This window comes from Paenibacillus mobilis (assembly GCF_058267595.1).
Genome location: NZ_JBZCMS010000006.1, coordinates 115,344 through 173,014, shown reverse-complemented (window position 1 = coordinate 173,014; position 57,671 = coordinate 115,344). Strand labels below are relative to the sequence as shown.

General features: G+C 53.6%; 47 protein-coding genes and 1 other annotated feature (2 of these 48 cut by a window edge). Of the genes, 5 read left to right on the top strand and 42 right to left on the bottom strand.

Translation table 11 applies throughout. From position 1 onward, the window contains the following. The 27 genes from AC3ZPD_RS13115 to AC3ZPD_RS12985 all read right to left on the bottom strand — a co-directional run. Positions 1-7: the start of a ComEA family DNA-binding protein gene (locus tag AC3ZPD_RS13115; RefSeq protein ID WP_490984740.1), read on the bottom strand. 590 nt of this gene lie to the left of the window's left edge; 7 of the gene's 597 nt are visible here — the first part of the coding sequence; its start codon is at positions 5-7; its stop codon lies beyond the left edge, outside the window. A gap of 266 nt (positions 8-273) precedes the next feature. Next, positions 274-2,715, bottom strand: coding sequence for a leucine--tRNA ligase (leuS, locus tag AC3ZPD_RS13110; protein WP_490984739.1), 2,442 nt, complete (start codon positions 2,713-2,715; stop codon positions 274-276). An 84-nt stretch (positions 2,716-2,799) separates the two neighbouring features. Continuing rightward, positions 2,800-3,081: a binding site (T-box leader), on the bottom strand. Between the two features lie 78 nt (positions 3,082-3,159). Beyond that, positions 3,160-5,778, bottom strand: coding sequence for a beta-mannosidase (locus tag AC3ZPD_RS13105; protein ID WP_490984738.1), 2,619 nt, complete (start codon positions 5,776-5,778; stop codon positions 3,160-3,162). Beyond that, the gene (locus AC3ZPD_RS13100) at positions 5,775-6,914 is read right to left on the bottom strand and encodes a class I mannose-6-phosphate isomerase (protein WP_490984737.1); all 1,140 of its coding nucleotides are present in this window, start codon (positions 6,912-6,914) and stop codon (positions 5,775-5,777) included. The genes AC3ZPD_RS13105 and AC3ZPD_RS13100 overlap by 4 nt, the downstream gene beginning before the upstream one ends. After that, the gene (locus AC3ZPD_RS13095; protein WP_490984736.1) at positions 6,911-8,989 is read right to left on the bottom strand and encodes a beta-galactosidase; all 2,079 of its coding nucleotides are present in this window, start codon (positions 8,987-8,989) and stop codon (positions 6,911-6,913) included. Before AC3ZPD_RS13095 ends, AC3ZPD_RS13100 begins: the two co-directional genes overlap by 4 nt. Before the next feature lie 114 nt (positions 8,990-9,103). Further along, entirely contained in the window at positions 9,104-10,711 is a 1,608-nt protein-coding gene (locus AC3ZPD_RS13090; protein WP_490984735.1) for a response regulator, read from the bottom strand. Next, on the bottom strand, positions 10,708-12,456 hold the full coding sequence (locus AC3ZPD_RS13085) for a histidine kinase (RefSeq protein WP_490984734.1): 1,749 nt from the start codon (positions 12,454-12,456) through the stop codon (positions 10,708-10,710). Before AC3ZPD_RS13085 ends, AC3ZPD_RS13090 begins: the two co-directional genes overlap by 4 nt. 123 nt (positions 12,457-12,579) lie before the next feature. Next, positions 12,580-13,437 carry a carbohydrate ABC transporter permease gene (locus tag AC3ZPD_RS13080; RefSeq protein WP_490984733.1) on the bottom strand — a complete coding sequence of 286 codons (858 nt, stop codon included), beginning with the start codon at positions 13,435-13,437 and terminating at the stop codon, positions 12,580-12,582. Next, positions 13,434-14,315: a carbohydrate ABC transporter permease gene (locus AC3ZPD_RS13075; RefSeq protein WP_490984732.1), complete on the bottom strand. Its 882-nt coding sequence runs from the start codon at positions 14,313-14,315 to the stop codon at positions 13,434-13,436. Before AC3ZPD_RS13075 ends, AC3ZPD_RS13080 begins: the two co-directional genes overlap by 4 nt. 88 nt (positions 14,316-14,403) lie before the next feature. Next, complete coding sequence (locus AC3ZPD_RS13070) at positions 14,404-15,732, bottom strand: extracellular solute-binding protein (protein WP_490984731.1); 1,329 nt, start codon at positions 15,730-15,732, stop codon at positions 14,404-14,406. Positions 15,733-16,000: 268 nt separating this feature from the next. Then, complete coding sequence (locus AC3ZPD_RS13065) at positions 16,001-17,047, bottom strand: Gfo/Idh/MocA family protein (RefSeq protein ID WP_490984730.1); 1,047 nt, start codon at positions 17,045-17,047, stop codon at positions 16,001-16,003. A 281-nt stretch (positions 17,048-17,328) separates the two neighbouring features. After that, positions 17,329-18,207 (bottom strand): ROK family protein, encoded by an 879-nt coding sequence (locus AC3ZPD_RS13060; protein WP_490984729.1) that lies wholly within the window; start codon positions 18,205-18,207, stop codon positions 17,329-17,331. Between the two features lie 243 nt (positions 18,208-18,450). Then, positions 18,451-19,458 (bottom strand): NADPH dehydrogenase NamA, encoded by a 1,008-nt coding sequence (namA, locus tag AC3ZPD_RS13055; RefSeq protein WP_490984728.1) that lies wholly within the window; start codon positions 19,456-19,458, stop codon positions 18,451-18,453. A gap of 212 nt (positions 19,459-19,670) precedes the next feature. Beyond that, on the bottom strand, positions 19,671-20,435 hold the full coding sequence (locus AC3ZPD_RS13050; RefSeq protein WP_490984727.1) for a class I SAM-dependent DNA methyltransferase: 765 nt from the start codon (positions 20,433-20,435) through the stop codon (positions 19,671-19,673). Positions 20,436-20,551: 116 nt separating this feature from the next. Continuing rightward, entirely contained in the window at positions 20,552-21,448 is an 897-nt protein-coding gene (locus AC3ZPD_RS13045; protein ID WP_490984726.1) for a CvfB family protein, read from the bottom strand. Next, complete coding sequence (rsfS, locus tag AC3ZPD_RS13040) at positions 21,445-21,792, bottom strand: ribosome silencing factor (protein ID WP_490984725.1); 348 nt, start codon at positions 21,790-21,792, stop codon at positions 21,445-21,447. Before rsfS ends, AC3ZPD_RS13045 begins: the two co-directional genes overlap by 4 nt. 30 nt (positions 21,793-21,822) lie before the next feature. Further along, positions 21,823-22,431: a bis(5'-nucleosyl)-tetraphosphatase (symmetrical) YqeK gene (yqeK, locus tag AC3ZPD_RS13035; protein WP_490984724.1), complete on the bottom strand. Its 609-nt coding sequence runs from the start codon at positions 22,429-22,431 to the stop codon at positions 21,823-21,825. Beyond that, positions 22,415-23,017, bottom strand: a complete 603-nt coding sequence (locus AC3ZPD_RS13030) for a nicotinate-nucleotide adenylyltransferase (protein ID WP_490984723.1) — start codon at positions 23,015-23,017, stop codon at positions 22,415-22,417. Before AC3ZPD_RS13030 ends, yqeK begins: the two co-directional genes overlap by 17 nt. Positions 23,018-23,036: 19 nt before the next feature. Beyond that, positions 23,037-23,330 (bottom strand): ribosome assembly RNA-binding protein YhbY, encoded by a 294-nt coding sequence (gene yhbY, locus AC3ZPD_RS13025; protein WP_490984722.1) that lies wholly within the window; start codon positions 23,328-23,330, stop codon positions 23,037-23,039. A gap of 37 nt (positions 23,331-23,367) precedes the next feature. Further along, positions 23,368-24,243 carry a shikimate dehydrogenase gene (locus tag AC3ZPD_RS13020; RefSeq protein WP_490984721.1) on the bottom strand — a complete coding sequence of 292 codons (876 nt, stop codon included), beginning with the start codon at positions 24,241-24,243 and terminating at the stop codon, positions 23,368-23,370. 44 nt (positions 24,244-24,287) lie between these two features. Continuing rightward, a complete protein-coding gene (gene yqeH / locus AC3ZPD_RS13015) occupies positions 24,288-25,421 on the bottom strand; it encodes a ribosome biogenesis GTPase YqeH (protein ID WP_490984720.1) in 1,134 nt (377 codons plus the stop codon). Continuing rightward, on the bottom strand, positions 25,418-25,945 hold the full coding sequence (locus AC3ZPD_RS13010; protein ID WP_490984719.1) for a YqeG family HAD IIIA-type phosphatase: 528 nt from the start codon (positions 25,943-25,945) through the stop codon (positions 25,418-25,420). Before AC3ZPD_RS13010 ends, yqeH begins: the two co-directional genes overlap by 4 nt. Before the next feature lie 253 nt (positions 25,946-26,198). Beyond that, on the bottom strand, positions 26,199-28,478 hold the full coding sequence (locus tag AC3ZPD_RS13005) for a transglutaminase TgpA family protein (RefSeq protein ID WP_490984718.1): 2,280 nt from the start codon (positions 28,476-28,478) through the stop codon (positions 26,199-26,201). After that, on the bottom strand, positions 28,475-29,728 hold the full coding sequence (locus AC3ZPD_RS13000; RefSeq protein WP_490984717.1) for a DUF58 domain-containing protein: 1,254 nt from the start codon (positions 29,726-29,728) through the stop codon (positions 28,475-28,477). The genes AC3ZPD_RS13005 and AC3ZPD_RS13000 overlap by 4 nt, the downstream gene beginning before the upstream one ends. A gap of 5 nt (positions 29,729-29,733) precedes the next feature. After that, positions 29,734-30,690, bottom strand: coding sequence for an AAA family ATPase (locus AC3ZPD_RS12995; protein WP_490984716.1), 957 nt, complete (start codon positions 30,688-30,690; stop codon positions 29,734-29,736). Positions 30,691-30,925: 235 nt separating this feature from the next. Next, a complete protein-coding gene (locus tag AC3ZPD_RS12990; RefSeq protein ID WP_490984715.1) occupies positions 30,926-32,086 on the bottom strand; it encodes an iron-containing alcohol dehydrogenase in 1,161 nt (386 codons plus the stop codon). A 61-nt stretch (positions 32,087-32,147) separates the two neighbouring features. Beyond that, entirely contained in the window at positions 32,148-32,990 is an 843-nt protein-coding gene (locus AC3ZPD_RS12985; RefSeq protein ID WP_490984714.1) for an oxidoreductase, read from the bottom strand. Positions 32,991-33,255: 265 nt separating this feature from the next. On the opposite strand from AC3ZPD_RS12985, the gene AC3ZPD_RS12980 reads away from it, so the two are divergent. Next, positions 33,256-34,137, top strand: a complete 882-nt coding sequence (locus tag AC3ZPD_RS12980) for a helix-turn-helix domain-containing protein (RefSeq protein ID WP_490984713.1) — start codon at positions 33,256-33,258, stop codon at positions 34,135-34,137. A gap of 110 nt (positions 34,138-34,247) precedes the next feature. Here AC3ZPD_RS12980 and spoVAE read toward each other — a convergent pair whose 3' ends face one another. Genes spoVAE through spoVAC form a run of 3 tightly spaced genes read right to left on the bottom strand, consistent with a single transcriptional unit; the run spans position 34,248 to position 36,121 of the window. Further along, positions 34,248-34,598: a stage V sporulation protein AE gene (spoVAE, locus tag AC3ZPD_RS12975; RefSeq protein ID WP_490984712.1), complete on the bottom strand. Its 351-nt coding sequence runs from the start codon at positions 34,596-34,598 to the stop codon at positions 34,248-34,250. Between the two features lie 3 nt (positions 34,599-34,601). Further along, complete coding sequence (gene spoVAD / locus AC3ZPD_RS12970) at positions 34,602-35,618, bottom strand: stage V sporulation protein AD (protein ID WP_490984711.1); 1,017 nt, start codon at positions 35,616-35,618, stop codon at positions 34,602-34,604. Continuing rightward, entirely contained in the window at positions 35,618-36,121 is a 504-nt protein-coding gene (gene spoVAC, locus AC3ZPD_RS12965; RefSeq protein WP_490984710.1) for a stage V sporulation protein AC, read from the bottom strand. The genes spoVAD and spoVAC overlap by 1 nt, the downstream gene beginning before the upstream one ends. Before the next feature lie 446 nt (positions 36,122-36,567). Between spoVAC and AC3ZPD_RS12960 the strand changes: the two genes are divergently transcribed. Further along, the gene (locus AC3ZPD_RS12960; protein ID WP_490984709.1) at positions 36,568-37,641 is read left to right on the top strand and encodes a M42 family metallopeptidase; all 1,074 of its coding nucleotides are present in this window, start codon (positions 36,568-36,570) and stop codon (positions 37,639-37,641) included. A 75-nt stretch (positions 37,642-37,716) separates the two neighbouring features. Here AC3ZPD_RS12960 and AC3ZPD_RS12955 read toward each other — a convergent pair whose 3' ends face one another. The 3 genes from AC3ZPD_RS12955 to AC3ZPD_RS12945 all read right to left on the bottom strand — a co-directional run bounded on the left by AC3ZPD_RS12955 (position 37,717) and on the right by AC3ZPD_RS12945 (position 40,783). Then, positions 37,717-37,848, bottom strand: a complete 132-nt coding sequence (locus AC3ZPD_RS12955; RefSeq protein ID WP_490984708.1) for a hypothetical protein — start codon at positions 37,846-37,848, stop codon at positions 37,717-37,719. Continuing rightward, complete coding sequence (locus tag AC3ZPD_RS12950; RefSeq protein ID WP_490984707.1) at positions 37,820-38,593, bottom strand: phosphotransferase family protein; 774 nt, start codon at positions 38,591-38,593, stop codon at positions 37,820-37,822. The genes AC3ZPD_RS12955 and AC3ZPD_RS12950 overlap by 29 nt, the downstream gene beginning before the upstream one ends. Before the next feature lie 162 nt (positions 38,594-38,755). Beyond that, entirely contained in the window at positions 38,756-40,783 is a 2,028-nt protein-coding gene (locus AC3ZPD_RS12945) for a beta-galactosidase (protein ID WP_490984706.1), read from the bottom strand. Between the two features lie 97 nt (positions 40,784-40,880). Between AC3ZPD_RS12945 and AC3ZPD_RS12940 the strand changes: the two genes are divergently transcribed. Next, complete coding sequence (locus AC3ZPD_RS12940) at positions 40,881-41,723, top strand: helix-turn-helix transcriptional regulator (RefSeq protein WP_490984705.1); 843 nt, start codon at positions 40,881-40,883, stop codon at positions 41,721-41,723. Between the two features lie 89 nt (positions 41,724-41,812). Here AC3ZPD_RS12940 and AC3ZPD_RS12935 read toward each other — a convergent pair whose 3' ends face one another. From AC3ZPD_RS12935 to yicI, 6 genes are all read right to left on the bottom strand, one after another. After that, positions 41,813-44,275 carry a glycoside hydrolase family 95 protein gene (locus tag AC3ZPD_RS12935; RefSeq protein WP_490984704.1) on the bottom strand — a complete coding sequence of 821 codons (2,463 nt, stop codon included), beginning with the start codon at positions 44,273-44,275 and terminating at the stop codon, positions 41,813-41,815. Positions 44,276-44,411: 136 nt separating this feature from the next. Then, on the bottom strand, positions 44,412-46,136 hold the full coding sequence (locus tag AC3ZPD_RS12930) for an ABC transporter substrate-binding protein (RefSeq protein ID WP_490984703.1): 1,725 nt from the start codon (positions 46,134-46,136) through the stop codon (positions 44,412-44,414). A 297-nt stretch (positions 46,137-46,433) separates the two neighbouring features. Then, positions 46,434-47,339: a carbohydrate ABC transporter permease gene (locus AC3ZPD_RS12925; protein ID WP_490984702.1), complete on the bottom strand. Its 906-nt coding sequence runs from the start codon at positions 47,337-47,339 to the stop codon at positions 46,434-46,436. 12 nt (positions 47,340-47,351) lie between these two features. Next, positions 47,352-48,416, bottom strand: a complete 1,065-nt coding sequence (locus tag AC3ZPD_RS12920; protein ID WP_490984701.1) for an ABC transporter permease — start codon at positions 48,414-48,416, stop codon at positions 47,352-47,354. A gap of 194 nt (positions 48,417-48,610) precedes the next feature. After that, on the bottom strand, positions 48,611-50,389 hold the full coding sequence (locus AC3ZPD_RS12915) for a sensor histidine kinase (RefSeq protein WP_490984700.1): 1,779 nt from the start codon (positions 50,387-50,389) through the stop codon (positions 48,611-48,613). Positions 50,390-50,582: 193 nt separating this feature from the next. Beyond that, positions 50,583-52,901 carry an alpha-xylosidase gene (gene yicI / locus AC3ZPD_RS12910; protein ID WP_490984699.1) on the bottom strand — a complete coding sequence of 773 codons (2,319 nt, stop codon included), beginning with the start codon at positions 52,899-52,901 and terminating at the stop codon, positions 50,583-50,585. A 135-nt stretch (positions 52,902-53,036) separates the two neighbouring features. On the opposite strand from yicI, the gene AC3ZPD_RS12905 reads away from it, so the two are divergent. Together AC3ZPD_RS12905 and AC3ZPD_RS12900 are read left to right on the top strand one after the other, a co-directional pair. After that, on the top strand, positions 53,037-53,933 hold the full coding sequence (locus tag AC3ZPD_RS12905) for an AraC family transcriptional regulator (protein ID WP_490984698.1): 897 nt from the start codon (positions 53,037-53,039) through the stop codon (positions 53,931-53,933). 121 nt (positions 53,934-54,054) lie between these two features. After that, the gene (locus AC3ZPD_RS12900) at positions 54,055-55,092 is read left to right on the top strand and encodes a protease complex subunit PrcB family protein (RefSeq protein WP_490984697.1); all 1,038 of its coding nucleotides are present in this window, start codon (positions 54,055-54,057) and stop codon (positions 55,090-55,092) included. 110 nt (positions 55,093-55,202) lie between these two features. Here the strand turns inward: AC3ZPD_RS12900 and AC3ZPD_RS12895 are convergent, their stop codons facing one another. From AC3ZPD_RS12895 to AC3ZPD_RS12885, 3 genes are all read right to left on the bottom strand, one after another. Further along, complete coding sequence (locus AC3ZPD_RS12895) at positions 55,203-56,624, bottom strand: ABC transporter substrate-binding protein (protein ID WP_490984696.1); 1,422 nt, start codon at positions 56,622-56,624, stop codon at positions 55,203-55,205. A 97-nt stretch (positions 56,625-56,721) separates the two neighbouring features. Next, positions 56,722-57,555 carry a carbohydrate ABC transporter permease gene (locus AC3ZPD_RS12890; protein ID WP_490984695.1) on the bottom strand — a complete coding sequence of 278 codons (834 nt, stop codon included), beginning with the start codon at positions 57,553-57,555 and terminating at the stop codon, positions 56,722-56,724. Then, positions 57,552-57,671: the final stretch of a carbohydrate ABC transporter permease gene (locus tag AC3ZPD_RS12885; RefSeq protein WP_490984694.1), read on the bottom strand. The gene runs 846 nt beyond the window's last position; 120 of the gene's 966 nt are visible here — the last part of the coding sequence; the start codon falls outside the window, past its right edge; its stop codon occupies positions 57,552-57,554. Before AC3ZPD_RS12885 ends, AC3ZPD_RS12890 begins: the two co-directional genes overlap by 4 nt.

Genomic DNA, 57,671 nt, shown 5'->3' with positions numbered 1-57,671 from the left:
TTATCATGGGATAACTCCAATCTTGTCCAAAAATTCATGCCGACTCCGTGATGCAAAGCCACCCGCAAACCATGAATATCTATACAAGCTGTCGTCTTGCTGCGCACATTCCTTGCCTCATGGAACTGATAGACAAGGGAAGCCGTAGACAAGGGGACTTAAAAAGCTAGCGATGAACCTTTAAAAGATTTCTAAAGATTCATCGCTAAGGGTCGTTCCAGGATGTTGTTCTTTAATTGTTAAAAGGCTCAGCCCGCTGCCGCTTACGCTTAGCTAGTTCGCTACAATGTTTACGAGTTTGCCGGGAACCGCAACTACTTTGCGGACGGTTTTGCCTTCCACAGCAGCCGCCACGTTCGGCAGGGAAAGGGCGTGCTCCTGCATCGCCGCCTGATCCAGATCCTTAGAGATCTTGGTGCGTTCAACGATTTTCCCGTTGACTTGAACGACGATTTCCACCTCGGCCTCGACAGTCCAGGCTTCCTCATAAGTCGGCCACTGCGCATAGGTAATGGATTCGTTATGTCCAAGGCGCTGCCACAGCTCTTCCGCGATATGCGGAGCGAGAGGGGAGAGCAGCTGAACAAAACTTTCGGCTGCCGCTCTTGGCACCACATCCGTTTTGTAAGCTTCGTTGATAAAAATCATCAGCTGGCTGATGACGGTGTTGAAACGCAGACCTTCCATATCCTCCGTTACTTTCTTCACCGTTTTGTGCCACGTGCGTTTGAAATCGTCGCTGCCGCCTTCGTCCGCAATCTTGCCGCTCAGGCTGCCGTCTTCGGCTACGAACAGGCGCCATACGCGGGACAGGAAGCGATGCGCGCCGTCTACGCCGTTTGTGTTCCATGGTTTGGTCGCTTCAAGCGGCCCCATGAACATTTCATAGATCCGCAGCGTATCCGCGCCGTATTCATTTACGATATCGTCCGGATTGATGACGTTGCCGCGTGATTTACTCATCTTCTCGTTGTTGGTCCCCAGGATCATGCCTTGGTTGACCAGCTTCTGGAACGGCTCTTTCGTGGAAACCACGCCGATATCATACAGCACCTTATGCCAGAAGCGGGCATACAGCAGGTGAAGCACGGCATGTTCTACGCCGCCGATATAAAGGTCGACAGGCAGCCATTCCCTTTGTTTCTCCAGCGAGCAGAAAATATCGTCATTGTGCGGGTCGATGAACCGCAGGTAATACCAGCAGCTGCCGGCCCATTGCGGCATCGTGTTCGTCTCGCGGCGCGCCGGAAGCCCGGTTTCCGGATCGGTGGTGTTCACCCATTCCGTTACGTTGGCCAGCGGGGATTCGCCCGTGCCGGACGGCTTGATCTGGTCGATGTCCGGCAGCACCAGCGGCAGCTGGTCTTCCGGAACCGGCTTCATCGTGCCGTCTTCCAGATGCAAAATTGGAATAGGCTCGCCCCAGTAGCGCTGGCGGCTGAACAGCCAGTCGCGCAGGCGGTAGGTTACTTTGCCGCATCCATGGCCGTTATCCTCCAGCCATTTGATCATCGTGCGGATGCCTTCTTCTTTGTTCGTTCCGTCGAGGAAACCGGAGTTCACGTGCGGGCCTTCACCGCTGTAGGCTTCTTTGGACAAGTCCCCGCCCTGCACGACTTCAATGATCGGCAGTTCGAATTTGACCGCAAATTCATAGTCGCGCTGGTCATGGCCCGGAACGGCCATAATAGCTCCGGTTCCGTAACCGGCCAAAACGTAATCCGCAATCCAGACCGGAATTTTCGCGCCGTTCACCGGGTTAACCGCATAAGCGCCCGTAAATACGCCGGATTTGTCTTTAGCAAGGTCCGTACGCTCCAGGTCGCTTTTCCGTGCGGCCTGATCCTGATACGCCTTAACAGCCGCAAGCTGCTCGGCGGAAGTGATTTTCTCCACCAGCTCATGCTCAGGGGCCAATACAGCATAAGTCGCACCAAACAACGTATCGGGACGGGTAGTGAACACGGTCAACGTTTCGTCAGAGCCGTCCACGCGGAATACGACTTCCGCGCCTTCGGATTTGCCGATCCAGTTGCGCTGCATGTCTTTGATGCTCTCCGACCAGTCCAGTTCCTCCAGGTCTTCCAGCAGGCGCTCTGCGTATTCGGTAATCTTCAGTACCCACTGGCGCATCGGTTTGCGGATGACCGGGTGGCCGCCGCGTTCGCTTTTTCCATCGATGACTTCTTCATTCGCCAGAACCGTGCCCAGCGCGGGACACCAGTTAACCGGCATTTCGGCTACATAAGCCAATCCCCGCTTGTACAGCTGGATAAAAATCCACTGCGTCCACTTGTAATATTCCGGGTCCGTCGTGCTGATCTCGCGGTCCCAATCGTAAGAGAAACCCAGCGATTTGATCTGGCGGCGGAAGTTGTTGATGTTCTTAACCGTAATGTCGCGCGGATGCTCGCCCGTATCCAGGGCATGCTGCTCCGCAGGCAGGCCGAACGCGTCCCAGCCCATCGGGTGCAGCACGTTAAAACCTTTCATGCGCTTGAAGCGGGAAACGATATCCGTCGCCGTATAACCTTCCGGATGGCCTACGTGAAGTCCGGCTCCGGACGGGTAAGGAAACATGTCGAGCGCGTAAAATTTCGGTTTGCCCGGTTCTTCCTTGGTTTTAAAAGTTTTGTGTTCATCCCAATAAGCCTGCCATTTCGGCTCAAGGCTTTGGGGATGATAGCCGTTTGGCACTGTCTGATTCTCGGACATAGGTTGCTTCCTCCTTAAATGTCTTGCCTGAACAATCGAACTTGTCTTGTAAAATAAAAAAACTCCCATCCATAGCGTATTATCGCTAGGGACGAGAGTTTGATTCCCGTGGTACCACCCTAGTTAGCTTCCGGCATGCTTTGCCTTAAGCTCACTTTAACCCTTAACGCGGGCGAAACGGAGATGTTCCCATTACATTGTGCGACCATACAGTCAAAACAGCGTTTCGCAAACGCTCCTCTATATGACCTTCATGTTTGCATCCCGGCTCCGAGGCGAGTTCGCAGGGGTCTCCAACCGGCTTGCACCATCCGCCGGCTCTCTGTATGGCTGACCTAAGCTAATACTCCTCATCACAGCAGTCGTTTATAATTGATCCAATTCAATTATTCCCATATATTATACATAAACATTCAGCTTGAAGTCAACGGCGACGGGAGCCCCTTATTCAAACGTATCGCTTATGCTGCGCACGCGCAGATCGTTTTGCAGAGCGGCGGCCGTGGTTCCGGCGGGCAGGTCCTGCTTGGAGACTTCGACCAGAACGCCCTCCGGACCGGTAATGGCAAAATAATTATCCGAGAACACGGTGTCCAGCGTAAGAAGCGACAGTTCAACATGCTGGGCGTAACGGTCCGAGGTGACACGGATTTGGAAGCTTTCGCCGCTTTCGCTCTCTCCAACCTGCACGCCATAAGTGCACCGCGGGAATTCGAATTGTTTGGGCCGGACGAATAACAGGCTGCCCCCTGAAACCTTTTGTCCCTCTACGATCAGTTCATAGGCGGCAAACACGCTGTCCTCCCGCAAGGACGCCATCCGCTCCGTAAAATCGCAGGTGAGCGCCGGTGCCGCGCTTAAAGCCTCTATTCGAACATCCGCCATCCGTTCCTCCAGCACCCGAAAATCGGTATTCATCAGCCTCACCCGCACCTGTCCGGACAGCGCAGCCCGTCTTTCGTTGTGCAGATGAAGGGTTACGGCATAACCTTCGTTTACGGCTGTGATCAGGCGTGGCGCGTAAAAACGTTTGGCTTCGTAATGAAGCGCTTTCCAGCGTCCGAAATAATCGAGGCTGGCCCAGGAGGCAACCGGCCAGCAATCGTTGAGCTGCCAGTAAATAGAGCCCATGCAGCGGCCGCGGTGACGTCTCCAGTGCTCCACGCCGCAGCGGATCGCTTCGGCCTGCAGCAGCTGCGAAACATACAGCAGGCTGTCGAAATCCTTCGGATATCGATAATAGCTGGACAAGTAATACATGATTTTCCCGTTGGCTTCCCCGTTTTTCTGATGGCTCTCCATCACCGGCGAAAAAATGTTGCGGTCTTCCTGCAGCGTAAAGCTTTCTACGGTCTTCAAGGACGGAAAGGATTGGAACCCGAATTCGGAGCAGAAACGGAAGTAATAATTCCGGTAATCCGTAAAAGGTTTCATGCCGTGCCAGACGTCCCAATAATGCACATCGCCGCGGCTTTCGTCGTTCGGAAGGTCGAAACAGCCGCCGGATGAAGGGGAAGACGCCCAGTAGAACGTAACCGGGTCGGCGTTCCGCACGGCTTTGGGCAGCACGTATTCAAACTGTTTGATATAATCGGCCTTCAGTTTATCCGAATGTCCGGTCACTCTAGGCCACTCGTACCAGCCTACCTCCATTTCGTTGTTGCCGCACCACAAACCGAGGCTGGCGTGGTGACGGATCCGCCGTACGTTTTCGTCCACCTCCTGCCGGATATTCCGTTCAAACTCTTCGCTTAAGGAATAAACGTTGCAAGCGAACATAAGATCCTGCCATACGATCAGGCCGTGCCGGTCACAGCTGTCATAGAAAAAATCGTCGGGATAATAGCCGCCGCCCCATACCCGGATACAGTTAAAATTAGCCTTGACGCAATCCGCGATCAGCCGTTCGGTGCGCTCCGCGTCCACCCGGGCCAAAAGGCTGTCCTCCGGAATGTAATCGGCTCCCATCGCAAAGATTTTGACGCCGTTCACGACAAAGGCGAACTGCTCTCCGTATGCATCCTTTTCGGTACTGACCGTTATGGTGCGCAGGCCGAGGGTATGGCTGCGTTCGTCAACCGTTTGCCCGTGCAGGCTCAGCTTGGTTTCCAGCCGGTAGAGCGGCTGCTCCCCGTAGCCGTTTGGCCACCAAAGCCGGGGATTCGGAATATTCAGCTCGGAAGTCGCCCTGCCGCTGCATACCTGCGCTTCTCCCTCCAGCACTAAGCCGTCCGGCCCGGTAAGCCGGACATGCACCGCGGCCCCGTTCTCCGGACAGTCCGCGGCTATGATTTCCGCCGTCAGCCGTACTGCCTTGACGATGCGGTCATAAACCTCGTTAGGCTTTACTTCGTGATCCACGCCATTTTGCAGCTCGTTATCCTGCCCCTTATCTTCATCCAGCACCTCATTATCATCCTGTGTCTCATTGACATCCTGCATCCCGTGATCCTGCGCCTCATGGTGCTGCAAGATCAGCACATCTTCCAGCCTGGCCCCCGTGCCGGCCTGCAGCGCGATATCGCGCCAAATGCCCGCATCCGGCAGCTGCGGTCCCCAATCCCAGCCGAACATGCTGTGGGCCTTGCGGATGAAATTGCTGCCGGGGATGCCGCCGGTAGGCACGTAAGTAATCGTATCCGCGCATGCGGCCCGCGCGTCCTCCACATATTTCAGCGGTGAACGGAATACGATCTCCAGCGAGTTGACGCCTTCCCGAAGTTTGCCTTTGACGTCGTATTTCCAAGTGCGGTGCATGTTATCCGCCGTTCCGAGCGGCTGCCCGTTCAGGGAAAGCTCCGCAATGGTGTCGAGGCCGCTGCAAACGAGCTCAATACGGGGCTGAGCCAGTACTTCGGCCGAAGGCTCAAACTCTGTCCCGTAAACATAATCTTTCCAGAACAAGTCCCGGACGGGATACTCCTCCATCCGCCAGAAAGGATCGGAAATCTGGTCTGCTGCCAGCAAAGCGGACAACACCGAGCCGGGGACCCGGGCGTCAACCGTCCAATTCTCCCCGGGGGTTTTTAAGGTCCAGGTACCATTCAAGGATTGTGTAATCATCGGTTTCTCTCCTTTAGATCGGATAGATCGGGCAGCGTTAACCCGGGTTTAACGAGACAAAGCTCCGCTTCTTCTTCCCCGGACCCGGGCAGCGCCTCTACGGTAAACTCCCCGGCAGCAGCGGCCAGGAACAGGCTTTCGCCCCGGCGCAGCTCCGCGGTTTCCTGCTCGCTGCAAAATTTGGCGCTTCCTTTGGCGGTCAAAGCAATTTGCGGCATCCCGCCGGGCAAAACCGCGCGCCCTCCCCGGCCAAGCCGCAGCCGCTGCACCTCAAAGCAGGACGTGACGGCCGGGCCGATCAGCTGTTCAAGCCGGAAACCCGCTTCTTCCCGCAGCAGAACGGGGGGCACCTTGTGCTTCCGCGTTATTTCCTCTACCGAATAGCCGTTATAATCAAAAATATCCAGGCAAAAATCCAGCCCTTTGCCCATAAACCGCGCCTCCGGCGGCACGCTTACGCCTTCCCGTTCAAATTCGCAGCGGACAACCAGATCGGAAGGCTCCATAATTTCCAGCATTAAAATCTGTTCGCCGATCGCGTGCGGCATCCCGCCCGGGATGTACCACACCTGCCCCTTCTCAACCGGAACCGGCTCGAAACAGGCGTCCATCGCGGCGATATCCTGCCCCTCGATGATCCGTTTCCATTCCGCGCGGGTCGGCGGATGCTGAAAACCAAGCCGGATGTAAGGCTTGGCCCCTTCCCGCACCTGCAGAATGTAGTAACACTCCAGCTTGCCATACTTGGAATTCAGGTGACGCTGCGCAAAATCGGCGGTCGGATGAGCCTGGACGTGAAGACGCATGGAAGAATCCAATATTTTGGCCAGAAAGCCGAGATCCAGCCCATGCTGTTCAACATGGCGTTCCCCCAGATAAAACACGGGATCTTCTCGCAGTAAATCAATCAGCAGCTTCTCTTCGCCTTCAGCCGTCAAACAAACGGAATAACCTTCGCCCGGGATCGGCGGAAGCCCAGGATTGCGCGCCGGGACAAGGGAGGCGATCCATTCCTCCGGACGGTCGCCGTCCCGGCCGTCCGGATTCCCGTGCAGCCGGTCGATGCCCGCGCCGCCGCGGTAGTTCCGGCGCACCCGGTTGGGCGGCAGCTTCACAAACTTAAGCCGGCCGCTCATTCGGTTTTCTCCCAGGCGAAGACCGAGCAAGCTCCGGCCGGCAGCAACAGTTCCGCCGTACCTTCATCTTTGGCGCTTAAGCTTGTTCCGCCGTTCAGCTCGGTCAGCACGATTCCCGCCGGCAGTCCGCTCAGGCGCACAAGCTGCTCTTTACCCGAAAAATTGATCGCCAGCATCGCCTTTTGCGCAGCCGATTCGATAAAGCTGAGATGCACCTGTTCGTGTTTACGGGCGCGGACCGCAGGCAGGTTCCCTACAGAGCCTGAGATGGCGTCAAAGATCAGTTTTTCGACGTCGGGAAGAATCTCTTCCAGCAGCGAAAGCCCCATAAAGGAGTTGAAATACAGCGCTGCTCCTTTGCCGACACGGTGCAGCACCACAGCCGGCGTCCCGTCCTCCATGCGGGCCAAAACCTCCGCATCCGGGGCCGCTTCAAGCTGCTGGCTCATATAAGCCGCAGGAATCCTCCGCCCGTTCAGGCTCCATGTTTCGCCCGAGGCGACGTCAACCTCCCGAATGCCAAACAGCCGGCTCAGCGTATCGCCCGGAATGCCTTCCTTCGGCACCACGCCTTGCCCGTCGATGGCGCCCAAACGGCCGTCGGCGATCAGAAAACCGCCCTGCTCCACATATTCCGTAAGCCTTGCAGCTTCCTCCTGCCCCATCCGGACGGCTGCCGGCACGACCAGCACCGGGGTTTTAAAGTCAGTTTCGTCCAGCTTTTCCAAATTGGTGAATTCGGCGGGGAGGCCGCTGTTCCAAAACAGTTTGTACCAGCCCTCCGTATTTCGGGACCAGAAGCTGCCCTGCCACTTCAGCAGGGAGTCGAAGAACAGCCGGCCCGCATAGCTGTACGCGATCCGGACCGCAGGCCGGGCTACGGTAAAGTCCGCAAACAGCTCCCGGTTTCGTCCGATCACGTTTAACAGTTCGGCAGTCGAGCCGCTGCGCCGGTTCGGCGTGCCGTCCATCCGCGTCAGTCCACGCCCGGTGGACTGGTAACCGTGCAAAAACGGGCGCCAGCGCCACAGCTGCATGCCGGCCGGAGCGGTGAACAGGCACATGAAAATCCAGTCGCGCAGCTCTTCCGGACTCACCTCGGAGCCCGGCGTCAGCACGGACTGCGTGTGCGTCTGCAGCTCGTTAACGAAATACGGCTTCCCCGCTTTGCGCGCCGCACCCGCCGGGATCGAAAAATACATCGACAACGTCCAGGGCGTATTCCGGTAATCCCGGCCCCAGCTTTTCGGATAAAAGGTGGCCCCGTACGCATCGGGAATATAAGCCGTTTCGAATTCGTCGTTGTTGCGCAGCGTCACGTCTCCGGCCAGAATCTGGCTGGACGTCCCGTCGATCAGGATCGGATGGGCATCGTCGTATTTGCGGGCCGTTTCATATAAAAAGCGGCAGATGGCGGTGAGATTTTCGCTGCGGAATTTTTCATACTCCACATCCGGCAGCAGGCTGCTCCAAATGCTGTAGGGTGCGCGTCGTTTGTCCGGCCGAATCTGGGAAAAGCTTTCGTACCTGCGGTACCAGTCCCGGTTCAGCTTGCGGATGTCGCCGTATTTTTGCTCCAGCCACTGCTGGTACAGCCGGACGGTGTAGGGATCGTCGCTGCGGAAATGCGCTTCGTTGAACACGTCCCAGCCGTAAACGGCGGGATGGTCCTTCAGCGCCGCGATGGCCTCCCGGAAATAAGTGTCCATATATTCCCTGACCGTGGGATGATTCAGATTGGCCCAAAAGCAGTCTTCGTTATAAAAAAGCCCCCGTTCATCGACGATTTGCATATCCGGCGTCAGCGCCGCGTCCGGCATAAATTCCTGGGCCTGGTTTTGCCCGAACAGCTGCATAACCGCCTTGATTCCCAGCTCATCGCATTTGTCCAGCACCTTCCGCGTCTGTTCGAAAATCCACTCGTGCGAGCTGCGGGCCAGCCAAGGGTTAGCCACCGGCCACAGCGTAATCAGGTTATAGCCGCAATCCTTCATATTGGCGATATCCCGCGCTATTTCGGCGTCAGTGTAATCCTGCTCGATAATGTAAACGGCTCCAAACAAAAAGTCACTCATGACGAAACCTCCTGCCAGCTTGTTTTTTTCCTATTATACGGAGACAAAACGCCGGCCTTGAAGGATGCAAAACTGGGCATAACCCCCGTAAATCTACACGTTTGTTTGCGATTCCTAGCCGAACAGCTGCTTGTAGGTGCCGGGCGAATAACCCGTGTATTTTTTGAAAATGTAAGCAAAGTATTTATAATCTTTAAAGCCCACTTCCATCGCGATCTGGTATGTTTTTGCCTCCGGCTGCTTTGCCATTTGCTCCTTGGCGCATTCGATGCGGTGTTTGTTCAGCCATTCCGTGAAGTTTTCACCGGTTTCCTGCTTGAAGATTTTGCTGAAGTAGTTGGGGGTGACAAACACGGCACCTGCCACGTCGGCGACCTGCAAATTGTCCGTATAATGCCGGCGCGCGTATTCGATGCCTTTTTTGACGATGTTTTTGTATTTGTTGTTATGCTGTCTCTCCAGCGCTTGCAGCGTCCGGGCAAAAATGCTTTTGACCCACAGCCCGATTTCCTCGAGCGTTTCGTATTTTTCGATTTCTTCGTGCAGGTGCACGCTTTTGTTAAAGACCATTTGCGGCTCGATCTGCAGCGCGGACAGCTCCTTGAAAGCGATTCCAATCAGATGGATGCAAAAAAGCTCGGTCAGCTTGCGCGGAATGTTTTTTTCTCCGAAATAATCCGTAAAAATGCCGTTCAGCTTCTGCTGCACCTCCAGGTGATGAAGCAGCTTCAGATGCTCGCGCAGCTCCTTTTCGTCCTGCTCCTGCAAAAACAAAGGCTTCTGAGCGGGCGCGGGAATTTCTCCGGCTACGATTACCCGGTTTTTACCCTGATAAATTTTGTTGTCCGCCGCCTGCCGCGCCTGTTTATACGAATTCTTCAGCAGCCGGATATCCTCAACCTGCCGGCCCAGACCGATGGTTACTGTGATTTTATAATATTGTGTCACGTAAAATTGGATCTGCCGGCAGCACTCCACGATAGCTTCCACTGGCGCACCGGTAGAGAGCAAAACAAGCAACCCCTCTTCCCCCGAATCGCCGACGGTGACCTTGGCCTCCGCCTCGCTCTGGAAAATTTCTTCGGCGATGTTGGAAAGCGAATACCGCAGCAGCTTGCGGTCGCCGAGGGAAAGACCCGCCTGATGGTAGTCATCGATGCCGATCATAACGATTTGATGCCGCGGACCGGAAAGATCGATGTTCACCGCGCCCGCCGCCTGCCGGGCAAACTGCTCCTCTGTCATTTCTCCCTCCACGTAATCCTTGATGCAGCCGGCGCGGATAATCGGGAGATTGCTGGACAGCAGCCGGTCCGCCAGATCGTTCTCCAGCTCCCGGCTCCGCCGCTGCTCAATTTCCTTCCGCAGCTTCAGCATCAGCCCGGCCAGTTCGCTTTCGCTGACCGGCTTCAGAATATAATCGACGGCACCGGCTTTCAGCGCCTGCCTGGAATACTCAAAATCGTTGTAGCCGCTTAAAATAACGATTTGCGTATTCGGCAGCTTCTCCCGGATCCGGTTCGCCATATTCAGGCCGTCCATCACCGGCATTTTAATATCCGTAATCACGATTTCGGGTTTGGCGGTCAGCGCCCTTGCGAGTCCGTCGCGTCCGTTGGCGGCTTCGCCGACGATCTTCATATCAAAACTCTGCCAGTCAATGGCGGTGGAAATTCCTTTGCGAATGGTAGCCTCGTCATCCACGATCATCACCGTAATCACGTTTCATCCCTCCCCGTCCCTAAAGGCTGCTCCACAACGGCTTTGAGCCCCTGCGGATTGCCCGGATAAAAATGCAGGCCGTAAGCCTCGCCATAATTCAGCCGGATCCGGCTGTTGACGCCGGCAATGGCCATGCCTCTTTTTCCATCGGTATAATGATCCATCAAATGCTCAAGCTCCTCAGGGTCTGCGTTCTCTCCGTCATTCTCCACCGCGTAAATCAGCTTATCTCCGCTGCTGCACACCGTGACGGTGACGGTGCCGCCGCCTTCCCGCGCTTCCAGCCCGTGCAAAATGGCGTTTTCGATCAGCGGCTGGAGCACAAACCCGACCGTCCTGCACGATTCCAGTCCCGGCTCGACCTGTATGACGAAATCAATGGAATCCGAATACCGGCATTCCTGGATCATTAAATAATTACGCGTATACTCCAGTTCCCTGGCCACCGTCGTTTCCTTCTGGTCCGACTGCACCGACATCCGGAACAGCTTGGAGAGCGCCTCCACCAGCCCGCATGTTTCATAAGCATTTTCCATTCGGCTCATCCAGCAGATCGTATCCAAGGTATTATATAAAAAATGGGGATTGATATAAGCCTGCAGCGCCTTAATCTGAGCGTCCTTCTCGCGCAGCTCGGACACGTAGACCTGATTGACCAGCTCGCGGAGACGTTCGCTCATCTTATTGAAGTTTTTGGCGAGCACGGTAATCTCATCGTTTCCCTTAACTGGAACGGCCACGTTGAAGTTCTCTTTTTCCAAATTCCGCATGGATTTCGTGACCGTTTTAAGAGGGGATAGAATATAAGCCGAAACCCAATAAGCGATCATGCTGCAGATGACGATGGTCAGCGCGATCGTAAAAGCCAGCACCTGCACGACCAGCGATTTCTCACGGCTGATTTGCTCCAGCGAGATCAGATTGACCAGATAAAGATCCGGATATTTTAAATCATAATAAGTCAGCATTTGCTTCGTCCCTTCCACCGATAACGTGGAAAAACCTTTTTGCCCCTGAAATTTGAAGCCGCCGACCACGTCTTGAACCGGTTTGCCGACATACCTTTCGTCCAGCGAGATGATGATCTGCCCGTTCTGCACAATAAAATAGTTGTTGCGGCTGGCCAGCGGAATGTTGGCAAACAAGTCCAAAATCCGGTTTTTGTCGATGTAGATCTGCATGACGCCAAGCGGTACGCTCAAATTGTTGATGTCGTTGATTTTGCGTGTGAATACGTAAGCCGCTTTGCCGCCGGGATAACGGCTGTCCACCGAGCCGGAAAAGGTCAGCTTGCCGGTTTGGCGCATAATCTCCCGGGTCCGTTCGTCGTCAATCCCGTAATAGTCCGAGCTGGAGCGGTACTGCTTGCCATCCAGTCTGCGGATGTCGATGGCGCTGACATATCTTTCGTAGGCCAGCATGCTCAAAACGGAAGCATCAAGGCGGATGACGTCATTCTCCAGCGCTTCGGACGGGCTTTTATCCTGCAGGAAATTGCGGACTTCGGGGCTTTGGTACAGCAGCAGCGAGTTCTGTTTGATATCCTCAAAAATATCCTCCAGGTTGGTGCCGATTTGCGTAAGCGTATTCATATTGGACAAGGTGACTTTCTCCGAGACGGACTTGGCGTCCTGGCTGTAAAAGAAAACGCCCAGCCCGGTAATGGGCAAAACGATCAGGACGATGGTTAAAGTAAAAACCTTGACCTGCAGGCTGGCGAATCTGGGTCTGATCCTACTCCACATGCGAACACCTCACCCGTTATGTCTGTAGCTGTGCAAAAAGGCAAACTCCGCCTGGAGTTTACCTTTTATTTCCTATTTCCCTTAAACGGCTTGATCTCTTAACGGTTGAATCTTCTAACGATTTTATCCCTTTACAGCCCCGGCAACCATCCCTTTCATGATCTGATTATAGAATAAAAGATAGATGATGATAACCGGAAGCGTGGAAATGACCAGCGCCGCCATCATCAGCGGATAGTTGACGGTATAAGTGCCCACGAAATTGGTAAGCCCGATCGGCATCGTCTTCAGGCTGTTGCTGCGGATAAGCACAAGCGCCAAAGGGAATTCGTTCCACGTATTGAGGAAGGTAAGGATGGCGCAGGTAGCCAGAACCGGTTTGCAGATGGGCATAATGATCGAAAACATGCTGCGGACCAGGGAACAGCCGTCGATAAAAGCGGCCTCTTCCAGATCGGTCGGAACCGATTTTACATAACTTTCGATCAGGAACACCGCGACCGGCAGCGCAAACGCGATATAGGGCAAAATCAGCGTAACCGGCTTGTTGAGCAGATCCAGCGACTTGAATTCGATAAAAATCGGAATCAGCAGCGCGTAAATCGGGATAAGCATGCCTGACAAAAATAAATAGTAGAGAAACCGGCGGCCCAGGAACACAAACCGCGATAAACAATAGCCGGTAATAAAGCTGACCAGAATCACGACAACAACCGTAATAACCGTAACATATAAACTGTTGAAAAAATAACTGCCGATTTGTCCCTCCGAAACCGCCTTGGCGTAATTTTCGAAATGCAGCTCCTTAGGCAACCCTACGGTATCCAGCGCAAATTCCCGCTGGGATTTCAGCGAAGAGTAGATCATCCAAAGGATCGGAAAAATGCAGGTGATGGACAGCAGGCTGACCAGCACGTTGCTGACGACCCCGGACGCGCCTGCTTTCAGGCTGTGCGAGCTCCATCCGTTTTGCCTGTTCATGCCTTTTTCCTCCCCGCTAACAGCCTGCTTAAAACGATCATAGCCAAGCTGAGAATCAGAATGCCGATCGCCACAGCGCTGCCGTAGCCATACCGCATACGTTCCATGGAGACGCTATACGCGTACATGGCCACCACCTGGGAGCTGTTGCCCGGCCCTCCTCCGGTCATGACGAAAATCTGGTCGAACGTCTTCATGTTGCCCGAGATGCAAAGCATCACCGTAACTAGGAGCGTGTCCTTGATCAAAGGCAACACGACGAATACCGATTTTCTCCAGCCCGTGGCGCCGTCCAGCTCCGCAACCTCCAGCACTTCCTTGTCAATGCTCTGGATCGAAGCCAGCAGAATTACCATGTAATATCCGATGAACTGCCATATTTTCGGAATTGCCAGCGAGGTGATGACGATCTTTGGATTATCCAGCCACGGTTTGATCCAGTCGGACCGGCCGAGGAACTCCAGAAACTGGTTCAGCAAGCCGTAATCCTTGTTATAAATGATGCGCCACAAAAATCCGACCACCACGGCGGACAAAATAACCGGGAAAAAGATGACCGTTCTATGCAGCGTCTTCAGCTTAAGCAGCCGGGAAACCAGCAGCATCGAAATGACAAAGGCAATGCCGATCTGCCCGATAACCGTCCAGACGATAAACACCACGTTGTTCCGAAACGCACTCCAAAATGCGGTGTCCTTGGCAAGCTCCAGATAATTGGCCAGGCCGATAAACGTTTTGTGCGGACCTCCGTCCCAATTGTAGAAGCTGTAATAAAAAGCGACGAAAAGCGGCGCGATGCTGCAAAGCGTAAACAATAACGCGCCCGGCGCCAGCAGTCCGGCCAGCAGCGCTTTGCCGGGCTTCAGCTTCTCGCTCATGAGATAACACCTGCCTTTCTTTCTATATAGCTGTTCATTGCTGCACACAAGCTGTCCGGCATAGTTCCCTTTCTATTAAGACCCCGGTTTACTCTCGGGCATATTCATCCTGCACCTTCTGGGCAAGCTGTTCCGGCGTTACAACGCCGATCAGCAGCTCCTGCAAACCGGATTGCAGAACCTCCATCAGTCCCGACGACAGCTGGTGGTCATACACGGGGATAAACGGCCGGTTTTTCTGGAATTCGTCAAATTCCTTGAAAATGGCGGGAGAAGAGCTCTGGTCGAAATCATTTGGCGTCACGGCCGTCAAGCTGCCCGCTTTGGCCTCTTCGGTCGCAAATTCCGAGCCGGTCATGGCGCGCAGAAATTTCTCCACGGCGGACTTTTTAGCGGAATCGGTGCTCGCGTTCACGGCATAAGCCCAGCCCGCGCCGCCGGTAATCGCGTTCTGATCGCCTTTTCCGCCTTCGACCGATGGAAGCGCCGCGATTTTCGTCGCGTTCAGCACGTCCTCCGGACTGTTGGCTTTCAGATCGGCAAGCGCCCAGGTTCCGTCTATGGACATGGCGGCCTGGCCGTTCATGTACAGCTGGCGCTGCTGCGAATCGTCGATGCTGTTTACGTCGCTGTTGAAAGCCCCGGATTTGGCGAGTTCATCCAAAGCGGTAAGCGCTGCCACAAATTCCGGATCGGTGAATTTGGCTCCGCTTTTATCGCGGATGCTTTGATACCATTCATCGCCGGTGAAGCGGTTGCCCAGCGTGCTCATAATGACCGATTCGGCATTCCACTTGGCCTTATTGCCGAGCACGATCGGCGTTACGCCGGTTGCCTTGATTTTTTTCACAGCATCCAGCAGCCCATCCCACGTCGTTGGAAACTGGTCCACGCCGGCCGCTTTCAACAAATCTTCGTTGTAATAAATACAGGTATTTGTGATCTGAAAAGGAATACCGTAGATTTGGTCATTATACGTGAAATTGGAAAAGACGCCTTCTTTAAAGCTGGCCTTCCAGTCGGAATCGTTGTCCAAAAATTCGTTCAGCGGCATAACCTTCCCGTTGTTCACAAACGTTTCCGCCATTTGTCCCTTCAGCCAAAAAATATCGGGCAGTTCATCTGCGGCCGCCAGCGTCTGCACCTTGGTCGCCAAATCATCGCTTGAAATCGTTTCTTCGTCGATCTTGATATTTGGGTTATCCTTCTGAAACTGGTCCAAAACGGTCCGGAAGGCCGTCGTCATCCCATCGCCGGGCGTAAACGCATCCAATAAAGTCAAGGTTACCTGGGCTTCGCCGCCCGAATTCCCGCCGCTGCCTTCCGCCTGGTTTCCGTTACTGCCGCAAGCGGCCAGCGAAGCGGCAAGCACCCCGGTGCAAACCAAACTCAAGGTTTGTTTCAAACGTTTCTTCATTCCATTTCCTCCCCTTTTGAAAACGTAATCATCGATCAGTACGCGTATACGGTTCGCCAAACCCTTCACCGGGTTCGTCTGGGTTCATTATAGCGAGGTCCCCTTCCGCTCTTAAAGGTGGCAAAACCATCATTGACTCCGAAATCCTACACTTTTTAATCGATCATCTCCAAATGAGGACATGATCATATAAAAAAAGGATGGAGCACAAAGTGTACTCCACCCTAGTTTTTGTTGGGTTCAACAGGAAAGCCAAGAAACAATTATGCTACCCAGATACAACAGGCATCCCTGCCGCAATCGAGGCTTCAATGGCAAGGGACAGGCGGGCGTCTACCAGCGCTTCGGATAATGAATAAAAGCTTTTGCCCGTACGCACGTATTCGCTCATTCGAAACAAAACCTCCGCGATCGCCAGCTCTTCATCGGAAAGCTGTGCGGGATAAAACCGGTTTTGATATAACCGCTCGGAGGCTCCCCGGAGCTCCCGAAGGGACAAAGGAGCAAGGCTCCCCTCCATTCCATCCTGAATTCTGCTGATGGAAAAGGTTTCGTATGACCCTTGGCCCAAACTTCGGGTGACCTCATCATTCCGGATTTCCCCATGGGAACCCCGGATCAGAACCCGGTTCTTCCGCAGCGGAGAGAAATATTGCGACGGGGTGAAGTCAAGTACGGCGCTTTTGCCGCTCTCAAAAGATAAAAACGCGATATCCTGCAGCTCCGTCTCCAGGCCGTCCCCAACGTTTCGTCCGCGGTGGGGAACCTCCAGCACAGGGTGCTTAAACTGCTGGGCCGTCACTGTACAGCTCTCATCCGAGACATCCAGCCACCGACGGATCAGGGCAATCCCATGATAACCATGGCCGGCAGACGCCTGGACATGCCGCACCTCACCCACGGCTCCGGAACGTATCAAGGTCGTCCGGGCTGCATGATGCGGCTGCAGCGGGTATTGCTCGGCTACCTGAATTCGCGGCGATTGCGCCGCAAGGGCAGCCATCTGCCGGTATCCGGCATCGTCAAAGGCAGGCGGCGTTTCGGCCAGCACGGGAACGCCGGTCTCGAACAGCTGCTCCAGCAAAGCCGCTGCCGACGTTTTGCTGACCGCCATAACCAGAAAATCGCATTCCTGCGCCAGCTCCAGCGGGGACTGAAACACCGGCAGGCCCAACAGGGCCTCGTCCCCGCGATATTTTTCCGGATCCCGCACAACAATTCCGGCTGGCTGAAACCACTCCGGAAGCTGGCCGGCAATCCGCAAGTAGGCTTTCCCGCGCCAGCCCGGCCCGATTAATCCAAATCGCACAGGCATATTTTATAACCTCCATAATCCTTTAATCATTTCGGAAAAACTCAAAGTGTCCTCAAAATCTCCTTTCATCCTAGGTGATTCATCTCGGAATCTGAATAGATTTATGGGACGGGAATATGGAGTATTGTTACAACATGCAGAAACTTCCGAGGATCGGATACCGATTTTGTAATCAACAAAACGCAGGGCCATAACAAATGATAAAGCGGCCTTTCCTTATTTCCGGAAAGCCGCTTTATTTTCTGAATACCGTCAGCTAGTAGCTGTCTTATAGTTTTCTCTTAAATGCCCTGCAGCGCCGACTGGGCCAAAGCAAGCGCCCCGCAGATCCCCGCATTGTCTCCCAGTCCGGGAGGTACGATATAACTCGAGATCTTCTCATCGCTAAGACTTGGATGCTGCACGTAGCCGTTCAGCAGCTCCTTCAATTTGGCATGGATGAGCGGGAACAGCTGCAGCTGTTTCATGACGCCGCCGCCCATGACGATTTTTTCCGGGGACAGGATCAGGATGTAATTCATCAAAGCTTGCGCCAGATAATAGGCTTCCATTTCCCAAGCCGGATCATCCTTCGCCAATTCGCCCGCAGGAACGCCTGCACGCCGTCCGATAGCCGGCCCGGCCGCAAGACCTTCCAGACAGTCGCCATGGTAAGGGCAAGTGCCTTCAAACTGGTCGTCCGGATGACGGCGGACATAAATATGGCCCATTTCCGGGTGGGAAAGGCCGTGCACCAGCTTGCCGCCGATCATTGCGCCGACGCCGATCCCGGTGCCGACGGTAATGTAAATGCAGCTGTCTGCGCCTTGGGCCGCTCCCCACAAAGATTCGCCGAGGGCCGCGCCGTTGACATCCGTATCAAACGCAATCGGTACGTTAAATTCGGATTTCAGCGTGCCTATGATATTATAGTTGGTCCAGTAAGGCTTAGGGGTTGTCGTAATATAACCGTATGTATCGCTGCCCAAAACCGGATCGATCGGGCCAAAAGAACCGACGCCCAACGCTTCGATTTGTTTATCTTTAAAATATTCAATCACATTCCCCATCGTTTCTTCCGGGGTTGTTGTCGGAAAACTTACGCGGTCAAGCACTTCTCCCTCTTTCGTTCCGATGCCGCAAACAAATTTCGTTCCACCTGCTTCTATTGCTCCAAGCATGCCCTTCGCTCCAATCTGCTTAAATATGAATGCACCTAAAACCGATTGTACCATAATTCATCCGCCGATGCGGTATAAGATATAATGATTGTCGTAAAATGTCGGAATTATGTCATCGGATCCATCGCAATCAAAAAATGCCGCGGTGCAAAACCCGCAGCATTTTATATTTAAGATCCCGGATCGTCTTTAAAGACGCTCGGAATGGATGCTATAGAAATCAGACCGAAGCTGCTTACCTGCTTACCAGCCCCGTGCGTACTGCTTCGGCGCTTCCAGTTCCACGCCGAGTTTTGCGGCGGCCACCCGCGGCCAATAAGGGTTGCGGAGCAGCTCACGCGCCAGGAAGATCAAGTCGGCACGACCATTGTTCAAAATTTCTTCCGCCATTTCCGGCTCGGTAATGAGGCCTACCGCACCGGTAGGAATTTCGGCTTCGCGGCGGATTTGGTCCGCAAACGGAACCTGATAACCCGGGAACACTTTAGCCGGACCGTTCAGGACACCGCCGGAGCTCACGTCAATCAAATCAACGCCAAGCGCTTTCAGCCATTTGGCATAAACCACATAGTCGTCCGGCGTATCTCCTTCGGCATGATAGTCATGGGCGGATACGCGAACGAGCAGCGGGCCGTCCCATACTTTTTGCACCTCGCCGATCACCTCTTTGAGGAAGCGGAACCGGTTCTCCTGGCTGCCGCCGTATTCATCCTCGCGACGGTTGCTGAGCGGAGAAAGAAACTGGTTGATGAGATAACCGTGCGCTGCATGAAGCTCGATGACATCAAATCCGGCTTCTTTGGCACGACGGACGCCGTCGGCAAAGTCCTGAACGGTTTCCTTGATTTGCTCCTTGGTCATCGCCTGCGGCGTTTGATACCGGTCATTAAACGCAATGGCCGACGGCGCGATAATCGCTTCCTTCACTTCGGCTTTGCGTCCCGCATGAGCAATCTGTACGCCGATATGGGAGCCTTGGGCATGGACGAGGCCTACCAATTCTTTTAATCCTTGAATATGTTCGTCGCTCCAAATCCCGAGGTCTTTAGGCGAAATGCGTCCCTGCGCCGTAATGGCCGTTGCTTCGAGGAGAATAAGCCCCACTTGGCCGACCGCACGTGCCGGGTAATGAATTTTATGCCAGTCCTGCACTTTTCCCGATTCGTCTTCAACGGAATATTGGCACATCGATGCCATGACGATCCGGTTTTTGAGCGTAATATTTTTGAGCTGGTAAGGTTCAAACAGCAAGATTCTTCACTCCTTTGTATTTATGTAAAATTAGAACTTCATTACTATACCTCTTTTTTTCGTATATCGCAATATTTAAATATACCTTTATTAAGATTCAAATTTTGCCGTTTCCTTTCCGGCCTCTATTAACTTGTCCATTCTTGTCAAAAAAGAAACGGCCTACTTCCCGGGAAGTAGGCCGTCCTGCAAATCTTACCGAAGACAGAAGCTTATTTGATGGCCACGAAAAAAAGCCGCTCCGCCTCATTATCCGCCCGCTTCCACTCGAAGTCGGCGTAACACTGGATTTCCTTGAAGCCTGCCCGTCTCAGCTCGGCCATCATCCATTCGGGATCATAAGCCCGCTGGATATGGGTTTCCTCAAAACGCTCATATAAAGAGTTGCTCTCACGCGCAAAAATCGATAAATGATGTTCGATTTCCCGGCGCTCTTCGTCGTAATCGCAGGTCCAGATATAAGAAACCTCGGGTTCGTCAAGCACAAACGGCTGGTCTTCCCCGTAGCGGCGCAGTGTATTCGGATGGTGAACGTCGAACAGAAAACTGCCGCCTTCTTTAAGACCCGCATAGGTACGGGCAAACACTTCGGCCACCTCCTCCGGCTCCAGCACATAATTGATGCAGTCGCAGAAGGAAATAACCGAGTCCACGGTTCCCGGAAGCTCCCAGCTCCGCATATCCTGGCAAACCCATCTGACGCTGCCTTCGCGGAATAACCGGTTGCCTCCGGCTGAGGCTTCCATTTTATTTTGCGCGACCGCTAACATGTCCTCGGATAAATCGATGCCCGTCATCTGATAACCGGCATTCGCCAGCGGGATCGTGATGCTCCCCGTTCCGCAGCCCAGCTCGGCAACCGTATGCGGAATGCCATGTTTCTGCCAGGCCTCCTGAGCAAATTCGACCCAGCTTTCATAAGGCATGTCCTGCATTAATTCATCATACACGTAAGCAAATTTCCGGTAAGCCACCATAACGCTTCGACTCCTTTTTCACAAAAAAACAGAGGCGGCCCGAAAACTCAACTAGCCGTTTCCAACCTACCTCTGTTTATTAAGGCGGTATATCCGCCGGTTCTTAATCGAAAGATTTAGTCCTGATTTTCATCCGGTTTGACGAGATAAGTCCAGCTTTCCTTTTGCGTTATTTTGCCGTCCTTCATCAGCTTGCCAAGCGCCCGTTTAAACGCGGATTTGCTGATCCCGAACCGCTGCTTGATCACATCGGGAGGGGTCGCATCCGAATAAGGCATCGCTCCGCCCGGACGATCCGCCAGAAAAGCCAAAATCTTATCGGCATCTTCTCCCTGGCTGACCTCGCGGCGCGCCGTCATGGACAAATTGACTCGTCCGTCCTCGCGGATATGGGCCACCCGCACTTGAACCGTCTCGCCAAGACGAAGCAATCTGGAACGTTCCGAGGAATGGATCATGCCGATGGCGCCAAAACCGAGCACCCCGCCTTGTACGACCACAAAGGTTCCCATCTGCAGCGGTTTGTAGACGATGGCGTCAAACCATTGATTTTTCCACGAATCCGGCGCATGGAAGGCTTTGGTGCTCAGCTCCTGCTCCCCGGCAAGTTTGGCCTTCAGCCGGCCCTGCTTGTCCTGCTCCATAAGGACATAGACCCGGTCCCCGACCCGCGGATGCAGCTCCGGAAGCTCGGGAAGCTCCCGGATCGGCAGCAGCAGCTGGCGCCCGAGCCCCATTTCGAGGAAGCAGCCAAGCCGCGGATGCACATCCGCAACCTCCAGCAGCGCCATTTCGCCCAGCGTCAGGAACGGTTTTTTCATCGTGGCCGCCGGACGGTCCTCGGTATCAAAAAACAGAAAAACATCGACTGTATCTCCCGCTTTGACCGGATGCGTCAATTCGGAATAATGGAGCAAAATATCCTGCCCCTCATCGCCGCGCAGAAAATAGCCGTAAGGCGATACCTCCCGGTCCACCGGCAGGGAAACGATCGTACCCGCAATCAGGCTCATACCGTCTCCACAACTTTGGCATCGGACCAAAGGCGTTCAATATTGTAATATTCGCGTTCGTCGCGGTGGAAAATATGCACGATCACGTCTCCCAGATCCATCAGCACCCAGCGGGCCGTATCGAGGCCTTCTATGCCTTTTACCATGCCGCCGGCTTCGTTGACCTGCTTGCGGATTTCGGTTGCGATGGCCTGCACCTGCGTATCGGAATTACCATGGCAAATCACGAAATAATCCGAGATGAGGGAAATACCTTTCAAATCAAGCGCCACGATGTTCATGGCTTTCTTATCGTCAGCGGCCGTAACCGCGAGGTTTAACAATTCTTTTGGCGAAACTGCCATTCAGTTTCCTCCTTACAGTCAGTTGTATATTCAGCCTTTAGCGGCTTTAGCCCGTTTAGCTTCATTCAGTTGTTTGATGAGATCGTTCCGGGCAAACATCGTCATCGGGAAAATAATTTTTCGCTGCTGAAGCAAAAAAGAAATCGTGGAATCGAAGCCGGCTACCAGCGCTTCCTCCAGATTATTTTCCGCTAATTCGCGAATCGTATCCACGCCGGGAAAATCCCGTCCAGGCTCGATATAGTCGGCCAGGCAAATGATTTTGTCCAGCTTGGTCATGCCCATCCGTCCCGAGGTGTGATACCGGATCGCGTCCAGCACTTCACGGTCGTTAATTCCATAATCCCGCTCGGCTACAAAAGCGCCAACCTCCGCATGCAGCAGCTGTTTGTCATGCTCGAGCAGCTCCTGGTTCAACCCCTTGTCCGCGTTGTCGCGAATCACGGCCGCCTGCTGCTCGATCGGCCAATATTTGGCCACGTCATGCAGAAGCGCCGCCAAATCCGCTTTAACCGGATCGGCTCCGTAACGCTCGGCCAGCTGGGCGGCGGACGACATTACGCCTTCGGTATGTTTCCACCGTTTCTCAGGCATTTGAGCGGATACCGCCCGGATCAGTTCATCACGCGTGAAGGCCATAAGCTCCGCTCCTTATCATCAATTCATACACCGCGTCCGGCACCAGATAACGGACCGATTTGCCTTGTCTGAGCCGGCTGCGGATCAGGCTGGAGGAAATGTCGACCAGCGGCATCTCCGCCAGCACGACCCCGTTTTGGATAAACTCCGGCAGGGAGTCCAGCTCCAGCATGCTGCCTGGACGCTGCAGGCCGATGAACGTTATCATCTGCACCAGCTCGTCGATGCCTTCCCACTTCGGAAGGTAGTTGACCATGTCGGCCCCGATTATGAAATAAAAATCATAAGCCGGATGCTCCGCCAGCAGCTCCTTGATCGTATCGACCGTATAGGAGATGCCGCCTCTGCGCAGCTCGATGTCCAGCGGATAAAAAGCCGGATTGCTCTGGATCGCCGCTTTAACCAGCTCCAGCCGCTGCTCGCCGCTGACTCCCGCCTTGGCTTTATGGGGCGGCTGATGCGAGGGCATAAACCAGACTTCCTCCAGTCCGTACTGGTCCCTCGCCGCTTCTGCCGCAAGCAGATGGCCCGTATGAATCGGGTCGAAGGCGCCGCCCATAATGCCTACTTTTTTTCTTGCCTTCATGCCATCTACGACCTTTCCCTTATTTCGGCAGCACGATTTGCTTGTAGTCTTTGGACTCCTTGTAAAGCACGATCGTGCGGCCAATCGTCTGCACCAGCTCCGCGCCGGAACCTTCGGCCAGTTCCACAGCAATTTCCTTCGGATCTTCGAGGCAGTTGTTCAAAACGGAAACCTTGATCAGCTCTCTCTTTTCAATGGCTTCTTCGATATGTTTAATGACTCCTTCGTTGGTGCCGCCTTTGCCTACCTGAAAAATCGGGTCCAAATGATGAGCCTGCGCGCGCAAAAAGCGTTTTTGTTTTCCTGTCAACATCGTAAATTCATTGCTCCATTCCCTTTTAAAAGTGTTATTAGTATACCCCAAATTCGGTCAACACCGCTTGTCTCATCGCTTCCGAAGGAGCGTTCAGCCCGGTCCAATATTCGAAAGCATACGCTCCCTGATTGACGAACATGCCAAGCCCGCCGTGGATACGGCAGTTTTTAGCCTCGGCTTCCTGCAGCAGACGGGTTTTCAGCGGGTTGTAAATCAAGTCGCTCACCACGATCCCTTCCGGGATAAACCGCGCTTCAAGCGGGGTAGCCTCGCTTTTCGGGTGCATGCCGACCGAGGTGGTATTAATGATGATATCCGCCTGGCCCGCATGATCCGCCAGAACCTCCGGTTCCATGCCGCAGGCCGTAATTTTACCGAGCGAAGCCCATTCCAAAGACAGCTTACTTGCGTTATCAAGCGTCCGGTTGGCGATGAACACTTCCGCCGGTTTTTCCTTCAGCAGCGCATGAACGATGCCTCGGGCCGCGCCCCCGGCGCCCAGCACCAGCACCTTCGCCCCGGATAAGTCCGAAACCGCTTCCTCTTTCAGGGAACGGATATATCCGATGCCGTCCGTGTTATAACCTGTAAGATAACCTCCGTCGTTCACGATCGTATTGACCGCCCCGATGGCTTTGGCGTCGGCATCCACTGCATCCAGGAAGGGAATGACGTTCACCTTATGCGGAACGGTTACGTTTACGCCGTTAAAGCCTAAAGCCCTGATTCCCTCAACAGCCGCTCCGAGTTGTTCCCCCTTAACATGCAGCGGCACATAGGAGCCGGACAAGCCAAGCTCCGTTAACGCCGCCATATGCATAACCGGAGATTTGCTGTGACCGATCGGATCGCCCATTACGCCCAGCAGCAGCGGTTCACGGACTGTCGTTTCTCCAGCACGGTTCCCCATTCCGTCTCCCCCGTTTCTCTAAATCGGTTAAACCGTTAACATAGTTAAATCAGCGAATCCCGCACCATCACTTTAACCCCTTTAGGAGCATGAACCGCGATGATCGATCCTTGATCGCTGTTGACCTTCACCCAGCCCAGGCCGGAAATAAACACGTCCGAGTGAGCCCCTTTGGCAATCCGGAACTCGTGCCGGGTCCAGGCCGGAAGTTTTTCGATATTTTCCTTGGTCGGCGGAGACAGAAGTTCCCCTGCGTGGTCCGCAAACAGTTGATCCGCTCGCTCCAGTTTGGTCCGGTGAATCGGCACCCGTCCGCTGACGAAACACGTAAAGGAATGGTGATGTCCCGTTCCCTGGATAAAATCAAACCTTGCGAACCCTCCGAAAAACAACGTTTGGCCTTCGTTCAACTGATAAACGGCCGGTTTCAGCGTTTTGTCCGGCAGCAGAACGCCCAAATCCCGCGTGTCCACAATTTCTGTGTAACGGGAGGGATACATGATCCCCGGCGTATCGACGATATACTGGCCGTCATCCAGCGGGATATTGACCATATCCAGCGTTGTTCCCGGGTAACGGGAGGTGGTCAGCTCCTGCTCCAGATCGCTGTAATCGCGGATCAAACGGTTGATCAGCGTCGATTTGCCGACATTGGTCGCGCCTACCACATAAACGTCCCGGTCGCCGCGATATTTGCCGATGGCATCCAGCAGACGGTCAAACCCGTCATTTTGCTTCGCGCTGCACAAAACGACGTCTTCGATTTTCAGCCCCGCGTCTTTGGCCTGTTTCTGCACCCAGTTGCGGATCTTGTTCCAGTTCGAAACCTTCGGCAGCAAATCCGTTTTGTTCACGGCCAGCAGAACCGGATTGTTCCCGATAAAACGCTGCAAGCCGCTGATGACGCTGCCCTGAAAGTCAAAAATATCCACAATGTGGATCACAAGCGCATCCTTGCTGCCGATCTGGCCCAAGAGACGCAAAAATTCATCCTGATCCGGAGTCACGGACGAGGATTCGTTGTAATTTTTGATGCGGAAGCAGCGCTGGCAAATGATTGGCTCATTCTGGAGCGCCTTCTCCGGCACATATCCCGGTTTGCTTGTATCCGTAGTCTGCAAGGGAATTCCGCAGCCGCTGCAGCGCGGCAGTACGGAGTTTTCTTGAGCGGTTGTCATTTCTTCTTATCCTCCTCCAGCCAAAGCCCGGCTTTATTCAGCCGTCCTTTGACAAAACGTTCAAGTCTGCGGTTGATCCGCGTTCCAATGCCTTCGTCCCCTACCGAAATCGGCAGGACAAGCACAGTAAACAGCCCCAGACGGTTTCCGCCCAAAACGTCGGTCATCAGCTGATCGCCGATAACAATCGTCTCCTGAGGCTGCAAATTCATCATATTCATGGCTCGTCTGAACGGGGCATTGGAAGGCTTGCGCGCCTGGTGCACAAATTCGATATTTAATGGGGTCGCAAACGTCGACACCCTGTTCATATTGTTGTTGGATACGATCACCAGCTGAAATCCGCATTTCTTTACATATTCAAACCACGCCACGAGCTTCGGGTTGGATAACGGATCCTTGGCTCCTACAAGCGTATTGTCCAAATCCGTAATGATTCCTCTGTAGCCTTTGGCATACAGATCCTCCAGATCGATGTCAAACACCGTATCGACCCGCAATTTGGGCATAAATTTCTCAAACAATCTCGTCACCTCGGTTTCATAGGACAAACTATACCATAATCTTCAATTATAGCAAGTAGCAACGGCCTAATGGAAAGCAGCCGATTCGAACGTTAAACGACAACGGGAAAAAGAGGATTCAGCCGGGAAAAGCGGGTTCATAGCTTCCCCCTGCTGAATTTGAAGCAGAAACGGGAGCCGCCCCCTCCGCAGCAGCGGCGAAGCGGCACCCGTCAAAGAAAGTCGGCGCCAATGAAATGAAGTTTGCAGGCCATTACCCGGCTTGATTCTTTTTATGCTCCCGCAGGAAAACCTTTAACTGCTTCGAAAGCTGGATCGTCTTCCTCCAGTCTTCTTCGCCGATCGTTTCGGCACTGTATTTCGCCTGCTCAAACTGCTGCAGAAGCGGTCTCAATCGATGGGCAATCTCGGGGTGCTCCCGCTCCCAGCGTTGCGCCGCTTCCCTTATCGTTTCATGATGGGCCCTTCCGTATCCCTGCCGTTTCATGATGGACTGCCATCTTCTGGATTCCGCAACGACCTTGTCCGCATTCGTAAGAACTTGACCGTGCCGGAAACGAAGCAAACCGAAATAAATAGCTGTCCGGTTCCTCCAGGCGGCAAATGCGGCCCAAAGAAGCAAAACGGCCGCCAGGGTCCAGCCGATCAGGCCGACAGGTACGGAGCTGCCTCCAAGATCCGTCGTCTGCTGGGGCTGGGACTCGGTATTATCCGCCGTTTCTTCCGGCTGCTGCTCTTCTTCCGGCTGGTCTGCCTGCTCTTCGGCAGTCGCAGTTTCCGGAAGCGAGAAGCCGGGCGTAGCTTCAACCGGCACCCAGCCGTAGTTTTCCCCCATATACACTTCGGCCCAGGAATGGGCGTCGGCATTGGTGACCATATAGGTCTGGAGCGTATTCTCAGGATCGATGTTTCGCTCGGGCAAATCCGAGGTGCCCAGCTGTCCCGGGGCGTACCCTTTCACCCAGCGGGCGGGGATATCCAGCGAACGAGCCATCATGACCAACGCAGTGGAAAAATAATCGCAATATCCTTCCTTAATTTCAAACAGGAAACTGTCCACGAAATCGTGGGTGGTTCTTTTGCTAAGGTCAGGCGTATTGGTGTACCGGAAGTTCGTTTTCAAATAGTCTCTCAGCAGCATAATTTTGCCGTAGGGCGTGCTGCTTGAGCCCGCCACCTGCTGCGCCAGGTCCTTCACCCGATCCGGAAAAGCGGAAGGCATCTGCAGGTAGGACCGCTCATCATCGCCGGAGCCGTACAGCTCCTCGTAGGTGGCCTGCTGCAGCTGATCTTCCGAATATTCCGGAATCTCCGAAATGACCGTATACTGCCTCGGGTAATTCCCGTTGCCTCTGGAGCCTCGGCTGAAGCCGCCCCAATACATCGTGGCCCTTTTTCCACTCCACATGAGTCTGGGCTTCGGATCCTCGTTCTCCGTAACGTTCGGAATGTCGATTTGAGTAATCGAATAAGCTCCGAACAGCACCGGATATTTCTCCTGGTTCAGCATCGTAATCCGCTGGGTGATCTGACGTTTAGGCGCCGTTCCCGACTGAGGGTTCTCAACGCCCTCCCCGGAGGAAGCCGTGATTGGTCCGATATTGTTCCGTGCATCGTCAATCCAGCCCGTACCGGTGTAAAATTCCCGGGTTTCCCCGCGCCAGTAGGCCCTGGAGTCCGTCACCACGTTCATGACGGGGCTGCTGTCAAACTGAAAGCCGCCGCCCAGATTGCTGTCGTCCCTGCTGTAGCCGGACGTAGTTCCCGAAGAACCGCTTCCGGACTCCCCGGAATCGGCTCCCTGTGATTTCCCTCCGGTCAGGGCAGCATTGCCGCCGTTCCAATACTTTTGCATCAGCGTATAGGGATCCTCCAAAATCGGACTGATCGTCGGCATGCTGACTCCGATCCAAAGCACGGCGGCAAAAATAAACGCAACGTTGGCAAAAATCCGCAAAGGCCTTTTGCGCAGCGCCTTCCAGCCTCGGGGATGATTCAGCTCCATACGCCGGAAATGGTTGCTGACCAGCCAGCCCATCCCGGCAAATACGGTCCAGGCTGTCTCTATCCAAAGCGAGTAGGGCGTAAAAGAATCAAGAATCGTTAAGGCTATAAGGTTCAGTCCAAGAAAAGCCAAAATCCGGCCCCGCCGGTCCACGACCCGGGCTCCGAGCTCAAATAAAGCCCAGGTAGCGATAGTAAACCAGATATAAGGAGCCAACTGTTCGGCGACCATCCGAAATTTTACGTTTTCCGGAAGATAAGCGTTGACGGCGGAGAAAATTTGATAAATCCCTAGCACCCGGATATGGATTACCGCAAGGGCCGCCAGCTTGACCAGCCACCGGAGAATGGAGCCGATCGGCAGGAACTCGGCGGCAGCCGTGACGATCAGCGTATAAAGAACGAGATTGGATGTCCGGGTGAGCCATATCGGCTCCGTAAACAGGTACCACTGATAAGCAATAATAAACAGCCATACAACCGAAGCCAGATAATACCACGATCTGGACCAGATCCGAAATTTATTCATGCCCGTCCACCTCCCACCGCAGCCGGAAGCTCCTCAAGCGAATCGATGTAAGAGCCCTGAAATCCGACGGAAGGCCTGAGCGCCTGTCTGGCCGTTTTGGTGCCGCTTCCGGCCCGGGCGCCAATTTGCAGGTGATAGACGGTGATTTGCCGCTGTCTGGCGAACTGAAGCAGGCCCGCGGCGCCTTCCACGGATTGCGGACTGATGTACACCAGCAGCAGACCGCTGCGGAAAATGGAGGACTGGGACTCCAAAAAGTCATAAACGCCAGAAGAGTTTTGTCCGTCAGGCTGGAGATCGACCAGGTGGTGCAGCATCTGCTGGCGCTGGAAATGCCCCAGCTCCGGCGGGAAAATGGCGGGGCTGGCGTTCAGCGTACATAATCCCATCCGGATTCCGTTTCTTCCGCCATAATCCAGCAGCGAAGCCGCCGTCGAAACCGCCAGTTCAAACTGGTTCGGATGGGCATAACTTTCTTTGCCGCCATCCAGCACAAGCATCGTATTGGGCATGGACTCATGCTCAAATTCCTTGGATTTGAGCGTACCTGTTTTGGCCGTAGCGTTCCAGTGAATCCGGGTGATGCGGTCACCCGGCACGTAGTCGCGCACCCCGCCGATTTGCGTCGTTTCCCTGCGCGATCTGGCCTGCTGCGTCTGCGGCCCCGCAAGCCGAAGGCCTCCTTCAAACAGCTGCCATCTCGGAATAAAGACGGTTCTCGGCAGCACCTGAAAGCGGCCGGGCACGGAAACCGTACGTTTATGTTCGACCAGACCAAAAATGTCCTCGTAAACCAGCTCCGTATCGGCAAAAAAATAAGTCCCCCGCTCCAGGGGAGGGGTCTGGTAATACAAATCGCCACCGGACCGGACCTTCGGTACGATGCTTTCTTCAAAGGACCAGGATTCCCCGTTGTGCCGCTTCAGCACCTCGCGCACGATGACGTAAGGAACCGGCAGCAGCCGCGGAGGCTCCATGCGGAAGCGGATGCGGACCTGTTCCCCCGCATGAAGCATTTCCCTTTCTCCCTCGGTCGACAAGGTCCGGAAACCGCGGGTCTTGAGTTTCGCACCAAGCAAACTTAAACCCCAGTAAGCCGCCAGCAGGGACACCATAACAAACAGCATAATGGACGTTTTGCCGCCCTGAAAAAGCATATAAAACAAACATATCGCCCAGATCAAACTAAACAGCTTGACGCCGGAAAGTCTGCCGGTTCTCTTCAGGCGCCTTATTTTAAACCGCGGCATCAACCTTACCGCCCCACCGATACAGGCACCTGCACCTGCTCCAGAATGGAGCGGAGCACGGCTCCCGCCTGATGGCTGCCTTGTCTGGATTCCGGACGGAGCAGCATGCGATGGCTGAGCACATAAGGCGCCAGCACCTTAATGTCATCCGGCAGCACGAAATCGCGGCCGTCCAGGAAAGCAAAAGCTTTGACCGCGGCGGTAAACGCAAGGGAAGCACGAGGACTCGCGCCCAGCAGAACGGCGCCGTGCTGCCTTGTGCTGCGCACAACCTCCAGCAGATACCCGGTTACGGCTTCGCTGATATGTACATGCCGCACCTCCTGTTGAAGCTGTGCGATGCGGTACACATCGGTCACGGGCTCCAGCACATCCGCGGGCTGGCCGATCTGCTGGGATAACACCATCCTTTTCTCCGTGTCGGCATCGGGATAACCCATCGCGATTTTGATCATAAAACGGTCCAGTTGAGCCTCCGGCAGCATGTAGGTGCCTTCAAAATCGATTGGATTCTGCGTTGCGCAGAGCATAAAAGGATGAGGAAGCGGATAAGTGACGCCGTCCACGGTCACGCTCCGTTCTTCCATGACTTCCAGCAGCGCCGACTGGGTTTTGGTGGTCGCCCGGTTGATTTCGTCCGCCAGCAGGATGTTGGTCATGACCGGGCCCGCCCGGAACACAAATTTCTGTTCATGGGGATGATAGATGGAGACACCCGTTATATCGCTAGGCAAAATGTCCGGATTGCATTGAACGCGCCGGTATTCCCCGTTTAACGATTTCGCCAGCGCTTTGATCAGCTGGGTTTTTCCCGTTCCCGGCACGTCCTCAATAAGCACGTGCCCGCCTGCAAGCAATGCGGTCAGCAGCAGTCTGATCTCGAATGATTTGCCAAGGATACAGGATTCCAAATTTGTTCTTACAGCGGATATGATGGCTAATGATTCCGAGTTAAGGGGCATATAGAGCTTCCTCCTGTATCTAGTTTTTAATAAATAAAATACGGAATAGAAAAGTATGGAAAATAAGAGTGAAATTTGTTGTTCAATTCTTATTGTACATGATAAGCCCTCCGAAAGTACACGTTCTCCCTCTTCTCCCCAGTTTTGTTATCGCTTGTGGCAAACGAGCGCAGAAAAAGGCCGCCTTCAGGTCCATGCAGGACTTCGAAGACGGCCCGTTTTTATTTTGTAACGTCTATAACGCCGCTTTTAATATAGCCAAAACGTCATCGCCGGAAAGCGGGTAAAACGCCTTGTCAAGCCCGCGAGCAGCCCGTTCCGCCATAATTTCCAACTTCTCTTCGCCTATTCCGACTTCCCTTAGCGTTTGCGGAAGCTCCAGGTCAACAAAGAACCGCACCAGTTTGTCGATGGCCTGGTTTGCAATTTCGAAAGGTTCGAGATCAGGAGTAATCCCCCAAACATTTACGCCGAAATCCACAAATTTTCCTACCGTCTCTTCATTTAAAACATGTCTCATCCAATGCGGAGTTATGATGGCCAACCCCACACCGTGAGTAATATCATAATAAGCGCTAAGTTGATGTTCAATTGGATGACATGTGCTTTGTACTTCGTTACCTCTCCATGTTACACCGTCAATAGCCAAGCTTGAGGTCCAGAGAAGGTTGGCACGCGCTTCGTAATTGTCAGGCTCCCGATAGGCAATAGGGCCATAATGAATGCAGGTCTTCAGTAAACTTTCGGCTAGACGGCTTTGAAGATAGGCGCCCTTAACGTTGTGGAAATAACGCTCAATGATATGGGACATGATATCGGCCGTTCCAGCCGCCGTTTGTTCCTTCGGAACAGAAAACGTATATTCCGGATCCAAAATGGAAACGCGGGGATACAACTGCTCGCTGAATGCGCTAAGTTTTTCGTTGGTGCTCATGTTGTTAATGACGCCGAAACGATTCATTTCTGATCCGGTAGCCGCAGTTGTAACCACGGTAACCAGTGGAAGGGCATCCTCAATCGTACTCTTTCTAAGCACCAGATCCCAGGCATCGCCGTCATATTTAACGCCGGCCGCTATCACCTTGGCGCAATCGATGACGCTTCCCCCGCCAACGGCCAAAACGACATCGATATGGTGTTCCCGGCAAAGCTCCACCCCTCTGTACACCGTTTCGATTCTCGGGTTGGGTTCCACGCCGGAAAGCTCGACAAATTCGATGCCATTTTGCTCAAACAGCGTTTGAACCGTTTGGTACAGCCCGGTCCGCTTGATGCTTCCACTGCCGTATACGAGAAGCACCTTGCGGCCATGTTCCAAAATGGACGGCGCCAAATGTTCGATTTGGCCTTTGCCAAAATAAATTTTAGTAGGAATGTGCATATAGAAATTGTTCATTTGAGTTTGCCTCCAACAATTAAGATTAGTCTTAAGTGTCCAATTGCCAACAATATCCGGATCAATTTACGTCGTCGTGATCAGTACCGACAATAACGTCATGCCAGGCTTCAATTTCTTTGTCGAAGCTAGCAGCTTTCTCCCTGTAGCTTTGCAGCGTGTCTTTGCCAAGCGGAAGATGAACCGGCGGGTTGTCCGCGTTGGCCAGCGTCAGCAGCGCCTGAGCCAGCTTTTTCGGATCACCCGGCTGCTTTTTGTTGACTTGTGTAGCTATACTTCTCATTTTGCCTACAGTATCCGCATAATCGTCAATCACATTCCCGGTTCGGGTCAGTGAAGTAGGATCCAGGAAATCCGTTCTGAAATAACCCGGCTCCACCGCAGTAGCATAAATCCCTAATGGAGCCAGCTCAATGGCCAGCGTCTCCGTAATGCCTTCGATAGCAAATTTGGTGGAAGCGTATAATCCCCATCCTTCCGACCCTCTAAGTCCGCCAACCGATGAAAGGTTGATGATATGTCCGGAACGCTGTTTGCGCATATATGGAAGGGCAGCACGAATGACGTTCAGCGTGCCGAACACGTTGGTATCATAATTCTTTTTCACTTCTTCGCCGGATGCCTCTTCTACTGCGCTAAGCAGACCGTACCCGGCATTGTTCACCAATACGTCAATACGGCCGAATTGGACGATCGCCTCCTTAATGGCTTCTTGCGCCTGACCTTCGCTGGTTACGTCCAGCAAGACGATACGAAGGTTACCGCTGCCTCCCAACTGATCGCTCAAAGCTTCCGCGTTGCCCCGGACCGTCGCTACAACCTTATCCCCTGCCTCAAGAGCCGCTTTGGTAATTTCCAGACCAAATCCTCTGGAAGCGCCCGTGATAAACCATACTTTACTCATAATAAGTTCCCCCTTAAAAGGTCAATGTATCTTGCGATGGCTTAATCGTATCAGACTGCCTTTCCGGGTACTTTTCTGTTTGGTCCATATGCAGTTTACAATTTGGTTCATCCTTTTTTGCTTGCCGATAAGTTGGCTCTTCCGTTCTTGTATGGTATAAGTACATTAGCAGCAAGCTATATGGATCACGACATGGCTTCAGAATGAATACGAATGAGGCTGCATATAGCTTTTTTATTGCCGAACAAAGGAGGCCCAAAGGACGATGGCTGACAAAATTCTAAAAGCGCCGCAGGGCATTAACGAATCCCAATATAAAAGCAGATTAAAGATGAACGAACTTTCGGTCATGGAATTTTGCACCTTTACGGAGAATGTCCAGGGTTCTTTGTTTCTGGAGGATTATCTTTTATTGTTCGTACAGCGCGGCAATTACACCATTAATTATGGCGGGGAGATTTATACGGTTCGCAAGAACGAAATGATTTTGCTGAAAAAGGCCATCCTGTTCCACTATGAGAAAACAGGCGATCCTGAAGACGAAGGCAGGATGGAATACATCATGTTTTTTCTGAAAGATGAGCTTTTAAAGGAATTTTTCAGAATGGCTCCCGTGCAGCCGAACGAGTCCATTCAACCGGCAGCCGTATCCGTGAAAGCCGTAAATGAACGCCTGTTAAAATACGTAGAGTCCTTAAAGCCCTATTTCGATGATCCCAAGGACATTGACGAGAATCTGATCAAAATTAAACTGCTGGAGTTGTTATTTGACCTTGCCGCCGCTGATCAGGATTTGATGCATCAGCTGCTGCAGCTGAAACAGCAAGCCCGCGCGGATATCCCCAAAATTGTTGAGGAAAATTTACTGAACCCGGTTTCGGTCAGCGATCTCGCTTATTTGTCGGGACGCAGCTTGTCCAGCTTTAAAAGAGACTTTCAATCCATCTACAATATGCCGCCTCATCAATGGATCCGGGAGAGAAGGCTGGAGAAGGCAAGAGAACTCCTCATAAATACTTCACTGTCAGTGACGGATATTTGCTTTATGACCGGCTTTGAGAATACCACCCACTTCTCACGGACATTTAAAGAACGTTTTGAATGTTCACCGGCTTCCTTCAGGCAGCAATTCAGCTATGCCACTTGATAGCAGCACTTTAAAGGAAATAAAAAACGGCCCCCCATTGTTTAGAAGATGCTGACAATGGAGGGCCGTTTGCATTCAGGTACCTGATCAAAAAAATGGATCCTGTATTCTCAGCCTTTCGGACGAACAACCAGCGCCGCCAAGAAAGAGAAGATAATCGCCGAAGAAATCCCGGCGCTGGTAACGTCGAAAATCCCGGTGATCACGCCGATCCATCCGTCGCGGTGCAGCTCGGTGATCGCGCCGTGCACCAGGGAGTTGCCAAAGCTGGTAATCGGCACGGAAGCGCCTGCGCCGGCAAATTTCACCAGCGGCTCGTACCAGCCCAGCCCGTCCAGAACGGCCCCGATAACCACCAAGGTGCTCATCGTATGGGCGGGAGTCAGCTTGCCCACGTCAAACATCAGTTGGCCCACCACACAAAAAGCTCCGCCAATAATAAATGCCCACAAAAAGATCATTGGTTACAGTCCCTCCTTTTCTATAGCTACTGCATGGGCAATGCAAGGAATGGATTCTCCCTGCTGATAAGAAAGCGGCGAAAGAAGCGCCCCCGTTGCCACCACCAGAACCCGGTTAAGCTTACCTGCCGCGAGCCTTTTAATAATATGCCCATAGGTGACGGACGCCGAGCAGCCGCAGCCGCTTCCTCCGGCAATAACCTGGGGCTGCTTCTCCCGGTCGTAAATCATCAGCCCGCAATCCTGAAAATTCGTCTGCTCCATCGGCACGCCGTCCTGCTTCAAAATATCCTTGACGATCGGAAGCCCGACGGAGGCCAGATCCCCTGTTACGATCAGGTCATAATCGCCGGGAGACCTGCCGGTATCCCGGAAATGAGACACGATCGTATCGGCCGCTGCCGGAGCCATGGCCGCCCCCATATTAAACGGATCCGTAATGCCCAGATCCTGAATTCGGCCAATCGTAGCATGGGTAACGCGGGGACCGCTGCCTTTGGCGGCAATCACCGCACATCCGGAGCCCGTAACCGTATACTGGGCCGTAGGCGGCTTCTGCGAGCCGTATTCCGTCGGATAACGGAACTGCTTTTCGGCGGTGCAATTATGGCTGGAGGTCCCGGCCAGCACGTATCCCGCATTGCCGCTGTCCACCATCATCGAAGCGATTGCCAGGCTTTCCATAGAGGTGGAGCAGGCGCCGAATACGCCAAGATAAGGAGCTCCAAAGGTCCGGGCGGCAAAAGAAGCGCTGATGATCTGGTTCATCAAATCCCCGCCGACGAAATACTGGAGCTGGTCTTTTTTGATCCCCGCATGCATCAGCGCCGTGGAGCCGGCATGCTCCAGCAGCTTGCGTTCGGCTTTTTCCCAGGTTGTTTCGTCGATCTCCAGATTGTCGAACACATAATCAAAATCGGCGGCCAGCGGTCCCTGGCCCTCATCGGGCCCCACCACGGCTGCAGCGCCGATGATAACCGGCTTGTTCTTGAATTCCCAGGTTTGTCCGCCCAGCAGCATCAGGAGTGCCCTCCTTGAATACCGAATATGGCGTAAATCACCCCGATGATAAAGGCAGCCACAACCCCGAACACGATGACCGAGCCTGCCAGCTTAAACATGTTCGCTCCGACACCGAGCACAATCCCTTCGCTGCGGCTTTCCAGGGCGGACGAACACATGGAGTTTGCGAATCCCGTAACCGGCACAGCCGAACCGGCGCCTGCCCATTGGGCAATTTTGTCATAAACCCCGAAACAGGTCAGAAGAATGGAAATAATAATAAGCACGGCTACAGTCGGGTTGGCAGCCTCCCGTTCCGTCATGTTGAAAACCGCTTTAAAAAATTCCTGAATCGCTTGTCCAATCACGCAAATAACGCCGCCGGCCAAAAATGCCCGGACACAGTTGGCAAACACGCTGCGCGACGGCTCATGTTTCTTCGCAATCTGCTTGTAATCCTCGGCATTCAGCGAAATGGAGTTCAGCTTGATTTTAGCCCCCGGTCTCGTTTTTGTTGCCATGCCTGATTCCTCCTTATCCAGTAAAAGTGGTGTTTAGCCGTTATTATTTGTTAGCAGCCCCATTCTTATGTTTGTTAAATTCTCCTGACTCGCAAATGTCCCGCAAAAAATGAAAACGGTGCTCGTTAACAAAGCGGACAGTTCCGCATGTTATTGGCACCGTTAATTTTTTTTAAGGCGAATCCCTTATTCCTCAAAAAAGCTGCAGCACGATCACAAGCAGGATAAACAAAAGGCAAATCATCAGCCACTCTTTCTGTCTGTCATCCAGCATCCCAAGCCCTCCGCATACGGTATTCAGCCCTTGATCAGACTATGCGGGACGAAGGGTTAAGGTGCGTGTCTCAACTACGTGTCGACCTCGTATTTTCTGTCCGTTTCACATGGACATCCCGTCTTACTTGGTTCATACTAGATACATATTGAAAGGAGCGATTGGACAAAATATGGAACAACAAACGCTTGATTTATTCAAACAATTGACCGAATTTCCTTCCGTCTCGGGTTTTGAAAGAGAACTCCGGGGATTCGTGAAGGAGAAACTTTCCGCTTATACCGAGGAATTTGTGCAGGACCGCCTGGGCAGCCTGTTCGGCGTATTGCGCGGCGACGAAACCGGACCCAAAGTTATGGTGGCCGGCCATATGGACGAAGTCGGATTTATGGTTTCCGGCATCAGCGACAAAGGCATGATCTCCTTCCAACCGCTTGGCGGCTGGTGGAGTCAGACCATTCTGGCCCAAAGACTTCAGGTCATCACCCCTAACGGTCCGGTGAACGGCGTGGTAGGTTCGATTCCGACCCACCTGCTCGACGAATCGCAGCGCAACAAACCGGTCGATATCAAATCGATGTATCTGGATGTTGGCGCGGACAGCCGCGAAGAAGCCGAAAGCTTCGGCATCAAAATCGGCATGCAAATCGTGCCGGTGTGCGAATTCACACCGCTGTCCAATCCGAAGAAAATCATGGCGAAAGCCTGGGACAACCGCTACGGCGTGGGTCTGGCTATCGAACTGATGCAGAACTTACATAAGGAAAAATTGCCGAACGTGCTTTACGCCGGCGCTACCGTTCAGGAAGAGCTTGGCCTCAGAGGCGCACGCACCGCGGCGAACCTGATTCAGCCGGATGTCTTCTTTGCCTTGGACGCCAGCCCGGCCAACGACATGACGGGGGATCGCCAAGCTTTCGGCCGTTTGGGCGACGGCGCTTTGCTGCGTATCTTTGATCCCGGCATGCTAACGCATCGCGGCATGGTGGAATATGTGGAGGACACAGCTTCCACTCATAAAATCAAATATCAATACTTTATTTCCAAAGGCGGAACTGACGCAGGACAGGTGCATCTCAGCGGCATCGGCGTGCCTTCGGCCGTGATCGGCATCTGCTCGCGTTACATCCACACCTCTTCTTCGATCATCCACACGGATGACTATGCAGCAGCTAAAGAACTGATCACCAAGCTGGTGCGCGGTCTGGACCGCACCACGCTGAACACGATTCTGGAGCGCGCTTAGTCCGTTTTATCGTTTAAAAAACGGCAGCCGGCAGGAACCCTCCTGCCGGCTGCTTTTATTTTGTCTGCAGCCCATTTAAGGCTGCTGCATGATTTGGCGGAACGACGGCCAGTCGTTCCAGAGGTTATTTTTCGCCCAATCCAGATGATCCTGGTTGTCGTACTGCCGGAATACGCCTTCAATATGAAAGATAAGATTTAAATACATATCGTACATCCGCTTCCTTTTGGCCGCACCCGGTGTTTGAGCGGCAGGACCGTATCCTTCCGGAAAAGCGCCTCGAACGGAAATAAAATTCCCTAAACGGATCGGCCGGCAGCTCGCATTTCACATCCTCCGCATCAAGCAGCAATCCTTCAACCATCTTCAGGAAACATTCGGCCCAATCCCCACTTTGGAATTCCTCCAGGGCCAGATAACCGAATCTAGGACCGCCAATTCCGTTAATCGCCCGGTTGATCCTCCCTAAAGCCTTTTGCACCTGCTTGACCTGCTGCTCCGCAAGGGCTTCTTTGACTTGATTAAACGGCATGCCGTCCAGGCACTCCATTACGAAATATTCGCTCGGGACCCGCGTTCGGCTCGGATCGTACCCGTAGACTTCCGGAACCGGAATTCCGGCTTCGCGAAGCTTTACCAGCGCTTTCACCTCGGCGTTCATCATATTCCGTTCGTAACGCATGCAGCGTGCGCCCTGCGGCGTTCCGACTTTCAGAATCACCATCTTATCCTCACGGCTTCCTTCGCCCCCGGAATGGCCAAAGCCACTCTCCTTACCGCTGCTCTCATCTTCTCTGTAGCGATCTGTACTCAAGGTAATCCGGTAAGCTGCGTTGAACCATCCGTCCTCCAGCTCCTTGGAATGATGTATAACCGTCTTCCCGCCAAACACAACCCCGATCAGCTTCTCCAGCTGCTGTTCGGTCAGCTCTGCTTTTGTTGCGCTCCTCATGGCCAAACCCCTCCGTCTTATTAGAGAACAAGAAAACCGCCAGCTAAAGCGAATGCTTTTTCCTGCTGACGGTTTCCTTCCCTGCTTCTTTAACGAATACTATATAAGAAGAGCAGATAAATGAAAATGCTTTCTTATGAAGTTTTTGGTTTAAGCAGCTGCTTACAGGCGCTCCAAAATCAACACGCCCCGGCCCGGGATGGTGGTTGTTCCTTCCAGTTCGGCATCGCTGAGCAGCTCTTTAAATTTGTTCCCGCCCAGCTCCAGCTCCGTATCCTCCGCGTTATGGTTGAGGACGAACAGGAAGCTGCGGCCGTCCTTGCTGCGTTCGGCCGTCTCCACACCTTCCGGGGCAGCAAGCAGCGGCTGGATCCCTGCTTCTTCGCAGAGGTTCGCCAGGAAGCCTTTCATAAACGGCTCATCCGGACTGCTCGCTACATAATAGGCCTGGCCTTTGCCGAATTTATTGCGGGTAAGCACCGGCATGCCCTGATAGAAATCCTGGCCGTATTCCGCCAGCACCTCTGCTCCTTCCGCATGCACCAGATCGCACAGCAGGCCGCATTCATAACTGCCTTCAAGGCTGCCCCACTGCTCCTTCATCACGATTTCGTTGCGCTGATCCGGGAATAACGCGTCGATCTCCTCTGCCCAGATGCCGAGTACCTTACGCAGCTCTCCAGGGTAGCCGCCCAATGTCACGATGTCGTTCTCGTTCACGATCCCGCTGAAGAAGGTGGTCACGAAGGTGCCCCCGGCTTCCGTAAACCGCTCCACTTTGTCTGCAAAACCAGCCTTCACCATATACATGACGGGTGCGATCACCAGATCATATTTCGAAAAATCCTCCTCCACCCCGATCATGTCGGCCTGGATGTTCAGATCAAACAAAGCGTGATAAAATTTGTGCACTTCTTTTACATAATCCAGGGCAACGGTCGGACCGCTCGTCAGGTCGGTGGCCCAGCGGTTTTCCCAATCGTAGACGATGCCGACTTTGGCCCGGCTTCTGGCGTCCAGCAGCGTGTCGCCCAATTGCTTCAGCTCATGGCCGAGCTCCGCGCATTCGCGGAAAACGCGGGTATTTTCATGCCCGACATGTTCAATGACGGCTCCGTGGTATTTCTCGCAGGCGCCGACCGAACGGCGCAATTGGAAAAACAACACCGTATCCGCGCCGCGGGCCACCGCCTGGTAGCTCCAGAGACGCATGACGCCCGGACGTTTCAGCGAGTTGTAAGCCTGCCAGTTCTGCTGGCTCGGCGTCTGCTCCATCAGCATAAACGGCTGGCCGTTTTTCAGTCCGCGCATCAGGTCGTGCGTCATCGCCGTATAGCTGACCGGCGTATCCAGCGACGGGTAGTTGTCCCAGGACACTACGTCCAAATATTTAGACCATTCGAAATAGTCCAGCTCCGGATAGAAACCCATCAGGTTGGTCGTTACCGGAATGTCCGGCGTATGCTCCTTAATGGCGTCATACTCCAGTCTGTAGCAGTCCAAAATGCTCTCCGACATGAAGCGGCGGTAATCCAGGGACATGCCCTGGAAGTTGCTCCGGTTATGTCCCCATTCCTCGCTGAGCTCGCTTGGCGGTACAATTTCCTCCCAATCGTAGAAGGTATGCCCCCAGAACCGGGTATTCCAGGCTTTGTTCACCGCATCGAGAGTGCTGTATTTCTTCTGCAGCCATACGCGGAACTCCGCCGCGCAGTTCTCGCAGTAGCACATGCCGCTGTATTCGTTTGATACGTGCCAAATCAGCAGGGCAGGATGGTCTTTGTAGCGTTCCGCCAGCTTGCCGGCGATTGCTGCCGAATATTTGCGGTAGGTCGGGGAATTCGGACAAGAGTTGTGGCGCCCGCCGAACTGCCGTTTGTTCCCGGCCTTATCCACCCGCCGCACATCCGGGTATTGTCTGGCCATCCAGGCCGGATGAGCGCCTGTGCTCGTAGCGAGACAGACATAAGTGCCGCTCTTGTACAGCCGGTCCATCTGCTCATCCAGCCAGGCAAAATCATATTCGTCTTCGCTCGGCTGGCTAATCGCCCAGGAAAAAACGTTGATCGTGGCGACGTCAATATCCGCCAGCTTAAACATTCTTTCGTCTTCCTTCCACACTTCAGGCTCCCATTGCTCGGGATTATAGTCGCCGCCGTACCAAATTTTTGGCAGTTTGGAATTGATCATTTTGCACTGCACATCCTTTAACATATAATTATGTTATCATTGTAATACCGCTTACATCAGCATTAAATATAAGATAATGGAGATTTGATATAAGAATATGGAACATATCGAAGTCCAGACCCTCCGCCGTTTCGTGTTTACCCCGGCCGGGGAACAGATGCTCCCGCTCCAGGTGGAAAGCGTGGGGATCAACCCCGACCAGGAACCGATTGCCCGGCCCGAAGGGTATCCTCTGTATCATTGGATCCAAACGCTAGAAGGAGAAGGCGTGCTTACCCTTGATGGGCATGATTACGTTTTACCCGGGGACAGCGGCATGCTGCTGTTTCCCAACGCCGCGCATGCCTACCGCGCCGAAGAAACTCCGTGGAGAACGCTTTATCTTACGTTCGGCGGTCCTGCGGCCGCCGAAATCGTCAGCGCGTTCGGCCTCCGGGAGTCCACCTTCTTCAGCTGGGAGCCGGGCGCGGATTTCGCCGCCCAGCTTTATGCCATGCTGACCCGGCTTGAGGCCGGAGAAGACGCCTTCGGCCTTGAGGCTTCGGCGGACGCCTACCGGTTTGTCGCCAGGCTCAGCAAATTCGGCGGGCTGCACCAGAACAAAACGGTCGCCCGGAATCTGGAGAAGCTGCGACCCCTGCTGAAATGGATGGATGCCCGGCTCGCTTCGCCGGAGATTGGCCTCGCCGATTTCGGCGCGGTTTTGGGCGTATCCGGCCGGTATCTCAGCAGCCTGTTTCAGCAAACCTTCGGCGTCTCGCCTTACGCCTATTTTCTGCAGGTCCGTCTGCGGAAGGCCAAAGAGCTGCTCGTCAGCAGACGCGACAGCACCGTCGGCGAGATCGCCGGGGCCACCGGCTTCCGCGATCCGAGCCATTTTGTCGCCACCTTCCGGAAGGCGACCGGCATGACGCCCGACCAGTTCCGCAAGTTGCATTAAAGTGAACTTGGCCGCCGGGGCCGCTGCTCTGCTAGATGACCCTGCTGCGTCTCTACAAACATGTGAGTGAGTCCGTTAACGATCAACTGTTAACCGCTAACCGTTAACCGGTAGATACCGCCGGCCTTAACCTCAAACTCCACTTGCCTTTTTTGTGGAGTTTCACTCTCAGCGGTTATTTCGGTTTCCGCGGGATTTATTTCCGTGAACGCCACAGCATGCAAGGCAGCTTCTTCCCCGCCTCCATTTTCCGGAGACAGCACGGCCTCGGTAACGGCAGCGCCCCCTGCAAAACGAAGGCGGCAAATGCCGGGTTGGGCGGCCCGGATCGTAGCTGCCGTCAGCTTTCCTCTCGTCCATTGCATATCTACCGTATAACCTCCGCGGGCTTTCAGGCCTTTTACGAAACCTTCCTGCCAGCGCTCAGGCAGCGCGGGCAGCAGCTCGATTTTGCCGCCATGGCTTTGCAGCAGCATCTCGGCTATGCCGGCACTGCCTCCGAAATTGCCGTCAATCTGAAACGGCGGATGTTCGTCAAACAGATTCGGATACGTGGAGCGGGATAACAGCGTTCTGACAAAGCTGTACGCTTTCTCCCCGTCTTTCAGCCGGGCGTACAGGTTGATCAGCCAAGCGCAGCTCCAGCCCGTATGGCCGCCGCCCTGAGCCACTCGGCTGTCCAGCGAAAGCCGGGCCGCCCGGGCAAGCTCCGGCGTGGTTTCCGGCGTAATGGTTTCGCCCGGATACAGCCCATATAAATGAGATACATGCCGGTGCCCAGGCTCGGATTCGGCAAAATCTTCGCTCCACTCCCTCAGGCGGCCGTCGGGAGCGATTCCCGGGAGGGCCAGCCGCGCTTCGGCCTGCCGGATTTCCTCCAGCTCCTCTTCATTTGCGCCAAGAATGGCCGCCGCTTCCCGGCAGGAGGCAAAAATTTCCGCGATCAAAGCCATGTCCATCGCCGTTCCGGCGGATACGCTGCAGGTCTCCCCGTCAGCGGTCAGGAACTTGTTCTCTGGCGAAGTCGAAGGCGCGGTGGTCAGCCGTCCGTCCGGACGTTCAACCAGCCAGTCCAGCCCGAACAGCGCCGCCCCCTTCATCAGCGGAAAAGCCGTGCTGCGCAAGTAATCTTCATCGGGCTGGAACAAATAACGCTCCCACAAATGACGGCTCAGCCAAAGGCCGCCTACCGGCCAAAACGCCCAGCTGGCTTCCCCGTCCGAAGGCCCCGAGGAACGCCAAATATCCACGTTGTGGTGCGCGGTCCAGCCTCGTGCCCCATAATGGATGCGAGCCGTTCTCGCTCCGGTTATACTTAGGTCCCCTATAAGGTCAAACAAAGGTTCATGACATTCGCTCAGGTTGCAAACCTCAGCCGGCCAATAATTCATTTCCGTATTGATGTTTGTCGTATAATTGCTGTTCCATGGCGGCTGCACATGGGGATTCCAAATGCCCTGAAGATTGGCGGCCTGCGTCCCCGGCCTGGAACTGCCCATCAGCAGGTAACGTCCGAATTGAAAATGCAGCGCCTCAAGGCCAGGATCGCTTCCTCCTTCGCGGTAACGGGCCAGCCGTTCGTCCGTCGGCAGCCGTTCCGCTTCCGGAGAGGAACCCAACGCCAGCTCCACCCGGCGGAACAATCCGCGGTGGTCGTGCAGATGCCGCTCCAGCAGCCGGTCATACCCCAGCTGAACGGCAGCGCGGAGCGTCTCGGCGTTCCGCAGCGTCCAATCCGGATCGCTTCCCGGCAGCGCTCCGTATCCCGCAAAATTGGTCTCCGACGCCAGCAGCAGCGTCAGATCCGAAGCCCCGAAAATTCGAAGAACCCCGTCCGGCCTAACTTCGGCCGTTCCGGTATTGACGGTGGCCTGCAGCCTCACTTCAAAGGACATGCCTAGTCCCTCTTCATAAAGGATCGACTGAGGATGGTTCCCCAAATAATTGTCCGCCACATGGCTCGGCGCCCGGCCCGACAGCAGCAGATGGCCGCCGGCCCCTTCCCGGCAGGCGAAAGACAGCTGCGAATCCAGAGAGACTTCCAGATCAAACGGCCGGCCCTCATCGTTTTGCAGACGGACGACCAGCACCTGATCCGCCGCGCTTGCAAAGACCTCCCGTTTAAAGCGCTGACCGCCAATCCGGTAGATCGTCTGCGCGATCCCGCCGTCCAGGTCCAGCTCTCGCGAATAATCCCGGCCGACGCCGACGGGTTCGCCTTCTTGTTCCGCATGCCGCAAATATAGATGTCCGACAGGCTGGTAGGATTCCGTGCGGCGTCCCAGCATTTTTTGATCAATCAGCCGTTCCGCCTGTTTGCAGGCTCCTGCAAATATCAACTCTCTGGCTTCGCTTAAATACCGGATGGCCTCGTAGTTGGCATTGTCCCGGGGGAAACCCGACCAAAGCGTGTCTTCATTCAGGGCGATTTTTTCTTCTGCGGCTCCTCCATAAACCATGCCCCCGAGCCGTCCGTTGCCTACAGGCAGCGCTTCCTCCCAGCGGGAAGCCGGCTGCCGGTAAAGCAGCTTCCATTCGTTAGTTCCTGTCATAGGGATCCTCTCCACTCCCATCTAAATAAGTACCTGCAGCAAAAGCCCGTACCAGAGGAACGGGCTTTTACAGCGGTCATTTTCGGTTGCAGCTCTATCTTTTGCCTTAATTCTTGCTCGAGCTATTTTCGAGCTCTTACTGAACTTCTTTGCCTGTAAAGAGCTCTACTCTTTTCTTAACAAGTTCCGTGTATTCGGCTTCCATCTTCTCAGCCCCCGCTTTGTTCAACTCCGCGATGAAAGCATCGTACACTTTGTCAAAGTCGGCCGGTTTGGCCAATACCGCTTCAGGAATCCGTTTGCGGATGATATCCTGCGTTTTTTGATAGATCACCTGGTAGTCGCCGTCTGTAGGAACCGCCATGTTATAAAGGGCGCCCCAGTCTTTGACAGGGAGATCTTTTTCGCTAGGGAACAGATCTTTCCAGGTAGTTGCGCTATAGGCTTTCAAAGCTTCTTTCTCCGGTGCGGAATAGCTGGCAACGATTTGGTCCGGGAAGTTTGTCGTGTAGTAGTTGCCTGTGGAATCCTTTACTCCGTCTCCATAGTGCGGACCAAATACGCTGTACAAGCCGATGCCTGTTTCCTTGGCAAAGTTATTGGCATCGTTCACTTTTCGGTCTTGGATTTCTTGCGGGATTACGCGCTGGCCGTTGGCATCAACCGTATATTGTTTACCTTCAATGCCCCAGTTTCTAAGCACCTGGCCTTCATCGGACGCCAGCCAGTCGATGAATTTGATCGCGCGGACCGGATCTTTGCAAGCGGTCGTGATCGCGATGCCGTAGCCGTCAAGACCAACGGATTGCAGCTCGTGATCTTGGGTCGAGCCGTCCAATTGGACTGGAAAATGCCCGTAAGTGTAATCGTTTTTGCCTGCTGTTTTCAGAGCGTTTTCCGCGTTTTGGTATTCCCATTCCTGGGAGATCAGGCCAAGGACGCGGCCGCTGGAAATTTTGGCTTGGTACTGGTCGTCCTTCTGCACAAAAGTGTCTTTATCCAGCAGACCTTCGTTATACATTTTGTTCAGCCAGCGGAAATATTCTTTCTCTTCCGGACGTTTGTAGTGCAGCATGGCTGCATAGGTTTCAGGGTTCACGTAATATTCGCCGTCATCCGGAGCACCGGTAGCGATGAACGCAGGGTTCGTAACGGTGATCATGATTTTCCAGTCGTCCGCATTCAGCGTCAAAGGAATCGTGGGCTGTCCGTCGGTCGTCGGATGTTTGGCTACGTATTCCTTCAGCACTTTTTCGTAGTCGTCAAGCGTTTTGATCTGCGGATAACCCAGTTCTTTAAGGACGCGGAGCTGGACCTCAAAGCCGCCTGTCGCGTCAAAATATTGGTTATCAACGCCGACGTTGGTCGGAATTTGATAAATCGCCGGATCATCGTTGCTGTATTTCAAACGATTCATGCTGTCTTTCATCAATGCTTTGATATGTGGCGCGTATTTATCGATCAGGTCCGTCAAGTCGATTACGGCTCCGGCATCCACAAGTTTAGGAAGCTCGCCTTTGGCGTAAATCAGGTCCGGATATTGGCCGCTCGCCGCCATCAGGGCCACTTTGCTTTGGCCCCCGCCGCTGCCTACGTCATATTCGGCGTTAATCGTTACGCCCGTTTTAGCCGTAATTTCTTTGCCGACATCGTCCTGCATATTGTTCCAGTTCGGGCTGACGTCAGCACCGAAGAAACTGAAAGTAACCGGTGAAGTGTCGTCGGCCGAGCTTGCGGCGTTGCCGCTGTTCGAAGAACCGTTGTTGCTTGCATTGCCGTTATTGCCTCCGCCGCAGCCGCTAAGCAGGAGAACGCCAGCCAGAGTCAAAACCGCGAGAGATTTAGGATTTCTCCATTTCATTCTACTTTCCCCCCAAAAAATTGATTAAGCCTATATCGTATATCAGGCTTGGCCTGGACATACCGTTGTTGAAACCGCCATTCGGCGTACAGCCTTTACCCGAACCCGCGGCGGTCTAGCCTGTGACCTCCAGGAAGTAAGGGCTTTCAAGAAACCTTCAAAAAAAGGGGCTTGAAGCGCTTTGCCCCGGAACTGACCATCCGGAGCAGGTTCGCTTCATCTTTGCCAAAATACGCTGCGAAGCCAAGGCTTGTCAGCTAATCATTTAGAGCCCTGGCCTGTTGTCCGCTCGGCTTATCAAGCTTTCACAGCGCCCAGCGTCATCCCGCCTACAAAATATTTCTGCAGGAAAGGATAAACGATCAGAATCGGAAGCGTAACCACAATGGTGATCGCCATTTTAATCGATTCCGGAGAAACGTTGGCCATCTGGTTGGCCAGGTCGTTGGCATTGGTCATCGCGCTGCCCTGATTCGTGCTGTCCAAAATTTTCATCAGCTCATATTGCAGCGTGGTCAAGCTAGGTTTGTTGCCGTTGTAGAGATATGTGTCAAACCAGGAGTTCCATTGGCCTACCGCCAGGAACAAAGCGATCGTAGCCAGCACCGGCTTGCACAGCGGAAGAATGATTTTGTAGTAGATCACGAAATCATTCGCGCCGTCCAGTTTGGCCGATTCCTGCAGGGCGTAAGGCAGACCGTCGATGAAAGACCGGATCACGAAGACGTTAAACGCGCTGACCATACCGGGCAGGACGTAGATGCCGAAGGTACCGAGCAGGTGCAGGTCGCGCATCAGGATGTAGACCGGAACCATGCCGCCGGAGAAATACATCGTCATCGCCAGGAAGACCGATACGAAGCGGCGGCTTCGGAAATCCGGCCGGCTCAGCGTGTAAGCCAGCATGGAAGAGCTGATCAATCCAAGCAGGGTACCGATGACCGTCCGCAGGATTGAAATTTTAAAGCCTTGAACCAGTGAGGTATAACCAAAAATCGTTTTATAATTTTCCAGCGTAAATTCCCTAGGCCAGATGTAGATCCCGCCCCGGACCGTGTCGGTCGAATCGTTCAGCGAAATCGCCAGCACGTTCAGGAACGGATACAGCGTGACCACGAGCACCAGGCCGAGAAGGATGTAGTTGATCACGTCAAACGTCCGCTCGCCATTGGTTGCATTAAATGCCTTGCCGCTGCTTGCCATACTGCCCACCTCCTACATGATGCTTTCTTTCGCGAATTTTTTAAACAAACCGTTGACGGTAAAGAGCAGGATAATGCTGATGACCGAGTTAAACATGCTGATCGCCGTACCATAAGAGAAGTGGGCGATTTTAATCCCGTAATTCAGGGCGTACAGGTCGAGCACCTGCGAATAATCCGTTACGAGACTGTTGCCGAGGAGCATTTGTTTCTCGAAGCCGATGCTGAGCAGATGCCCGATCGACATAATGAAGAGAACCATAATCGTGGAGCGGATGCCCGGAATCGTAATATTCCAAATTTGCCGGAAACGTCCGGCCCCGTCCACACGGGCGGCCTCGTAAAGCTCTTTATCGATGCCGGTAATGGCGGCCAAATAAATGATGGCGTTCCAGCCGGTTTCCTTCCAGACATCGGAAGCGGTTACAATCCCCCAGAACCAGGTTCCCTTAGCCATGAACTGAATCGGTTCATCAATAATGTGGAGCCAGACCAGAAGCTGGTTGATGATGCCGTCCATCGAAAGCAGATTTGAGATAATTCCGGCCACGACAACCCAGGATACAAAGTGAGGCAGGTAAGAAACGGTCTGCGTCACCCGTTTGAAGGCCATGCCGCGGATTTCGTTAAGCAGGATCGCAAACACGATCGGAATGATAAATCCGAAGATCAGTCCCAGCACACTCATCGCAAGCGTGTTCCGCAGCACCAGATAAAACTGATCGTCGTGAAACAATCTTGTGAAATTATCGAAACCCACCCACTTCTGTTCGCTGAAGGATTTGGCAGGTTTGTAGTTTTGAAAAGCCATCGTCCAGCCCCAGAGCGGCAGGTAGTTAAAAACAAACAACCAGATGACGAACGGCAAAGACATAAGATACAAATACTTTTGCTGGACCAGCGTTCGCCAGAAACCGCTTCGTTTCTTCGGCGGGAGGCCGGTTGCGCTTTCATTTCCAGGTAAATTCGAATGCTTTCGGAACCCTTTGGATTCTGATTTTTTCCTTTTCTCCCGTTCCGTTGGCACAGAGGATACGCTTTCACTCATGGCTGCCGTTTTGGCTGTTAGCGTTTCCATTGCTTTACTCCCCCTCTCTGCTATAGGTTTATTCTAGGATGAAAGGGCTTTCGGGAATACCCGAAAGATTGGAGAAAAAACCATATAAAAATTAGAGATCGATCTGAAGAATCAGAGAAATGTTGGCTTAGAAGAATAGAGAAATGAAAGAATTAGAGGATTTGCGACTCAAAAAAAAAGGAGTTTCTCGGCCCCTACACTAAAGAGAGAGGGATCGAAAAACTCATCCGTGTTCCATGCCCGTATTTGCTTTCTATCACCAGACCGCTGCTTTCGCCGTAGGACAAGGTCAGGCGCTGATGCACGTTGCGGAGGCCGATCCGGTTGTTCTCTTCTTCCGGCCCGGAGATGAAAGCAAGCACCTCCCGCAGCCGTTCCGGCGTCATTCCGCTTCCGTTATCCTCTACGCTGACCTTCAGCTCGTTATCCCGGATAGCAAGATTAACGGTGACCCGGACGGTCCCGTCCTTGTTCTCCAGACCGTGCACCACGGCGTTCTCCACCAGAGGCTGAACGATAAGGGCCGGCACCCGCAGCAGCCGGGTTTCGGGAGCGACATTCAGTTCATATTCCAGCCTGTCCTCATAACGGAATCTTTGAATCTCCAAATAAGAAGAAACCATCTCCATCTCGTTTTGCAGCGTCGTTTTCTCCCGGCCGATTTCGAGATTTTTGCGCATCAGCTTGCCGAGGAGCCGCACGACGTTGGCCAGTTCCTTTTCCCCTTTTATATACGCATTCATCCGGATGGATTCCAGGGCATTAAACAGGAAATGGGGATTAATCTGGCTGGCCATCATCTTCAGCTTGATTTCCCGCTGCGCGATTTCGAGCTGATTGTTCTGCTCCGTCGTTTCCACGACCTGGTTCATCAGGCGGCTGATGCTTTCCACCATATAGTTGAACTGCCGGGATAGCTGGCCGATTTCATCGCTGCCGTCGATCTGCGAGACGACGTTCAGATCGCCGAGAGCAAGCTTGTTAAAACGCCGGCTCAGCACCAGCAGCCGTTTGGTCGTCAAGATGGACACCGTGTAAACAAAAAAGAGGGCGACAAGCAGCACCAGCACTACAATCAGCAGCCCGATCAGGCTGACCTTGTTGGCGCCTTTGACGATGCTTTGCGTCTCGAACAAGGAAATGACCTTTAAGCCGTTTACGCTCGAATCCGGGTAAATGGAATCCACAACCACATAGGAATCTTTGCCGTTGATTTCCTTCCGGTAAGTCCCTTTAGCTTCGCTGTTCAAATCACTGTCAAAGCCGATATCCTGCAGCTTTTTGCCGACCATGTCCGGATTTTGGGCCGCGGCCACGTAACCCTGCTCGTCGACGACGACCGTTTCAAAAGGCTCCTGAACCAGCATCCGGTTTAGTTCCGACTGGCTGACCTCGACCACCAGCACCCCGGTGGTGTGATATTCGGGAAAAGACACCTGGCGGACCAGGGACAGCCGGTTGACCGGGGCGTCCTCCTCCCCTTCCACGTAAAGCCAGTTAACCGCTTTGGTGCCCATAGCTTTTTTGTACCAATAAGCGTTTTTGGCCGAGGACGTTAAAGGGATGATTTCCAGATTATTGACCAGCGTAGGGTTATCGAAATAAATCTGAATGCCGGCGATCTCCTTGTATTGGGTTTTATAATCCTTGAACGCGGAAAAATTCCGGTAAGCGATAGTCAACTGCAGATCGCTCTCATAACGGGTATTGACGATCGTCTTTAGTTCTTTATCAAAAAGCAGAAGGTCCGAGACGTTAAGCGGTACTTTAAACATCGTCTCCATCTGCATCGTAATTTTCTCCACATTATTGGTAGCCTGCTCTACCGCGCGCTCCAGCGTCTGCTGCCTGAAATAGTTGGTTATGACGCCGCCGACGATCAGCACCGGAATCATGACGATCAGGACATAAGACACAAGAAGTTTGTGTTTCATCTTCAGGTTATTGGTTTTTTGCAGCAGTTTATCCAACAATTCCTATGCCACCTGCCCCTCTTAGAAGCGCTTACACTTTTCCGGCTTCATGGACTTCCGGCTTGACTCTGTTTGATCTGTGCCGCTTGTCCTGTCTCTAACATTTTACCACAACTGCCTGCTCCCTTAGCGAAAAAGAAAACCTCCGGGCCGTTCCCGTGAACGGAACTGCCCGAAGGTCCCAAGCCGACCTTTATTTAAACGTGATCGTCAGCGTCGTTTCGCCATTAAAGGCGGCTGCCTTCACTTTGCCGTCCGCCAGCTCCCCGCCCTGCACGGAAGCCACTTCTCCGATGCCGTGCACGGAAACGTAGAACGGTTTGCCCGCTCCTTCGGCTCGCACCGTCAAGGTTTGACCGGAACGTTCGGCCGTTACGGACAATTCCGTCTCGCCTTTCGTATTAGGCACGATCCGGCTTGCCGAAGCGCCGTCCTGCAGCTCGTATACGGCCAGCTCCACGCCGTCCGCATAATCATAGTCCGGACGCGAGCTGTTTGCCCCGCGCGCCAAAATCGTATTCTCGCGGACCCATAACGGCAGGTTCAGGAAGTCGTAAGTTTCTTTGTACCACTTGCCGCCTTCCGCCGTTTTGCCGGTCAGGAGATGAGTCCAGCGTCCTTCCGGCAGATAATAAACAACCCGGCCGTCTTCGCTGAACACCGGAGCCACCAGCAAAGCGTCGCCCAGCATATATTGACGGTCCAGCAGATCCGCCGTCGGATCTTCCGGGAACTCGAGCAGCATCGGTCTCATCAACGGCACGCCCCGCTTGGAGGCCTCCACGGCTTTACCGAACAGATAAGGCATCAATTCAGCTTTAAGCTTGGTAAACCTGCGGGTGACTTCAACGGATTCCTCGTCATAAGCCCAAGGCACCCGGTAGGAGGTGCTGCCGTGCAGCCGGCTGTGGCTCGACAGCAGGCCGAACTGGAGCCAGCGTTTGAACACAGGAGCAGGCGCCGTATTTTCGAACCCGCCGATGTCATGACTCCAGAAGCCGAAGCCGCCAAGACCGAGAGACAAACCGCCGCGCAGGCTTTCGGCCATCGACTCGTAATCCGCGTAGCAGTCGCCGCCCCAGTGAACCGGAAACTTCTGGCCGCCGGTTGTTGCCGAACGGGCAAATACGGCCGCTTCCCCTTCGCCGAGTTTCTCTTTCAGCGTCTCAAACACTACCTGGTTATAGAGATAAGTATAGTAGTTGTGCATTTTTTCCGGATCGGAACCGTCATGGTAAACCACGTCCACCGGAATCCGCTCGCCGAAATCGGTTTTGAAGCTGTCCACGCCCATGTCTACCAGTTCTCTCAAATATCCGGCGAACCACTCGCAAGCCTCCGGATTCGTGAAATCAACCAGCGCCATGCCCGGCTGCCACAGGTTCACCTGCCAGACGTCGCCGTTTGGCTTCTTCACCAGGTAACCGTGCTTTTTGCCTTCCGCGAACAGACGGGATTTCTGGGCGATGTACGGATTGATCCAGACGCAGATTTTCAGGCCTTTGGCTTTCAGACGCTCCAGCATGCCCGCGGGATCGGGGAAGACGCGCTCATCCCATTTGAAATCGGTCCAATGGAATTCGCGCATCCAGAAGCAGTCGAAATGAAATACGTGAAGCGGCAGATCCCGCTCCGCCATGCCGTCTACAAAGGAGTTTACCGTCGCTTCGTCATAGTTGGTCGTGAAGGACGTAGACAGCCATAAACCAAACGTCCAGGCCGGCGGCAAAGCCGGTTTGCCGGTCAGGTCCGTATATTTGTCCAGCACGCCTTTCGGGTCGGGACCATCGATCACGTAATATTCAAGCGATTGTCCAGGAACGCTGAACTGCACTTTTTTGACTTTCTCGGAAGCAACCTCGAAGGATACGCCGCCGGGATCGTTGACGAATACCCCGTAGCCTTTATTGGTAACGTAAAAAGGAATGTTTTTATAGGCCTGCTCGGAGCTGGTGCCGCCGTCTTTGTTCCAAATATCTACGACCTGACCGTTTTTCTGGAAAGCCGTAAAACGTTCGCCGAGGCCGTAAACGTATTCGCCCACCGCAAGGTCAAGCTCTTCGCGCATATATACGTTGCCTGCGGAGTCCAACACATGGGCGCCGGCTTTAAAGCCGCTGGCCGTAATCCGTTCTTCGCCTCTATAGAAAGCAAAAGAAAAATGAGCGCCCTTGCTGATGCGAACGCTAAGGCCGCCGCTGGTCAATACGGCTTCCTCTTCCGTCTCCGTAATCACGGCATGGCTGTCGTCCGCCGCGCTGAGCTCGAAATGAGGACCGGTATCCCGCACGCCGTCGAAATGGATCCATTTCACGCCGATCACGCCCGGAGCCGGAGCATGAAATTGGGCAGTGAGCAAAACGCCGTTAATCGTATCTGAGCGGCCGGTCAGCGGGGTCGCCGAGACATAAGCGTTCAAAGAGCTGCCTTCCCGCTCCACCTCATAAAGCTGTACCGCCGGAATAATCGTAAAACCTTCGCGAATCAGCCAGTTGCCGTCCGTAAATTTCATCCTGATCACACAACCTTTTCTTTGAACTTTTACAAATGGTTTTGTAAGCGCTATACTAGCATTATACTGATCGATAATTAAAAAAACTAACATAATTGGATGATCTAATAACACGATTTTGACGAGGTGATCGGATTGGAGCAGGCATTGAAACAGATGCTCAAGGAAAGCCGCGTACACGGCGAACATTTGCGGCCGTTTGGCGCTTATTTAATGGAATACGGCCCCGGCGAGCATGTCGTGGACTGCCACTGGCATGACGAAGCGGAATTTTTTTATGTCCTGGAAGGCAACGTCATGTTTCAGGTGGATGAGGAGCTGTTCCCTGTTCAGGCGGGCGAAGCCGTATTTATCGACGGCGGGGACATCCATGCGGGCCACGCGCACGGCACGGAGGGCTGCCGTTTTTTTGCGCTGGTCTTCGGCCAGCAGCTGCTGAGCAGCGCCAATTATGATGCCGTGCAAAACGCGACCATCCTGCCTTTTCAGGAGCGCAAGGCTTCCTTTCCACGGCTGATGAGCCGGACAACGGCGGCGGAAGCCCGCCTGCTGGAGCATCTGGAGGCGATGTTGAACCTTTGCCAAAAACAAAGCTCCGGCTTTGAGGCGGCTGTCAAGGGGCATCTGCTCCTGATGCTGCATGAAATCGCGGCCGAAGGCATCGCCTGCGACCGGAGCGTCAGCAATTCCGGCGCCTATACGCGGATGGAGCGGCTGAAAAAGGTGCTGCTGTTTATTCAGCGGGAATATGACAGGCCGATCCGGCTGAAGGACCTGGCCGAACTGATTCCGATGAGCGAAGGGCAGTTCTGCCGTTTCTTCAAATCGATGACCGGGCAAACGCCGGTGGATTATATCAACAGCTACCGGATCCGCCAGGCGGCCGGTTTGCTGACCCAATCCGAACGCAAAATTTCCGACATTGCCCTTGAGGTCGGTTTCGATAACATCAGCTACTTCATCCGCGTGTTCCGCAAAATGATGAAATGTTCTCCTTCCGCTTTCCGCCGCGGGGAAATCGAAAGTTTATAAGTCGCGCCTCCCGGCCCGGTTCCGGCCGGCGGCTCCGATTTTTTTAACCGCCGATTGCAACCTTCCGCGTGGAAAGACCGTCCATAAAGATACCAATAATAGCCAAGGAGTGACCTCAACCATGAAAAAATCCGTTCGCACGCTACTGCTGACGCTGCTGCTCCTGAGCACGGCGGCCATGCCGGCATGGGCTTTCTCGGATACGCAATCCGACGTGAATGCCGATAAAATCGAAGCCCTTAAAAATGACCAGGTACTCAGCGGCCTGCCTGACGGCAAGTTTGATCCCCAAGGCGCCATGACCTATGCCGCCGGGGTGTCTGCCATCGTCAACGGCTTTCAACTGACGATTCCGAAGGAAGATTCGCCCGCGGCCCAAACGGGGAGCTTGTCCGGCAAGTTCAGAGTCGGAGCCTGGTACTACAACGCGTTTAGAATTGCTGCGGCTAACGGGCTTACCCTTCCTTCAGACGTCGACCCCAACGCGCCGATGAGCCGCGAGGTGTTTGCCCATCTGCTGTCCGAAGCCATCAATTCGACCGGAAACTACCCGACGATCCTGATTTACACCGAAATCAAGGATGGCGACCAGCTGAATCCGGACTATGCCGGTAATGTCCAGAACCTCATCAACATCCGGATCAATCTGCTGGACAAGGATGGCAATTTCCAGCCTAAACAGGCGGTCACCCGCAGTACGGCAGCCGGCTGGCTGTATGACGGCATTCAATTCGTGAAAAAAATGAAGGGCCAAGGTCAAGACGACCTTGCTCCAGGGATGTCCCATCCGCTCATTCCTGCGGATCCGCCAAGAATGTCCCACCCGCTGATTCCTGCGGATCCTCCCGCGCCGGGAATGTCCCACCCGCTCATTCCGGCTAACGATCCGTTAAGCGGCTACAGTCTCAGCACGAGTAAAATCAGTGATAAAGTCAACGAGGTCACCATTACAGCCCAGGCCCCAACGCCGGGTTATTCGCTCAAGATCGCCTCTATCGTGTTTGACGGCGACCAGGCCGTCATTTATACGGAAGTCGGCCGACCAAACGCGGATGCGATCGTCCCTCAGGTCATTACGGAAATCAAAGTAAGCACCTATATTTCTGCGGATTACAAACCCGTTCTGGCTAATGGCGGGGGCGAATCCACGGGCAGTTGATTTTGCAAACAGCGGTGAAAAGGGCATTCCGGAGTATGATTCCGGAATGCCCTTTTTTAATTAAGCTTATTTCCTTTTGCACGAATTCAGCCGAAAAGGAACCCGCGGAGCTATTGCTGAGCTTTAGCCTGCGCAGCCTGCAGCTGCTGGTTAACATCCCCGCCTCCGATCATGATCGCCTCCCACATGTCTCCAATCGCCTGGGACAGCTTGCCGGATTGCGAAATGACCCGGTTAAAGTCCAGGTTGCCGGACGCCAGCACGGCATTGACCGCAGCAGCCCGATAATACGCTGGATCGCTGCTTGGCCCCGCGGCCAGAAACTGCTTATACGCCGGTTCATCCAGCATCGCTTGGCTGACTGGCAGATTCCCCGTAGCTGTAAGCCATTCCACATTTGGCTCGGCCTCCGTCAAGAAAGAGAGGAGCAGCCACGCGGCAACCCGCTCTTCTTCAGTGGCATTGGCAAAGATGACATAGTCTTCTCCCTTTGAGAAGCTGACCGGATGGTCAGGGTCTTTTTGGGGTACCGGCGCCACGCCTACTTCAAAGCTTTTTTGACCGGCTTCGGGTTTAGGCACGGCATACTGCGCGCCTGCGGCAGCCCCGATAAACATATAGGTCTCTTCATTTACAAAAGCGTTGCTGCTGTACTTTTTCCCCGCCGTGCTGGGCAGCAGCTCAGGCATCGTGAAATAACCCTTGTCCATATTTTCCTTATAAAAGGTAAGAGAATCCCGGCTGGCGTCATTGTCGATATCAATCGTTCCATCCTCTTGGATATAAGGACTCCCCCATTGTCTGGACAGCAGATTAAACGGGGCGTCCCCGTACGCATTATCGAAGCTGAAACCCGGTTTGCCCGTTTCCTCCTTGATGGTTTTAGCGTCAGCTGCGACTTCATCCCACGTTTCGGGCGCCTGCCAGCCTTTGCCGTCAAAATAGGTTTTATTATAAATCAGTACGTCCGACGTCTTTTTGTTGGTTGGAAAACCGAACATCGTGCCTTCCGGACCCAAACTTTTTACTTCGTCCAAATAATATGAAAAGAGTCCATCGCTGCTGCTTGACAGTCCAATTTCCTTATTCTGATAGTACGGCATCAGATCGACAATGGCATCGCTTTTGATATATTCGGGAAAGGTTGCGGCATCGATATTGGACAAGGTTGGCGTTGACTTGGAAACGATGTTTTGGGTCAGCTTGTCCGTCAGTTCGCCGACGGCTCCCTGGTTGGAGAATTCCACCTTGATATTCGGATATTTGGCTTGAAAAGCGCCGACCATTTTCTGAAGCACAGGAAAATTCGACGTGCCGGTTCCCGTCCAGAACGAAATGTTCACCGTTTTCTTATCGGTCAGGACGCTTTGAACGGCTGCTTCCAAGGCGCCTTGATCCTGCGAAGAAACCGCTCCGTTTCCAGCCTGCGCAGATTGGCCGCCGGAATTTCCGGTTTCGGCAATTCGTTTGCCGCAAGCAGTGAGCGGAAGCAATAACAGAACAATTAAAATGGACAACAAGATTTTCTTCATTTATATTACCTCTCCCTTAGCAATTGGATTATTAAGAGGGTGGTGGCATCGAGGGCATCGAGCCTCACCGAATTTAGCTCTAAGAATTAATAACGCATTAACCCTTGATTCCCCCACGGGCCATCCCCGTGAAAATTTGTTTCCTTAAGAAGAGAAACATAATCACCAAAGGAAGCGTTACCAGCACTGCCGCAGACATCTGCAATTCATAGGCTACCGTTCCTACGCTATTGGTAAAGGCATTCTGCAAACCGTTGGAAACGAGTCTCAAGCTGTCCTTCGTCGTAACCAAATTCGGCCATGCATAGGTCTGCCAGATCAAGATCATGGACAGGATCAGGGACGTTGCCACAGCCGAACAAGATAGTGGCAGCACAACACTCCACAAGTAACGGAAGTTGGTTAATCCATCTACCTTGGAAGCCTGATACAACTCATCCGGAACCTGCAGGAACGTTTGCCGAAGCAGATAAATATTGAAGGGATTCACCCAATAAGGCACGACCAGGGCCTGCCAGGTATTCATCCATCCCCAGTGCGCAATCGTCTGGAAATTGGTGATGATCAGCATTTCCTGCGGAATCATCATCGTCGCAAGCACAAGGAAAAATAACGCATGTTTCCCGCGAAAACGAAGCCGGGCAAACGCAAAGGCCGACAGAACCGAAACAGCCGTGCTGACGGTTACCGTAGCCATTCCGGCAATCAAGTTGTTAAGCAGATAAGTAAGCAAAGGGGCCTGAACCAGGGCATCCATGTAATTACGCAGACGAAAATGCGCCGGGAATAACGTCGGAGGCGACAGATTGACCTCTGCCGACGATTTCAGGGACGTACTGATCATCCAATAAAACGGAACCAGCACCAGCACGGCGGAAAGGATCAAAAACAGGTAAAGCAGCGCCTGACCAAACCTTGATGTAGTCCTCACTGGTAGAATACCTTCCCTTTCGTCCATTTTAATTGCAGATATACAACGATCATGACCATCACCATTAAAATAACAGAGGCGGCACTGGCGCTGCTTACAGCCCCCGGCGTCAAATA

Coding starts and splice junctions, on each gene's coding strand:
- yicI (WP_490984699.1), bottom strand. CDS start 52,901: ATGAAATTTACGGACGGCAACTGGCTGATTCGCGAAGGTTTTACGATT.
- AC3ZPD_RS12930 (WP_490984703.1), bottom strand. CDS start 46,136: ATGAAATGGAGAAATCCTAAATCTCTCGCGGTTTTGACTCTGGCTGGC.
- leuS (WP_490984739.1), bottom strand. CDS start 2,715: ATGTCCGAGAATCAGACAGTGCCAAACGGCTATCATCCCCAAAGCCTT.
- AC3ZPD_RS13100 (WP_490984737.1), bottom strand. CDS start 6,914: ATGAGCGGCCGGCTTAAGTTTGTGAAGCTGCCGCCCAACCGGGTGCGC.
- rsfS (WP_490984725.1), bottom strand. CDS start 21,792: ATGGCAGTTTCGCCAAAAGAATTGTTAAACCTCGCGGTTACGGCCGCT.
- AC3ZPD_RS13105 (WP_490984738.1), bottom strand. CDS start 5,778: ATGATTACACAATCCTTGAATGGTACCTGGACCTTAAAAACCCCCGGG.
- AC3ZPD_RS12995 (WP_490984716.1), bottom strand. CDS start 30,690: ATGCCCCTTAACTCGGAATCATTAGCCATCATATCCGCTGTAAGAACA.
- AC3ZPD_RS13065 (WP_490984730.1), bottom strand. CDS start 17,047: ATGCCTGTGCGATTTGGATTAATCGGGCCGGGCTGGCGCGGGAAAGCC.
- AC3ZPD_RS13070 (WP_490984731.1), bottom strand. CDS start 15,732: ATGAAGAAACGTTTGAAACAAACCTTGAGTTTGGTTTGCACCGGGGTG.
- spoVAC (WP_490984710.1), bottom strand. CDS start 36,121: ATGGCAACAAAAACGAGACCGGGGGCTAAAATCAAGCTGAACTCCATT.
- AC3ZPD_RS13050 (WP_490984727.1), bottom strand. CDS start 20,435: ATGGTGGCTTACCGGAAATTTGCTTACGTGTATGATGAATTAATGCAG.
- spoVAD (WP_490984711.1), bottom strand. CDS start 35,618: ATGCTGCTGGGCGGACAAACCTGGGAATTCAAGAACAAGCCGGTTATC.
- AC3ZPD_RS13095 (WP_490984736.1), bottom strand. CDS start 8,989: ATGAGTGACTTTTTGTTTGGAGCCGTTTACATTATCGAGCAGGATTAC.
- AC3ZPD_RS12895 (WP_490984696.1), bottom strand. CDS start 56,624: ATGAAGAAAATCTTGTTGTCCATTTTAATTGTTCTGTTATTGCTTCCG.
- AC3ZPD_RS13000 (WP_490984717.1), bottom strand. CDS start 29,728: ATGCCGCGGTTTAAAATAAGGCGCCTGAAGAGAACCGGCAGACTTTCC.
- AC3ZPD_RS12960 (WP_490984709.1), top strand. CDS start 36,568: ATGGAACAACAAACGCTTGATTTATTCAAACAATTGACCGAATTTCCT.
- AC3ZPD_RS12980 (WP_490984713.1), top strand. CDS start 33,256: ATGGCTGACAAAATTCTAAAAGCGCCGCAGGGCATTAACGAATCCCAA.
- AC3ZPD_RS12940 (WP_490984705.1), top strand. CDS start 40,881: ATGGAACATATCGAAGTCCAGACCCTCCGCCGTTTCGTGTTTACCCCG.
- AC3ZPD_RS12985 (WP_490984714.1), bottom strand. CDS start 32,990: ATGAGTAAAGTATGGTTTATCACGGGCGCTTCCAGAGGATTTGGTCTG.
- AC3ZPD_RS12925 (WP_490984702.1), bottom strand. CDS start 47,339: ATGGCAAGCAGCGGCAAGGCATTTAATGCAACCAATGGCGAGCGGACG.
- AC3ZPD_RS12950 (WP_490984707.1), bottom strand. CDS start 38,593: ATGAGGAGCGCAACAAAAGCAGAGCTGACCGAACAGCAGCTGGAGAAG.
- AC3ZPD_RS13030 (WP_490984723.1), bottom strand. CDS start 23,017: ATGAAGGCAAGAAAAAAAGTAGGCATTATGGGCGGCGCCTTCGACCCG.
- AC3ZPD_RS12955 (WP_490984708.1), bottom strand. CDS start 37,848: ATGTATTTAAATCTTATCTTTCATATTGAAGGCGTATTCCGGCAGTAC.
- AC3ZPD_RS13020 (WP_490984721.1), bottom strand. CDS start 24,243: ATGGGGAACCGTGCTGGAGAAACGACAGTCCGTGAACCGCTGCTGCTG.
- yhbY (WP_490984722.1), bottom strand. CDS start 23,330: ATGTTGACAGGAAAACAAAAACGCTTTTTGCGCGCGCAGGCTCATCAT.
- AC3ZPD_RS13045 (WP_490984726.1), bottom strand. CDS start 21,448: ATGAGCCTGATTGCGGGTACGATCGTTTCCCTGCCGGTGGACCGGGAG.
- AC3ZPD_RS13085 (WP_490984734.1), bottom strand. CDS start 12,456: ATGTGGAGTAGGATCAGACCCAGATTCGCCAGCCTGCAGGTCAAGGTT.
- AC3ZPD_RS12945 (WP_490984706.1), bottom strand. CDS start 40,783: ATGATCAATTCCAAACTGCCAAAAATTTGGTACGGCGGCGACTATAAT.
- AC3ZPD_RS13060 (WP_490984729.1), bottom strand. CDS start 18,207: ATGCTTGGAGCAATAGAAGCAGGTGGAACGAAATTTGTTTGCGGCATC.
- AC3ZPD_RS12920 (WP_490984701.1), bottom strand. CDS start 48,416: ATGGAAACGCTAACAGCCAAAACGGCAGCCATGAGTGAAAGCGTATCC.
- AC3ZPD_RS12990 (WP_490984715.1), bottom strand. CDS start 32,086: ATGAACAATTTCTATATGCACATTCCTACTAAAATTTATTTTGGCAAA.
- AC3ZPD_RS12935 (WP_490984704.1), bottom strand. CDS start 44,275: ATGACAGGAACTAACGAATGGAAGCTGCTTTACCGGCAGCCGGCTTCC.
- AC3ZPD_RS12900 (WP_490984697.1), top strand. CDS start 54,055: ATGAAAAAATCCGTTCGCACGCTACTGCTGACGCTGCTGCTCCTGAGC.
- AC3ZPD_RS13080 (WP_490984733.1), bottom strand. CDS start 13,437: ATGAACAGGCAAAACGGATGGAGCTCGCACAGCCTGAAAGCAGGCGCG.
- yqeH (WP_490984720.1), bottom strand. CDS start 25,421: ATGACAACCGCTCAAGAAAACTCCGTACTGCCGCGCTGCAGCGGCTGC.
- AC3ZPD_RS13075 (WP_490984732.1), bottom strand. CDS start 14,315: ATGAGCGAGAAGCTGAAGCCCGGCAAAGCGCTGCTGGCCGGACTGCTG.
- spoVAE (WP_490984712.1), bottom strand. CDS start 34,598: ATGATCTTTTTGTGGGCATTTATTATTGGCGGAGCTTTTTGTGTGGTG.
- AC3ZPD_RS13005 (WP_490984718.1), bottom strand. CDS start 28,478: ATGAATAAATTTCGGATCTGGTCCAGATCGTGGTATTATCTGGCTTCG.
- yqeK (WP_490984724.1), bottom strand. CDS start 22,431: ATGGCCTTCACGCGTGATGAACTGATCCGGGCGGTATCCGCTCAAATG.